Source organism: Curtobacterium sp. BRD11 (assembly GCF_031844345.1).
GTDB lineage: Bacteria > Actinomycetota > Actinomycetes > Actinomycetales > Microbacteriaceae > Curtobacterium.
Genome location: NZ_JAUZUZ010000007.1, coordinates 1 through 57,671, shown reverse-complemented (window position 1 = coordinate 57,671; position 57,671 = coordinate 1). Strand labels below are relative to the sequence as shown.

Below are 57,671 nucleotides of genomic sequence, written 5' to 3'. Positions count from 1 at the left end.
GCTCGGCGCGCGAGAAGTAGAAGGCGTCCGGGATGTCCCGGTCGCCGTAGTCGGTCCAGATCGGCGCGATGGGGTGCCTCACGACGACGGCCACCACGGCCTCGAAGACCAGGGAGAGGCCGACGACCCAGCGGAACGCGGTGCTCGCGGCGTCGAGGATCCGGCGCCAGGAGAGCGTCGACGCGATCGCGAAGGCGACCAGCGCGCAGACCACCTGCGCCACGATGCTCGCGAGCGTCGCCGGTCGCCAGTGCGACCACGCAACCGACACCAGGCACCAGGCGAGGAAGAACCAGAGCGCGCGGGGCGTCCGGGTCAGCGGCGGTCGCGCACGCACCACGACGCTGATGCCCCAGGCGGCCTCGATCGCCCAGATCGTCGCGGCGCCGTACCACGTCGTCGTGTTCGGGACCGCGTCACCGGCGAACATCGTCAACAGGACGGTCACGGCGAGGGCGAACGCCTCACGCTCGGACACGGTCCCGCGGGCGATCGGCCAGGTGTTCGTCACGGGAGACAGGCTAGCGCCCCCGGTTCAGCGCTCGAGCGACGCGAGCGCCGAGCTGAGCCGGTCGCCGAGTGCCGGGGCGAGCGTCGTCGCGAACGTCGCCGTCAGGTGCGTCGGGTCGCGGTGCGTCACGACCCCGCCGATCACCGCGGGGCACGTGGTCCGGTCGCAGTACCAGTCCGTCATGTCGACGTACCGGGCACGGTCCCCGATCGCCGCAATGGCCTGCTCGCTGCCGTCGAAGGCCGCCAGGGCCTGGTCGCGCGGGAGGTCGCAGGCCCCGGTGGTCGGGCCCTGCATCTGCGCGAGGCACGCGATGACGTCGTCGCGCGCGGTCGGGTTGTCGCGGATCGCGATCACCGGGACGCCCGCGTCCGTCGCCGCCCGCCACGCGCCGACGAGACCGTCGACCACGGTCGCGTCGTTGCTGCTGCCGTCGGGGACGATGACCGGGCTCTTGGTCGCCGCGTGCGTCACCACGACGGCGTCGAGCTCGTCGTCGTGCTGCCGGACCCAGTCCACGGCGTTCTGCTTCCAGCCCTGGCAGCTGTCGGTGTAGCCCTGCGTGGGGGCCTGCTGCACGGCCGTCGTGAAGTAGCAGCCGATGTGCCCGGCGACGTCGATGCGCCAGTGCTCCCGCTCGGCGACCGCGCGGTAGGCCGTCATCAGGGCGTTGTTGTGCGAGTCACCGACGGCGAGCAGGTGCTTCCGGTACCCGGTCCTCGGTCCCAGCGCGCAGACGTTGAAGTCGGCCGTCGTGTTCGACCAGCAGTCGCCCGAGTTCGCGTCGTCGTGCTGGGCGGCGGCCGGGGCGGGCACCCGGACGTCGGCGAGGCGCGGGTTGACGCACGGGTCGTCCGAGCCGATGCGCGCGGCCGCGCCGAAGCAGTCGACGTCCCCGCGCGTCAGGCGCTCGGCGAACGCGGCCGCCTGCACCTGCTGGACCTGCACCGCGGCCAGCGTGCCGGCGCCGAGCGCGACGACGGCCACCGACGCCACCACGCCGAGCACGGCGACGCGTCGCGGACGGACACGTGCGGAACGGACCCGGGCGCGCAGCGGCTCCTCGACGAGCAGCGTGGACGCCGCGGCGAGGACGAGTGCCCCGACCAGGACCGCCACCTTGCTCGTGGTGCCGAGCGGGTGGCCGAGCACGATCGGCAGCAGGACGACGGCGGGCCAGTGCCACAGGTAGACCGCGTACGACGTCCGGCCGACGAACGCGACCGGCGGGGTCCGGCCGACGACGTCGAGGCCGCTGCGGGCACCGAGGGCGACCACGAGCGCGGCCGACACGACGGGCAGGAGCGCCGCGGTGCCGGGGTAGGGGGTCGTCGGCGTGATCACGAGGACGGACGCGACCAGGCCCGCGACGCCCAGCCACGTGCCTCCCGTCCGGACCGCACGCGCCCGACGCGAACGGGCGACGGCGAGCGGGACCGTCGCGACCAACCCGCCGAGCGCGAACTCCCACGCACGCGTGGCGGTCGAGAAGTAGGCGATGCCGGGCGCGGTCTGCGTCTGCACGACCGACCACGCGAGGGAGAGGACCGCGACCGTGCCGAGCAGGAGGCGTGCCGTGAGGACGGGGTCCCGACGCCGGGCGCGGGCGAGCACGGCGCCGAGCAGCACGAGGAGCACCGGGAGTGCGATGTAGAACTGCTCCTCGACCGAGAGCGACCAGAAGTGCTGGAACGGCGACGGCCGGTTGTCGCTCGCCAGGTAGTCGACGGCGTCGGACGCGAGCTGCCAGTTCTGCAGGTACACCGTCGACGCGATCAGCTCCCGCCCGTACTGCCCCCACAGCGAGCTCGGGACGAGCAGCAGCACCGCGGCGCCCGTGGCCAGGAGCGTCAGGAACGCGCCGGGCAGCAACCGCCCGGCACGTCGTGCCCAGAAGGCACCGAGGCGGATGCGCCCCGTCGCGGCCTGTTCGCGCACGAGGTGGCCGGTGATGAGGAAGCCGGAGACGACGAAGAAGACGTCGACCCCGACGAAGCCGCCGGGCAGCCGGTTCGGCCACAGGTGGTACAGCACGACGGCCAGCACGGCGAAGGCGCGCAGGGCCTGCACGTCCCATCGGGTCGACTCGGGGCGGCGCGGCTCGGACATCGCGGGGAGTCTATGCGAGAGCGGTTCGTCGATGCCCCGGTCGGCTCCGGCACCACGGGCGGCGCCGAGCGGACGCCGGTCCCCGCCCGGTACGCTCGCGGCATGTTCCTCGGCATCACCAACACGCCACGCGACTACGCCTGGGGTTCCACCAGCGCGATCCCCGAACTCCTCGGCCGCACCGTCACCGGTGCACCGCAGGCGGAGCTCTGGCTCGGCGCGCACGCGGGGAGCCCCAGCGTCGTCGTGAACCCGGCGATGGTGGGCGGTGCCGACACCCTGCGCGACTGGATCGACGCCGAGCCCGAGGCCGCGCTCGGCCCGGACCGCAGCGGCCTGCCGTTCCTGCTGAAGCTCCTCGCGGCGGCGGCACCCCTGTCGCTCCAGGCGCACCCCACGCCCGAGCAGGCCCGCGACGGCTTCGCGCGCGAGGAGGCCGCGGGGACCCCGCTGGACGACCCGGCGCGCAACTACAAGGACCCGTTCCCCAAGCCCGAGCTCGTCGTCGCCCTCAGTGACCGGTTCGAGGCGCTCAGCGGCTTCCGCCCGGTCGGTGACACCGTGGCCGAGGTCGAGTCGCTCGACGGCGGGAGCGGACGGCTCGGGCCGCTGCTCGCGCACCTCGCGCAGGGGCTCGAGGACACCGTGCGCTGGCTCGAGACCGCCGATGCGTCGGCGCTCGCCGTGGTGCAGGCGGCGTCCGACCTCGCCACCGCCCTGCCGGAGGACGACCGCACCCCGAACGTGCAGACGGTGGTCGACCTGGCCGCCGCGTACCCGGGCGATCCCGGCGTGGTCGTGTCGATGCTCATGCACCGCGTCACGCTCCGGACCGGCGAGGCGATGTACCTGCCCGCGGGCAACGTGCACGCCTACCTCGACGGGCTCGGCATCGAGCTCATGGCGCCGTCGGACAACGTGCTCCGGGGTGGCCTGACGGCGAAGCACGTCGACGTCCCGGAACTCCTGCGGGTGCTCGACTTCACCGCGTACCCGGCACCGGTGCTGACCCCGGAACGCCTCGACCAGGGCGTCGACCGGTTCGCTCCGGACGGGGTCGGGTTCGCGCTGGTCCGCGTCACCGGCGACGGTCGTCCGGTCGGCCTCGGCACCGGCGGTGTGGCACCGCTCTCCGGCCCGAGCATCGCGGTCTGCACCACGGGCGCCGTGACCCTCGTCGGCGCGCGGTCTGCGACCCTGCTCCGCCAGGGGGAGTCCTGCTACGTCACGCCGGACGAGGGCGACGTGACGGTCGAGGCCGACGCCGCGACCGGTCTGACGTCCACGGTCTTCATCGCGACCGGTGCGTGAACACGCAGCGGCCTGCAGCCCGAGGGGACGGTGCCGTCCGCTAGCGTGACGAGCATGAGTTGGCTGGTCACCGGCGGTGCCGGGTACATCGGGTCCCACGTCGTCCGCGCGCTGCGCGCCGCAGGGATCGACACCGTCGCGTTCGACGACCTGTCGAGCGGGTTCCGTGCCTTCGTGCCGGAGGACGTGCCGTTCGTCGAGGGGACGATCCTGGACGGCGACCTGCTGGCCAGCACCCTCCGTGCGCACGCGGTGACCGGCGTCGTGCACGTCGCCGGCTTCAAGTACGCCGGCGTCTCGGTCGAGCGGCCGCTACACACCTACGAGCAGAACGTCACCGGTACCGCGACCCTGCTCCGGGCGATGGCGGAGAACGGCGTCACCAAGGCCGTGTTCTCGTCGAGCGCCGCGGTCTACGGCACACCCGACGTCGACGTCGTCGTCGAGGACACCCCGAAGGCACCGGAGTCGCCGTACGGCGAGTCCAAGCTCATCGGCGAGTGGCTGCTCCGGGACATGGAGGTCGCCGCCGGGTTCGCGACCACCTCGCTCCGCTACTTCAACGTCGTCGGGTCGGGGGAGCCGGACCTGTACGACGCCAGCCCCCACAACCTGTTCCCGCTCGTGTTCGAGGCGCTGCTCGCCGGCCGGGTGCCGCGCATCAACGGCGACGACTACGACACCCCGGACGGCACCTGCGTCCGCGACTACATCCACGTCGCCGACCTCGCGCACTCGCACGCCGTCGCGGCGCAGAAGCTCGAGGCGGGCGAGCAGCTCGAGCGCGCCTACAACCTCGGCAGCGGGGACGGCGTGAGCGTCCGGCAGATCATGGACGCCATGGCATCGGGCACCGGGATCGCGTTCGAGCCCGAGGTCGCGCCCCGGCGTCCGGGTGACCCCGCCCGGATCGTCGCGACCGGCGAGGCCGCCGCGCGCGACCTCGACTGGGCGATGCGGCACTCGCTCGACGAGATGGTGTCCAGCGCCTGGGAGGCCCGTCGCCGCGTCGGCTGAGGCCCGGGCACGGCGGTGGGAGTGCGCAGTGTGTCCCCCGATCGCCGGACAGACGGCCTGCGACACGCCCGTACGGGGGACATGACACGCCGCAGCGGTCAGCCCCTTCTATGATCCGCGACTTGACGGAACGGAATCACACCGCTGTAATTACAGGCAGCGGCTTCGGTCGTTGCAGGCCGTCGTCGACATGTCAGGGGTGATCAGGGTGAACGGTTCCGACTTCCACGCCGGCGTGCCGGAGGACTGGCACGTCGACCCGGTGTCGCTCGGTGTCCCCGGTGTCCGCCGTGCCGAGGGCGACGAGGAGAACCCGCTGTCGTGGCAGGTCGACTCGCTCTGCGCCCAGACCGACCCCGAGGCGTTCTTCCCCGAGAAGGGCGGCTCCACCCGCGAGGCGAAGAAGATCTGCGGGTCGTGCGAGGTCCGGTCGCAGTGCCTCGAGTACGCGCTCGAGAACGACGAGCGCTTCGGCATCTGGGGCGGCCTCTCCGAACGCGAGCGCCGGAAGCTCCGCCGCCGCGCCTGACGCACCCACCGCGCCGCGCGCAGCGCGACGGGCGTCGGTCGGCCAGGAGGCGCGTCCCGCCTCCGCCACCCACCGTCCGTTGATGGTGCGCACAGGTTGACGGCGCGCCGTTCCCGCAGACCGGTCCCGCGCCTCCAGACCGTAGAGTGACGCGCGTCATGCAGCCCAGTCCCGCGCAGCCCCGGTCCGCCCAGCCCCGCGTCACCGCGGTCCTCGTGACCGCGAACGGCGGCGAGCACCTCGACCGGACCCTGGACGCCCTCGTCGCCCAGACCCGGCACCCCGACAACCTGGTCGTCGTCGACGTCGGTTCCACCGACGGGTCGACGGCCGAGCTCGCCCTGGGCGGGTCCGCCGGGCTCGTGCGCCTGCCCGCCGGGCGCCCCTTCGGCGAGGCCGTCGCGGCGGGGGAGCGCGAAGCGCCGACCGCCGACGGCGACGACGGGACCGACGCAGCGCCCGACGAGTGGCTGTGGCTGCTCGGACACGACAACGCTCCGGCACCGACCGCACTCGCCGAGATGCTCTCCGCGGTCGAGATCGCGCCGTCCGTCGTGGTCGCCGGGCCGAAGCTCGTCGACACGGACGACCCCGCACGGATCCGTGCGTTCGGGGAGAGCACGACGCGCGCCGGCCGATCGCTGGCCCTCGTGCAGGACGAGCTCGACCAGGGCCAGCACGACCGGCACACCGACGTGATGGGCGTGTCCGCCGCCGGCATGCTCGTGCGCCGCTCGGTCTGGCGCGAACTCCGCGGCTTCGACCCGGCGCTGCCGGACGTCGACGCCGCGCTCGACCTCTGCATCCGTGCGCGCCTCGCCGGACACCGCGTCGCCGTGGTGCCCGAGGCCCGCGTGACGAGTGCCGGACCGATCGAGGAGTTCGGCCGCAAGCGCGTCTCCGAGGGGCGGCGCGTGCGCCTGCACCGCCAGGCGCAACTGCACCGCCGGCTGACGTACGCCCCCGCCGGGCTGCTCTGGTTGCACTGGCTGCTGCTCGTGCCGACCGCGCTCGTCCGGGCCGTCGGCCACCTCGTCGCGAAGCACCCCGCCGCGGTCTCCGGTGAACTCGCCGCCGCCCTCGCCGTGGCCTTCGGTGGCGGCGTCCGACGAGCGCGGGCGAACGCCGCGCGGACCCGTCGGGTCGGGTGGGCGGCCATCGAGCCCCTCCGTGTCAGCTGGCGCCGGGTGCACGAGCGACGGACCACCTCGCGCGACGTCGAACTCGCCCGCGTCGAGGACGCCCCGATCGCGCGGGCGTCGTTCCTCGGCGACGGCGGCGTGTGGGTCGTGCTCGCGGCGGCCGCGCTCAGCGTGGTGACGCTGTACCCGCTGCTCGGCACCCCCGCGGTCACGGGCGGCGGACTCCTGCCGCTCAGCACCTCGGTCGGGCGGCTGTGGCAGAACGTCGGCTACGGCTGGCACTCGGTCGGGACCGGCTCCACCGGCCCGAGCGACCCGTTCGCCGCCGTGCTCGCCGTGCTCGGCTCGATCACCGCCTGGTCGCCGTCGACCTCGGTCGTGGTCGTGCTCCTGCTCTCGTTCCCGCTCGCCGCGCTCGGCGCCTGGTTCGTGGTCCGCAAGGTCACCACCCGCACCTGGGTGCCCGTCGTCGGTGCCGCGCTGTACACGATCACCCCGACGCTCGTCGGCGCCGTCACGACCGGACACCTCGGGGCCGCCATCGCGCACGTGCTGCTCCCGTGGCTGCTGCTGGCGGTGCTCGAGGCGCACCGCTCGTGGGCATGGGCGTCCGGCGCGTCGCTGCTCTTCGCGGTCGTCGCGGCCTCGGCGCCGTCGCTGCTGCCGGTCCTGCTGGTCGGGTGGGTCGTGTCCCTCGTCGTCGGCTGGCGGCGTGCGCACCGTCGGGTCTTCATCCCGGTCCCCGCCGCCGTGCTCTTCCTGCCGCTCGTCCTGGCGCAGGTCGCCCGCGGCAACCCGCTCGCCGTGTTCGCGGACCCGGGCGTCCCCTCCGCCACGCGCGCCCCCTCGGCGCTCCAGCTCGCGGTCGGGCAGCCGCTGCCGGACTGGAGCGGGTGGCTCCCCGCGACGACGCCCCTCGGGCTCGCGGCGTCGGTCCTGCCCGTCGCGATGGCCGTCCTCGCGCTGCCGGTCGTCATGCTCGCGGTCGGGGCGCTCCTCGGACACCGCTGGGCCGTCGCCGGTGCGGCGCTCGTCCTGGCGCTCCTCGGCTACGCGACGGCCTTCGGTGCGACCCACCTCACCGTCACCGGGGTCGGTTCGACCACGACGATCGTCTGGCCCGGCAGCGCCCTGTCCGTGACGGCGCTCGGCATCGTGCTCGCGGCGTCGATCGGCATCGACGTGCTGCCGCGGACCGCCCCGGTCACCGCACTCGTCGCGGCGGTGTTCGCCGGGGTCGCGGTCACCCCCGCCTTCGCCGCGTCCACCCTCGGTGACACACTCCTGCAGCCGACCACCGGACGGGTCCTGAGCGCCTACGTGAACGCCGAGGCCCAGGCCAACCCGGACGTCGGCACGCTCGTGGTCGACCCGCAGACCGACGGCTCCCTCGCGGTGTCGCTCGAACGCGGCCAGGGCTCGACGCTCGACGACCAGACGACGCTCGACTCCACCGCGCTCCGCCTCAGCAGGTCGGGCGCGCAGCTGGCGACGCTCGCCGGGAACCTCGCCAGCCGCAGCGGGTACGACCCCGAACCCGCGCTCCGCGAGCTCGGCATCTCGTTCGTGCTGCTCGACGACGCACCGGACGCCGACGCGGCGCAGCAGGTGCACGACCGTGCGGCCGGAGCGATCGGCCAGGACGCCCGGTTCACGAGCATCGGCGAGACCACCTCCGGTCGGCTCTTCCACTACGAGGGGCACGTCGACCGGGTGTCCACCGGTTCGGCCGCGACCCAGGCGACGCACGTGCTGTACCTTCTCGTGCTCGGCGTGGTCTTCGGCGCCGCGGCCCTGCTCGCCGTCCCGACCGCACCGCGTCGCCGCCGTGCCACCTCGAACGTCATCGAGGCCGAGGAACCCGCCACCACCTTCGACGAGGAGCGCGACGAATGAGCACCGAGCACCGGTCCGTCCGACGGTGGGTCGTCCGCGGGACCGCGACCGCGGTCGCCGTGGTCGTCGCCGCCGGTGCCGTGACGGCCGCGCACGCGATCGGCACCGAGAGCACCGCGCTCCGCCCGGCCGGGCGACTCGTCACACCGGTGCCCGCCGACGCCGAGCGTGTGTGCGCCGGCAGCGCGCTGCGGCTCTCGGACGAGTCCGGGAACGACGCGACGACGGCCAGCACCGTCGGGTCGTCGGAGGTCGCGACCGGCACCACCGGCAGCACCGTCGACCGGTCGACCCTCGGCTCGTCGACCACCGGCGGCAGCGACCCCCAGCTCCTCACCGCGCCCGCCGGTGACAGCACGCCGCAGGTCGCCGGCAGCACCTCGCAGAGCGTGTCGTCGGGGGACCTCGTCGGCTTCGGCGCGGCGTCCTGCGACGACCCCGGCCAGTCGACCTGGCTTGTCGGCGGCTCCACCGAGACCGGCCGGACCAGCCTCATCACGCTGTCGAACCCGACGGACGTCAACGCCGCCGTGGACCTCGACGTGTTCGACGCCTCCGGTACCGTGCAGGCGCCCGGGACCACCGGCATCGTGGTCGCACCGAACACGCAGAAGGTCGTGCCGCTGTCCGGTTTCGTCGCCGACCAGGGATCGACGGTCGTGCACGTGACCTCGTCCGGCGGGCAGATCGTCGCGCACATGCAGGAGAGCATCGTGCGGACGCTGACCCCGGGCGGCTACGACGTCGTCTCCGGCGGCGCCGCACCGGCGCGGACGCAGGTGATCCCCGCGGTCGTGCTGAGCGGCGCCGAGGAGGCGCAGCGCGGGGACGACACCGAGGACGCCACCCCGGTGCTCCGCCTGTTCGTCCCCGGCGACCGCGCTGCACGCGTGACCGTCGGCATCACGACGGCGGACGGCGGCGGTTCGACGGTGAACGCGACCGCTGAGCCCGGGGTCGTCACCGACGTCGCCCTCGACGACTTCCCGGACGGGCGGTACTCGCTCACGGTGACGTCGACGGAGTCGCTCGTCGCGGGGGCCCGCACCACGAAGCCGACCGACGACGGTCGGACCGACCTCGGCTGGTTCGCGTCCGCGGAGCCCCTCGGCGACCGTGTCGTGACCGCGGTCGCGCCCGGCGGCGGGTCGCGGATGAACCTCGTCAACCCGACGCGGTCGGACGCGACGGTGACGATCACCTCGGGGGACCGTGAGCAGGAGGTGGACGTCGCCTCGGGCAGCACGGCCACCGTGCAGGTCCCCGTGTCGACGCAGCTCGAGCTCACCGGCGCCGAGGGGCTCGTCGCGGGCGTCAGCTACGACGCGGACGACGGCATCGCCGGCTTCCCGGTGCGGCCGGCGACGGAGGTCTCGACCCCGGTGCGCGTCTACCCCTGACGCCGTCTACCCCTGACGCCGGGGCCCGTCGGTCAGCGGTGGCGGTGCCCGTCCGGCGCGTGGTCCGTGTCGGTCACCGGTGGCGGTACCGGTCGGGTGCCGGGTCCGGCCGTGGGTGCTGGTCCCTGTCGGTCACCGGTGGCGGTACCGGTCGGGTGCCGGGTCCGGCCGTGGGTGCTGGTCCCTGTCGGTCACCAGTGGCGGTACCGGTCGGGCGCCAGGTCCCACGGGTCCTTGTCGATGAGCTCGCCGACCGCACGGAACACCGCGGTCTCGATGATCACGCGGCGGTCCGTGTCGTCCTTCTCCGGACTCCGGGTGACCCGCTCGACGGGGATCCGGAACAGCGTCACGCGCCGGTCGCCGCGGTCGACCCGCCAGCGGGGGAGGCGGTCCGGCAGCGTCTGGTCGGTCGGCATGTCGGCCACCTGGAACACCACCCCGGCGAGCTCGTCCGGCCAGAGCCCCACCAGGTAGTGGGCGGTGTCGCCGACGATGCGGTCGAACGTCTCGGCGCGCGTGATGACGGGCGCGAGCTCCGGTCCGGTGACACTCGACCGGCCACCGCGTCCGTGCCGTGACCGACCACGGGCGCGGTCGACGGGGGTGACGGTGGGGTGCTTCCGACGCATCCCGCCATCGTACGCGGCGAGGGCGTGGCCGACCCCGGCGACGGCCCTCGGCAGGCCGTCGCGGTGGTGCGCCCGGTAGGGTCGGTGTCGGTATGGACGTACGGATCTGCAGCAAGGTCGCCTGTGGCGCGAGCGCCTCGGCGACCCTGACGTACGACTACGGCGACTCCATGGTCGTCGTCGGGCCCCTCTCCACCCGTGTCGAGCCGCACGGGTACGACCTCTGCGCCCGTCACGCGGCCCGCCTGCGCGTGCCCCGCGGCTGGGACGTCGTGCGGCGCGAACCGATCCGGCGGGACGCAGCGCCCGCGGACTGAGGCCGCGCACCGCGGTCCCGGTGGCCCACGCCGCCGACCGACGGCCGCCGAGTGCGTCGGTTCCGGTGGCCCGCCCGCCGGAGGTGAGCCGGTCCGTCCAGCGTCTCCCGGTGCGGCCTGGAGGCCCGCCCGACGTCCGTGACGTCGTCTGACGGTCCGCGCCTCCCGGCGTGCCAGACTGACGCCATGTCGACCGAGACCCGCACCGCCGCCCCGTTCCGCGTCGCCGACCTCGCCCTCGCCGAGGCGGGTCGCCACCAGATCCGCCTGGCCGAGAACGAGATGCCGGGCCTGATGGCCCTGCGTCAGGAGTTCGGGCCGTCGCAGCCGCTCGCCGGTGCGCGGATCGCCGGGTCCCTGCACATGACCGTGCAGACCGCGGTCCTCATCGAGACCCTCGTGGCCCTCGGCGCGCAGGTCCGTTGGGCGAGCTGCAACATCTTCTCCACGCAGGACGAGGCCGCCGCGGCGGTCGCTGTGGGGCCGACGGGGACCCCGGCGTCACCCGCGGGCGTCCCGGTGTTCGCGTGGAAGGGCGAGACGCTCGACGAGTACTGGTGGTGCACCGACCGCATCTTCGACTGGAGCGTCGAGGCCGCTGCCGCGGGGGAGTCGTGGACGGGGCCGAATCTCATCCTCGACGACGGCGGGGACGCGACGATGCTCCTGCACACCGGTGCGGACGCCGAGGCCGCCGGACGTGCTCCGGAGCCGGGGGCCGACGCGAGCGCCGAGTGGCGGATCGTGCTCGCGACCGTCGCCGCGTCGCTCGAGCGCTCCACCGACCGCTGGACCCGCATCGCGGCCGAGGTGCAGGGCGTCACCGAGGAGACCACCACGGGCGTGCACCGGTTGTACGAGCTCGCTCGGAAGGGCGAGCTGCGCTTCCCGGCGATCAACGTCAACGACTCGGTGACGAAGTCGAAGTTCGACAACAAGTACGGCATCCGGCACTCGCTGCCCGACGGGCTCAACCGGGCCACCGACGTGCTCATCGGCGGCAAGGTCGCCTTCGTCGTGGGCTACGGGGACGTCGGCAAGGGCGCCGCCGAGGCGCTCCGCGGCCAGGGCGCCCGGGTCGTCGTGTCCGAGGTCGACCCGATCTGCGCACTGCAGGCGGCGATGGACGGCTACCAGGTCGCCCGGCTGGCGGACGTCGCCGGCGAGGTCGACATCGTGGTGACCTGCACCGGCAACCTCGGCGTCGTCGGGGTCGACGAGGTGCTCGCGCTGAAGCACCTGGCGGTCGTCGCGAACGTCGGACACTTCGACAACGAGATCGACATGGCGGGGCTCGAGGCGCTGCCGGGGGTCGAGAAGGTCGAGATCAAGCCGCAGGTGCACGAGTGGCGGCTGCCGAACGGCCGCTCGGTCCTGGTGCTGAGCGAGGGACGGCTGATGAACCTCGGCAACGCGACGGGGCACCCCTCGTTCGTGATGAGCAACTCGTTCACGAACCAGGTCCTGGCGCAGATCGAACTGCACACGAGGCGCGAGGAGTACCCGACGGGGGTCTCCGTGCTGCCGAAGCACCTGGACGAGAAGGTCGCGCGCCTGCACCTCGACGCCCTCGGGGTCCGGCTCACCGAGCTCCGGCCGGAGCAGGCCGCCTACATCGGTGTGCCCGTCGAGGGCCCCTACAAGCCGGACCACTACCGGTACTGATCGCGCCGGCGCCGCGCTGCTGCGCGGCTCCCGTCGCCGCGCGGGGCGGCGCCAGCGCCTCAGCGCGGGAAGCCCGGCGGCCGCGCCCCGGCGACGGCCGCCGCACCGTCGAGCAGTGCTGCCCGCGCCCGCAGTGCCCGCACGTCGCGCTCCCGCCGCACGGCGACGACGCCCGCGAGGAACACCTCGGGGTGGACGTCCGGCACCGGGGAGGCGTGCTCCGCGACCGCCGCCGCGAGCATCCGCGCGGCGGTCTCGCGCGCTTCCGGCCGTAGGTCGCCGGCCGACCGGAAGAAGGCCCCGAGGCGGTCCTCGAGCCGCTGCGGCAGCGCCGACACGTCCGCCACCGCTGCCCACGGCACGAGTTCGACCGGCAGCAGGACCTCCACGTCGCGCCGACGTGCGCCGCGTTCGTGCTGCACGAAGGTGCCGGCGAGCAGGTCGCCGAGGCGTCTGGGGCGCGAGCCGAACAGCGCCACGACGAACGCGACGGAGCCCAGGGTGGACCAGAGCTCGAGCAGCCCGACCAGTGCGCGGGTGAAGGCGTGCCGGAACCCGATCGCGCCTCCGTCGACCCGCACCACCCGGGTCCCGGCGGCGTACCGTCCGACGCTCTTGCCCCGCGTGACGGTCTCGATCCCGGCCGGGACGAGCACGAGCACCGTCACCGCGGCCCCGATGCCGAGGGGCAGCAGCCACACGGTGTCGGCGCCGGGCGGCCACACCCTCGCGAGCCCGAACAGCAGCATGGCGAGCAGCGCCACGAGGCAGACCCCGTCGAGCAGCGCCGCCGCGAGTCGCAGCACGATGCCGGCCGGCTGCACGTCGAGCGCGACGGCCTCGCCGACGACGAGCTCGTCGGCGGTCTCGTCGAGCGTCCCGCCGAAGCGGGCGTCGGACAGGTCGCGTGGCACGCGCGTCTTCCCCATGGGATCATTCTGTCGTGAGCGGGTCCCCTCGGGGGCCCGGTGTGCGCGATCGGGGGAGGCACGTGGACCTGGAGGCCTACAGCGCGGTGCACGGCGACCGCTGGGACGAGGTCGACCGGCTCGCCCGCGCCCGACACGGGTCGGGCGCGGACGCGGACCGGCTGGTCAGCGGCTACCAGGAGGTCGCGACCGACCTCGCGCGGGTCCGCGGCGTCGCGCCCGGCTCCGCGGTGGGGGACCGCCTGTCCCGCACCGTGTTCCGCGCACGACTGCGCTTCACGGGCACGCCGGTCGACCCCCTGACCGCCGTCACGACGTTCTTCGCGCGGCACCTCCCGGCGGCGCTGTACCGCATCCGCTGGGTCACGGTCTGGGTCGCGGCGGCAACGGTCGCGATCACGGCGATCGTGGCCGTGTGGATCGCGTCGACCCCGGGAGCGGTCACGACGTTCGGCACGCCGGAGGCCCTGCGGCAGTACGCGACGGAGGACTTCCAGGCGTACTACTCCGACCACGGCCTGGGGGCGTTCACCGCGCAGGTGTGGTCGAACAACGCCTTCATCGCGGCACGCATGGTGGCCTTCGGCATCACGGGGCTCTACGTCCCGGTGTCGATCGTGCAGAACGCGGTGAGCCTCGGCGTCTCCGCGGCGATCATGCACTCGCAGGGGCGGCTCGGCGACTTCTTCCTCTGGATCGCTCCGCACGGTCAGCTCGAGCTGTACTCGGTCTTCCTCGCCGGTGCCGCCGGCCTGATGATCTGCTGGTCGTGGATCGCCCCCGGTGCGCGCACGCGGGCGCAGGCCCTGGCGGAGGACGGTCGAGCTCTCCTCACGGTCGCGGTCGGTCTCGCGCTCACCCTGCTCCTCTCCGGGCTGGTCGAGGGCGTGGTGACCCGCCAGGACTGGCCGTGGCCGGTGAAGATCGGGATCGGCACGGTCGCACTGGCCGCGGTGCTCTGGTACCAGTGGGTGGTCGGCGGCCGTGCGTTCCGCGCGGGTGAGCGCGGTGACGTCGAGGAGTTCGAGCGCGGCGCGACGGCGCTCACCGCGGGCTGAGCCGAGGGCTGCGCCGTGGGTCGTGCGCCCGCCGCCCGCGGCTCAGAGCCGGCCGGCCGCCTTCGCGCGGATGTACGCGTCGGCGACGGCCGGTGGCACGGCCCCGGGCCCACCGCGCACGACCTCGGCGCCGGCCCGGCGTGCGACGTCCGCGACGCCGTCCGCGTCGAGCAGGGTCCGTTCCGCGGCCGCTCGTCGGTAGACGTCGCGCTCGGCACCGGACCCGGCCAGGAGGCGCGACACCCGTCCGTCCCGCTGCTCCGGCGTCCCGTGACCGGCTTCGGCGACCCCGCTCGCCATCCGCTCGACGGCCGGGTCCGCGATGCTCGTGACGACGACGGCGTGCCGTCGCGCGAGCCGGGGGAGCACCGCGAGCAGGTCGGCCGAGGCGCCGACGGAGTCCAGGCTCGACAGGAGCACGACGAACGAACGTGAGGTCGTCACGGCGTCGACGGCTGCCGGGACCGCCGACCAGGCCGTCGCCGCGAGGCCCGGCTCGGCGAGTGCGAGCCGTTCGCCGAAGCGTCGCACCACGTCGGTCCGCGTCGCACCGTGCACCCGGTCGCGGACGGTGTCGTCGAGCACGACCAGCTCGACCCGGTCGCCGGCAGCCGTCGCGAGCGCGCCGAGCAGCAGCGCGGACTCGATGAACGTGTCGAGCCGCGGCTCGTCGTCGACGCGTCCGGCGCCGGCACGACCGGCATCGACGACGATGACGACGCGGCGGTCACGCTCCGGTCGCCACGTCCGGACGACCAGGTCCTGCCGCCGGGCGGTCGCGCGCCAGTCGATCGACCGCACGTCGTCGCCGCGCACGTAGTCGCGCAGGGAGTCGAACTCCGTCCCGTGACCCCGCAGTTGCAGGGTGGTCTCACCGTCGAGTTCGCGGAGCCGGGCGAGCCGGGAGGGCAGGTGCCGACGCGACCGGAAGGGCGGCGTGACCACCAGCGAACCGGGCGCGTCCAGGACGGCCTGCCGGGCGGCGAGGCCGAGCGGGCCGAAGGACCGGACGGCGACCCCGGCGCTGGTGCGACGGCCGCGACGGAAGGGCGTGAAGCGCACCCGGGCGGTCCGGCGTTCCCCGGCGGGCACCGTCGAGCGGATCCGGTGCGGCCCGTGGCCGGCGGAGGGCTCCCACATGTCCCGGACGACCGCGCGCAGCGGCCGACGTCCGTCGTTCGCCAGGACGAGCGTGCCGTCGGCGGTGCTGCCGCGTCGGACCAGCTGCGGCATCCGTCGCTCGACGCGGACCGAGCCCGGATCGGCGGCGAGCAGGACGTCGAGCCCGGCGGCGAGCACCACGACGGCCGCCCACGCCACGCCGCCCCAGGCGCTGCCGAGCAGCACCGTGGGGACGATCGCGACCGCCAGGAGCGCGACGAAGCGACCGGAGACGGCCACTAGAAGGGCACCCGGACCTGCTCGACGACCTGCTGCAGCACCCCGTCCGCCCCGACGCCCTCGAGCTCGGCGTCCGCGGCCACGCGCAGACGGTGCCGCCAGACCGGCAGGAGCATCGCCTGCACGTGGTCCGGCGTGATCGCGTCGTAGCCGGTGAGCCACGCCCACGCCTTCGCGGCGGCGAGGAGCGCCGTCGCACCGCGGGGGCTCACGCCGATGCGGACGGACGGCGCCTGCCGGGTGGCGCGGGCGAGGTCGACCACGTACGCCAGGACGTCGTCGCGCGCCCCCACCGCGCGGACGGCCCGCTGCGCCGCGAGGACCTCGTCGACGCCGAGCACCGGCCGGACCCCGGCGGACCGGACGTCCCGCGGGACGAAGCCGTCCGCGTGCCGACGGAGCACCTGCCACTCGACGTCCCGGGGCGGCACGTCGAGCGTGAGCTTCATCAGGAAGCGGTCGAGCTGCGCCTCCGGCAGCGTGTAGGTCCCCTCGAACTCGATGGGGTTCATCGTCGCGGCGACGAAGAACGGGTCGGGCAGCGGCCGCGCGGCGCCGTCCACGCTGACCTGGCGTTCCTCCATCGCCTCGAGCAGTGCGGACTGCGTCTTCGGCGGCGTGCGGTTCACCTCGTCGGCGAGCAGCACGTTCGTGAAGACCGGGCCCTCGCGGAACGGGAAGGTGCCGGTCGACGCGTCGAACACGAGCGAGCCCGTGACGTCCCCGGGCATCAGGTCCGGGGTGAACTGGATGCGCTTCGTGTCGAGCGACATGGCCGCTGCGAGGCTGCGCACCAGCAGCGTCTTCGCGACGCCGGGGACGCCCTCGAGCAGGACGTGGCCCTGCGCGAGGATGCCGACGATCATCCCGGACACGGCGCCCTCCTGGCCGACGACGGCCTTGCCCACCTCGGCGCGGAGCCGGCCGAAGGCGTCCCGGAGCGCGTCGGTGCCGCCGGTCGGGCGTGCCGTGGCGTCCGGTTCCGTGGCGGGCCGCGTCCTGGTGGTGGACGCAGCGTCGTTCCGGGTCGTGCCGTTCGGTTCCTGGGCGGGTGACGGATCGGTCACGGTCGTGCTCCTCGTCGGTTGCGGTGGGGCGTTCGGGGGGTGGAGGTCTGCGGGACGGGGGCGCCGGTCGCCGCGCGGACGGCACGCTCGAGCTCGTCGAGGGCCGCTGCGCCGTCGCGGAGCGCACGGTCGTCGGTCGTCGGGCCGCCCACCAGGACGGCGCCGACGGCGGGGTCGGGACGACCGGTCGCGCGGGCCGCGGCACGGACGACCTCGTCGACGTGCGCACCGCGGGGGAGCCCGAGGCGGTGCCCGACCCGTCGGAGCGCTGCGAGCCGCAGGGTGTCCAGCGCGTGCGTGCGGTCCCGGGTCCTGGCGTAGAGGCGTGCGCGCCCCTCGGTGGTCTCGGAGGCGCGGACGACCACGGGCATCCGTTCCACGACGAGCGGCCCGAGCCGGCGACCGCGCCAGACACCGGCCGCGACCGCGACGAGGCCGAGCAGCAGCAGGGCGCCGGGCACCCACGACGGTGCGAGCGAGCCGATCGTCGGCGCGGCGTCGGCCGACGTCCGGGTCGGCGTGTACCAGACGAGCCGGTCACCGGAACCGAGCAGGTCGAGTGCGAAGGCGGCGTTGCCCGCGGTCGTGATCGTGTCGTTCCGCAGCGCCCCCGTCGTGCCGACCAGGGTGACGTCGCCGCCGGGCGTGGCGGTCCGGACGATGCCGGCGACGCGGTCGTCCCCGCTGCCGGTCGTGGCGCAGAGGTCGGTGCCGGACGGGACGGGGCCGTCCGACGGCGGGCGGTAGCCCTGGCCGCTCGTGGTGATGCGCTCGGCGGCGGCGACGGCCGGGACGGCGCACCCGGTGGTCGCGACGGTGTCGTCCCCGAGCACGGGGCCGGCGGCGACCACGTCGAGGCCCAGGGCGTCGAGTGCGGCCTGGTCCGTGGTGACCAGGACGACGTGCTCGGCCGAGCGACCGAGTCGGCGGGCGACCCCGGCGTCGAGGGCGCCGGCGGAGTCGTCGACCAGGATCGTCGCACCGCGGAGTGCGTCGCCGTCGAGGCCGTCCACGCGGTCGACCACGTCGACCCGGGTGCCCTGCTGTTCGAGCACCCGGACGAGCGCCCGCGCACCGCTCGCCGTCGTCGAGGTCGGGTCGAGCGGCTCGCGGGACGGGTCGGTGGAGGACTGCACCGCCGCGGTGAGCCCGGCGAGCAGCAGGCCGACGAGCACGATGACGACCCAGAAGGCGACACGACCGAGCCTGCCCGGGGCGCGGGAGACGCGGGTCGCGGTCGCGGCGGCGCTCACGTCGACACCGCCGGTGCGACCGCGGGTCGGGCACCGCGGACCGTCGCCTCGGTGTCGATGACCGAGCGTGCCGTGGCCTCGTCGGCCTCGGTGCCGAGGTACCGGACGTCGTCGAACGCGCGCGCTGCCCGGTCGATCCGGTCCGCGTGGTCGGGGAACCACGGTGCCGCGCGGCCGGCGACGGCCCGTGCCGTGGCGCCGGGGACCTCGCGCACGAGGTCGCGTTCGGCGAGTCCGCGCGCGACGGCGCGGTACCCGTCGAGGACCGCGGCGGACCAGTCGCCCGCGCGCAGGGCGGAGCGGGCGGCGCCGCCGAGCTCGCGGGCGGACCGGACGTCGTCGGCGTCGAAGACGCTCCCGTCGTCGGACCGCGCGGTGCGGGCCCGGCGACGGGGGAGACCGCGGGCGACGACCACGAGCACGACGACCGCCACGAGCACGACGACCGCGATCCAGAGCACGGACTGCCCGAGGACGGGGGAGTCCAGCCCGCCGCCCGGGCGGAAGGACCCGAGCCACTCGAGCACGTGGCGCGAGGCCCGGTCCCACCAGGTCGCGCGTGCACCGTCGTAGTCGGCTCGCTCGAGCTCGCGTTCGAGCAGTCGACGTGCCTCGTCCGGACCGAGCGTCACGAGCCGCCCGGCCACGGTTGCCCCGGCCACTGCTGCGACGGCTGCTGTGGGCCGGGCCAATGCTGCGTGGGCTGCTGCGGGCCGGGCCACTGCTGCGTCGACGGCTGACCCGGCCAGGGCTGTCCGGGGCCCTGCTGTCCGGGCCAGGGCTGTCCGGGGCCCTGCTGTCCGGGCCCCTGCTGACCGGGCCACGGCGGGCGGGCGACGGCGGGCGCCGGTGCGAACGGGTCCGACGGCTCCCCGGTGTCCAGGTGCGCGGCGATCCGCTGGTCGAGCGCCTCGGTGCGGATGCGGCGGTCGAGGGCGAGGAAGGTCAGGACCGAGGCGCTGAGCACGTCGGTGACGCACTGCACGGCGATGGACAGCAGCGCACCGAGCACGATGGCCACGACGGCCCCGACGCCCACACCGGCGGCCGCGCCCGTCTGCCCGAGCGGGTCGAAGGCGCCGATGGCCAGGACCGTGCCGAACGTGAGCGGGATCGACGCGATCGACCCCGCGATCCCGAATGCGACCTGGACGAGCAGGACGATGCCGAAGGTGCGCCAGAACGCCCCGCGGGTGAGTCGCCACGACTGCGCCGCTGCCGAGAAGACGCCCCGGCCCTCGAGGGCGATCGTGGGGACGGTGAACGCGAACCTCGTCGCCAGCCAGGCGACCACGACGAGTGCGCCGAGGGCGAGCAGGAAGAACGCGCCGATGAAGCCGCCGATGCCGGAGCGACCCGCGACCAGACCGGCCGCGATGCCGACCACGAGTCCGCCGAACACCGCGCCGAGGACCAGGCCCGCGGCGAGCTGCAGCAGGATCCACGCGAGGACCGGCCACCGCCGACCGGCGAGGAGCGCCCAGAGGCCGCGGAAGCTCGCGCGGCGCCCGAGCACGCGCTGCCCGGTGTCCGCCGCGACCGGCGCGACGAGGAAGGCCCGGCCCAGGTAGGCCAGGAAGGGCAGCCCGACCGAGAGCACGAGGAAGAGGGTCACGGACCCGGCGACGACGTCCCCCGCGCCGCTCCCGCCGGCCTCGACCGCCGACGACATGCGCGCCTGCAGCGACTGCTGCCCGAAGGTGCTCGCCAGCGTCGCGAGGAGCCCGAGCACACCGCTGAGCAGCAGGCTCCAGAGGAGCAGGACGCGCGCGTTCCGCCGGAACACCGTGAACGCCCCCGCGAGCACGTCGCCCAGGCCGAGCGGACGGAGCGGGACGACCGGGCGCTGCGCCGGCGGTCGCTGCGGACCGGGACCGGGACGCCCGGGGCCGGCGTGCTGCTGCCAGCCCTGCTGGGCCGGCCACGGCTGCTGCCCCGACCACCCGGCGGACGACGGCTGCCCTGCGGGGTGGGACGGGCCTCCCGTCCGGTCCTCGCCCCCACCGGATCCCGGAACCTGCCAGTCGGCCATCGCCGCCCCCTCGTCGTGCTCGTGTCGCGCAGCGGAACGCACGACCGTGCACCCATACTGTCGCAAGATCCCGGTGCGACGGGTGCTCGGCTATCGTGACTGTGGGTGCCGGCTCTCGGCACCGCCGCCCGTCCCACGGAGTCCATGCACATGACACCGCGCATCCTCGTCGTCGACGACGACCAGGCCCTCGCCGAGATGATCGGCATCGTCCTCCGTTCCGAGGGGTACGACCCGGAGTTCAGCGCCGACGGCAACGACGCCGTCGAGACGTTCCACAGCACGAAGCCCGACCTCGTGCTGCTCGACGTCATGCTGCCGGGGATCGACGGCATCGAGGTCTGCAAGCGGATCCGCGCGGACAGCGGCACCCCGATCATCATGCTGACGGCGAAGGGCGACACCGCCGACGTCGTCGCCGGCCTCGAGAACGGTGCCGACGACTACGTCGTCAAGCCGTTCAACCCGAAGGAGCTCGTCGCGCGCATCAAGACGCGGCTGCGGCCGACGGCGGGGGACGCGTCGGTGCTGCACGCGGGCGACCTGACCGTCGACGTCGCCGCGCACGAGGTCCGTCGCGGCGACACGGTGATCGCGCTCACCCCGCTCGAGTTCGACCTGCTCCGCGCGCTCGCCGAGAAGCCGAACCAGGTCTTCACCCGCGAGATGCTCCTCGACCAGGTCTGGGGCTACCACTACAAGGCGGACACCCGGCTCGTGAACGTCCACGTGCAGCGGCTCCGCGCGAAGATCGAGCACGACCCGGACAACCCGAAGATCGTCACCACCGTCCGCGGTGTCGGCTACCGGGCCGGAGGAGCCTGAGCACCGTGCCGTCGGCGTCGTCCGGTACCGCGGCGGGCGGGGGCGCACCGCGGGCCGGCCGCGGGTTCCCCGGTCGCGCCGCCCGTGTGCGGCGTCGGCTCCGCCGCTGGCTCCGTCGCGGGTGGTACGCGGTCGCCTGGCTGTGGCGCCGGTCGCTCATGGTGCGCAGCGTCGCGATCACCGTCGCGACGACCGGCCTCGCGGTCGCAGTCATCGGCACCGCGGTCATGATCAGCATCTCGAACAACGTCTACGCGCAGCGCCGCGACCAGATCGAGTCCGAGTCGGCCCGGGCGACGATCGTCGCGCAGGGCATCTTCGACGCGGCGACCGCGGCCGAGGACAACAACCAGACCGAGCTGGAGACCCTGCAGAGCGAGGCGCAGCAGGCGATCCTCTCGAACACGACGAGCCCGGGCGGCACGAGCATCGCCATCGAGCGGACGCCCGGCCAGTCGACGCCCCAGACCCTGCAGAACCTCGCGAGCCAGGGCTTCCCGGACGCCGTGATCACCGACGCCCTGCGCCGCGAGGTCGGGAAGGACACCGGGCGACTGAGCCTGCAGCCCGTGCAGCTCGACGACGGCGGCCGCCGCGAGCCGGGCCTGGCCGTCGGGTCCGTCCTGCAGGTCCCGAGCGCCGGACAGTACGAGCTCTACATCGTGTACGACCTGTCCGACGCGCAGCAGACCCTCGACTTCGTGTCACAGACGCTGTCGGTCGGCGGCGTCGCACTCATCGTCCTCATCGCGCTCGTCACCTCGCTCGTGGTGCGGCTCGTCGTCGTGCCGATCCGCGGTGCCGCCGAGACGAGTCGCAAGATCGCCGCCGGCCGGCTCGACGAGCGCATCCCGGTCCGGGGTCACGACGACATCGCGATCCTCGCGCGCAGCTTCAACGACATGGCCGACGCGGTCAGCCGGCAGATCACCCAGCTCGCCGAGCTCTCCCGCGTGCAGCAGCGCTTCGTGTCCGACGTCTCCCACGAGCTCCGCACGCCGTTGACCACGATCCGGCTCGCGGGCGACATGCTCTACGACTCGCGGCACGCCTTCGAGCCGTCGGTGAGCCGGTCCGCCGAGCTCCTGCACGCACAGGTCGAGCGCTTCGAGCTGCTGCTGGCCGACCTGCTCGAGATCTCCCGCTACGACGCCCAGGCGGTGCAGCTCGACACCGAACCCGTCGTGCCCGCCGCGCTCGCCGCCGACATCGTCGAGGAGTTCCGCCCGCTCGCCGACCGTGCCGGCGTCGACCTGCAGCTCGTCACCCCCGGCGGCCACACCACGATGCAGCTCGACGCGAAGCGCATCCGGCGGATCCTGCGGAACCTGGTCGGCAACGCGGTCGAGCACGGCGACGCGAAGCCCGTCCAGGTCGTCGTCGACAGCGACTCCCGGTCCGTGGCGATCGCGGTCTGTGACCAGGGCGTCGGGATGCCACCGGAGGACGCAGCGCGGGTGTTCGACCGCTTCTGGCGCGCCGACCCGAGCCGCAAGCGCACCATCGGCGGCACCGGCCTCGGTCTCGCGATCTCCCTCGGGGACGCGAACCTGCACGGCGGTCGGATCGACGTGTGGTCGCGCCCCGGCGAGGGCTCGACGTTCGTGCTGACCCTGCCGCGTGGCGAGTCGCTCGGCACCGCGACCTCCGCCATCCCGCTGCCCGAACTCGACGAGACCTACGACGGCCCCCGCGCCGTCCGGGGGGAGGACTGATGCGCGCACGACTCCGGACCCTGGTGGTGGTGACGCTCGCGGCGCTCTCCGTGGTCGCCCTCTCGGCGTGCGCGGCGATCCCGACGGGTGGCGGCGTGCGTACCGGGCAGTCGGTGAAGGACGAGGCGATATCCGGCTTCGAGCTCCGCCCGGACCGACCGGTCGCCGGCATGGACCAGACCGCGATCCTGCGCGGCTTCGTCGCCGCCGGCACCGGCGCGCAGGACGACTACGGCACCGCCCGCGAGTTCCTCGCCACGGGGTTCGCCGAGAAGTGGAACCCGCGCCGCGGCGTCACCGTCCTGCAGGGCAGCGGCGCGATCGAGCGGGTCGCCGACCGCGAGCTCACCTACACGCTGACCGCCAGTGCGACCGTCGACGCCGACGGCGAGTACACCCAGGCGGTCCGGCCGACGACGTCGACCCTGACGTTCCAGTTCGTCCGCGAGGACGGGGAGTGGCGGATCGCCTACGCCCCGGACGGGATCATCCTCACGCCGGTGAGCTTCGAGTCGCAGTTCCAGCAGCACGCGCTCTACTTCTTCGACCCGACGTACCGCTACCTGGTGCCCGACGAACGGTGGTTCCTCGCCCGGTCGTCCACGAGCACCCGCATCGCCAGTGCGCTGCTGGCCGGGCCGTCCGACTGGCTCAAGGGCGCCGTCGTGTCGGCCTTCCCGGAGGGGACGCAGCTCTCGCTCAACGCGGTCACGATCGAGAACGGCTCCGCGCTCGTCGACCTGTCGCGCGACGCCCTCGGTTCGAGCGGCGAGGACAAGGCGCGCATGCGCGAGCAGCTGACCCGCTCGCTCGCGTCGGTCGCCTCGGTGTCGTCCGTCTCGATCACCATCGAGGGGGCGACCTTCGCCGAGCCGGAGCAGCAGGACGCGACGGCGCGTCTCAACCCCGACGTCGACCCGCGACCGCTCGTCGACCGCGACGACGAGGTCGGGTACGCGACGACCAACGGTCGGATCGCGGCCCTCGGCGGCGACGCGAGCACGACGATCGCCTCCCTCGACCCGGAGTCGTTCTCGCTCTCCACGTCCGGCACGGTCGCCGCGGTGGGCAACGCCAGCGGCGTGGTCGTGGTCCGCGGTCGGGACGCGCTCCGCATCGACGCGACCGACGGACTGGTCCCGCCGACGCTCGACGACCTCGGCTTCGTCTGGGTCGGCAGCGGTGACGACACGAGCCGGGTGACGGCGTACGGGCTGGGTGGCGACCCGCACGAGGTCGCCACGACGCTGCCACGCGGTCGGCTCGTCTCGTTCCAGGTCTCCCGCGACTCCACACGGGCGCTCGCCCTCATCGAGACGGGCGACGGGCCCGCCCTGTACGTGATGGCGATCGTCCGCGGCAGCGACCGCACGCCGACGAGCCTCGGCTCGCCGGTGCGCGTGCAGGCGACCACGGGTGACGCCGTCGGTGCGGCCTGGGTGAACGACAGCGACGTCGTGTCGGTCGGGCAGACGGAGGCCGGCCCCGAGGTCGTCCGGTCGACGGTCGGTGGCCAGTCGACGACGTTGCCGAAGCCGGACGGGACGGCGTCCTCGGTGGCGGGCGGCAGCGGCGCATCGGTCCTGCTGCGCATGGCGGACGGCACGGTCCTGCAGTCCACCGGCGGCCGCTGGGACACCACGGGGGTCACCGCGGACGTGCTCGGTACCCAGCGCTGACGCGGCACGCGCCGCCCCTGCGGGGCGGCCGACCCTGCGCGGGCCGCAGGGTCGGCCCTGCACCGACGGTGCGACCGTCCCTGCACCGACGGTGCGACCGTCCCTGCACACGCGGCGCGGCCGTTCCTGCACACGCGGCGCGGCCTGGAGGCTCGTCCACCGTCCGCCGCGACGGCCCACCTCGGCGGTGTGCCGGGCGCCACGATCGACCTGTGTCCAGGACCGAACCGCGCCGCCGGCGCACCCGCGCTGCCGGCGCCCCTCCCACCGCCCCTGCCACCGCACCTCCCACCGACCCGTCCGCCTGGTCGGACGCCGTCGCCGCGGTGCTCGGACTCGTGCTCCCCGTGGCCTGCGTCGGGTGCGGTGCGCCGGACCGCGCGGTCTGCCGGCCCTGCCGTGACGCACTCGACGTCGAGCCGCAGCGACGCCGACTGGTCGCGGGTGTCCGACTCGACGCGGCCTTCGCTTACCAGGACACCGTGCGGGCCCTCGTCCTCGAGCTGAAGCTCCGTGGCCGGACGGACCTCGTGCCGGTGCTCGCGCCACGGTTCTGCGCGCTCGTCGACCGGGCGCTGGCCGACGTCCCGGGAGCGCTGCTCGTCCGCGTGCCGCCGTCGCGTGCCGGGGCGCGGCGGCGGGGGTTCGACCCGGTCGTCCTGCTGCTGCGCCGCGCGGGTGCTGCGCGTGGGCGGGCCCGTCGCGCGCCGCGCCGGGCGCTCCGGCGAGTCCGGGGGCGGGTCCGCGCGGACCGGCCCGGCTCCCGGGCCACGAAGCGCGTCGCGCACGGCCAGAAGGAGCGGACGGCACTCGAACGGGTCGAGGCGACGGTGGGCACGCTCCGTGCGGCGCACGTCGCGGGTCGGGACGTCGTGGTGGTCGACGACGTGGTCACGACCGGCGTCACCATGGCCGAGGCGGTCCGCGCGGTCCGTGCGGCCGGGGGTCGCGTGGTGCGGTGCGTCGCGCTCGCCGAGGTCGAGGAGTGACCGCTCGGGCCGCACCAGGACGGTTCGTGCACCGGCCCCGCGGGTGCGGCGGCTGGTCGGCCGGGTGGACGCCGGGTGGACGCCCGACGACGCCTGAGCGTCGGGTGGGTGTCCGGCGCGACCCGCCGGCGGGTGGTGACGCCGTTCGAGCCGGGGGTCTAGCCTCGCGGCAAGGCGTTCGGGATCGCCGGATGGAGGCGACGCGCCGAAGTACGGATGGGAGCCGCCACATGGACGTGACGATCACGGGCCGGAACGTCGGGGTCACCGATCGATTCCGCACCTACGTGGAACAGAAGTCCGAGAAGATCGACGTGCTCGCCGACCGCGCCCTCGCCTTCGAGGTGCGCCTCAGCCGCCACAACGAGAAGGCCGGCGGCGCCCAGGGCGAGGACCGCGTCGAACTCACCCTGATCGGACCCGGGCCCCTCGTGCGGGCCGAGTCCGCCGCCTCGGACAAGTACGCGGCGTTCGACCTCGCCTTCGCGCGCATCACCGAGCGCCTGCGTCGGGCACGTGACCGCCGCAAGGTGCACCGCGGTCGCCACCGCCCGACCTCCGTGGCCGAGGCCGCCGGCACCGGGTTCGAGCACATGGATGTGACGCCGGCCGACGGACGGCTCATCGAGACCGTCGCGACCGGTGCCGTCCCCGTGGTCGAGGAGTCGCACGACGAGGACGTCGAGCCGTACTCGCCCGTGGTCATCCGGCAGAAGGTCTTCACCGAGGCCCCGATGACCCTCGACGACGCGCTCTACCGCATGGAGCTGGTCGGGCACGACTTCTACCTCTTCGTCGACGCCGAGACCCGGCGCCCGAGCGTCGTCTACCGCCGCAAGGGCTGGGACTACGGCGTGATCGGCATCGACGACGGGAGCGCGGACGGCAGCACCGCCGACGCCGACGCCGTCGGATCAGCGGCCGTCGCGTAGCGCACCGTCGCCGTCCAGCGGGTGCGTGCGGTCCTCGTCGGACCGTGCGCACCCGCTGCCCTCGTCGGCCGTCCCTGCTCGGTGCACCGCCCGTCTCCCAGCGCAGCGCTCCGGCGGGTTGCTAGCATGACTGGCTGTTCGGATCGCGCAGGTCGCGCGCGACGACCCCGTAAGGAGCTCACGTGGCAAACGTGCTGGAGAAGGTCCTCCGCATCGGCGAAGGACGGACCCTCCGACGGCTGAAGGCGTACGCCTCGGCCATCAACGACCTCGAGGACGACTTCGCGAGCCTCACCGACGAGGAGCTCCAGGACGAGACGAAGGAGCTCCGCGAGCGGTATGCCAACGGGGAGTCCCTCGACGACCTCCTGCCGGAGGCGTTCGCCGCCGTGCGCGAGGCAGCCAAGCGCACCCTCGGCATGCGGCACTTCGACGTGCAGCTCATGGGCGGCGCGGCCCTGCACCTCGGCAACATCGCCGAGATGAAGACCGGTGAGGGCAAGACCCTCGTCGCGACGACCGCCGCCTACCTCAACGCGATCCCGTCGCGCGGCGTGCACGTCATCACGGTCAACGACTTCCTCGCGTCGTACCAGTCCGAGATCATGGGGCGCGTCTTCCGTGCGCTCGGCATGAGCACCGGCTGCATCATCGCGAACCAGTCGCCGGCCGAGCGCCGCGAGCAGTACGCGGCCGACATCACCTACGGCACGAACAACGAGTTCGGCTTCGACTACCTGCGCGACAACATGGCGTGGCAGGCCTCCGACATGGTGCAGCGCGGCCACTACTTCGCGATCGTGGACGAGGTCGACTCGATCCTCATCGACGAGGCCCGCACGCCGCTCATCATCTCGGGGCCGTCCTCGGGCGAGGCGAACCGCTGGTTCACCGAGTTCGCGTCGATCGCCACTCGCCTGATCCCGGGCGAGGACTACGAGGTCGACGAGAAGAAGCGCACGGTCGGCGTGCTCGAGCCCGGCATCGAGAAGGTCGAGGACTACCTCGGCATCGACAACCTCTACGAGTCGGCGAACACCCCGCTCATCTCCTTCCTGAACAACTCGATCAAGGCCGTGGCCCTGTTCAAGAAGGACAAGGACTACGTCGTGATGAACGGCGAGGTGCTCATCGTCGACGAGCACACCGGTCGCATCCTCATGGGCCGGCGCTACAACGAGGGCATCCACCAGGCGATCGAGGCGAAGGAGGGCGTCGAGGTCAAGGCCGAGAACCAGACCCTCGCGACCGTCACGCTGCAGAACTACTTCCGCCTGTACCAGAAGCTCTCCGGCATGACCGGTACCGCCGAGACCGAGGCGGCCGAGTTCATGTCGACCTACAAGCTCGGCGTGGTCCCCATCCCGACGAACAAGCCGATGCAGCGCATCGACCAGACCGACCTCGTCTACAAGAACGAGAAGGCGAAGTTCGAGCAGGTCGCCGTCGACATCGCCGAGCGCCACGAGAAGGGCCAGCCGGTCCTCGTGGGCACCACGAGCGTCGAGAAGTCCGAGTACCTGTCGAAGCTCCTCGCGAAGAAGGGCGTCAAGCACGAGGTCCTCAACGCGAAGAACCACGCCCGCGAGGCCGCGATCGTCGCGCAGGCCGGTCGACTCGGAGCCGTCACGGTCGCCACGAACATGGCCGGCCGCGGTACCGACATCATGCTCGGCGGCAACTCCGAGTTCCTGGCCGTGCAGGAGATGCACGCCAAGGGCCTGTCCCCGACGGAGACGCCGGAGGAGTACGAGGCCGCCTGGGACGACGTCTTCGCCCGCGTCAAGGCCGAGATCAAGGAAGAGGCCGACAAGGTCCGCGACGCCGGCGGGCTGTACGTCCTCGGTACGGAGCGCCACGAGTCGCGCCGCATCGACAACCAGCTCCGAGGTCGTTCCGGTCGTCAGGGCGACCCGGGCGAGAGCCGCTTCTACCTGTCGCTGACCGACGACCTGATGCGCCTGTTCAACTCCGGTGCGGCCGAGAGCCTGATGGGCCGCTCGAACGTGCCGGACGACATGGCGATCGAGAACAAGCTGGTCAGCCGGGCGATCCGGTCCGCCCAGGCGCAGGTCGAGGGCCGCAACGCGGAGATCCGCAAGAACGTCCTGAAGTACGACGACGTCCTGAACCGCCAGCGCGAGGCGATCTACAGCGACCGTCGTCACATCCTCGAGGGCGACGACATCAACGACCGTGCGCAGTCGTTCCTCAAGGCCGTGATCGACGACGTCATCGACACGCACACCGGCGAGGGCTCCCCGGACGACTGGGACCTCGACGCGATGTGGACCGAGCTCGGCACGCTGTACCCGATCTCGATCTCCATCGACGAGGTCATCACCGAGGCCGGTTCGAAGGGCAAGGCGACGCGCGAGTTCCTGGCACGCGAGATCCTGTCCGACGCCAAGCTCGCGTACCAGCAGCGTGAGGAGCTCCTCGGTGACGAGGCCATGCGCGAGCTCGAGCGCCGCGTCGTCCTCTCGGTGATCGACCGTCGTTGGCGTGACCACCTGTACGAGATGGACTACCTCAAGGACGGCATCGGCCTCCGCGCGATGGCACAGCGCGACCCGCTGGTCGAGTACCAGCGCGAGGGCTACGCGCTCTTCCAGAGCATGATGGGCCAGATCCGCGAGGAGTCGGTCGGGTACCTGTTCAACCTCGAGGTCCAGGTGCAGTCGGACGGCGACAACGCGGTCATCGAGGCGAAGGGGCTCGGGGAGTCCGAGGCCACCGGGCTCGAGTACTCGGCGCCGTCGATCGACGGCGAGGTCGAGGTGCGCGACGAGCGCGGACGCCTGGAGCAGGCCGCCACCGCTCGCGCGCAGCGCGCGCAGGCCGAGGCCGAGGCAGAGGCCGCCGGCCCGGAGCAGGGGTCGGCGTTCGGCAACGCGGCGACCGCCTCCGGTCAGGCCGCCGCGGGGAACCGCGCGGAGCGTCGTCAGGCCGCCAAGAAGGGCTGACGCTCCACGACGACGGACGGGAGGTGCGGTGCCGGACGGCACCGCACCTCCCGTCCGTCGTGTCCCCGGTGCGGGATCAGAGCACCCCGATCGCGGTCGCTCGCCAACGCCCCTGCCGCAGCTCGAGCCGGAGCGCGACGGCACGCGCGTGGCTGCGCGTATGCACCACCACGGCTGCCTCCGCGACGCCGGGCGCCGGCTCGCAGACCCGGACGCTCCCGACCTGCAGGATCGGGCGGGCGCGGGACCGTCTCCCGATCGACCGCGCCCGAGCGCCGAGGGCGGCACGGTGCAGCAGGTGCCGCTGCACGTCCTCGGTGATCCAGCGCGCGATGCTGTCGACCTCGCGCCCACCGGTCAGGACCTCGACGACGCACAGCCCGAGCGCCCGCGCCGTGTCGGCGACGTCCGGTGTCGCCGTCGTGGTCGGGATCTCGGACGACGTCCCGGTCTCTGCGCCCTCCGCGCCGCCGGGGTGGTCCCTGCCCGCCGCCACGAGCTCCCGGTGCTCGGACTCGCTCCTCGGTGTCGTCCCGGTCACCGGGGCGAGCGTCCGCGGTACCGGTCCGCTCTGGTCGTCCGCCGTGATCGGACGCGCTTCTCCTGCCGCCATGTCCCCTCCGGTCCCGAGCGTACGGACGAATGGCGCATGTGAAATACCGATGGCATCGTGCTTGTGGACGGGCGTCGTTCTCCACAGACGGGCGCACCTAGACTTGCCGGGTGTCGACCCTCAGTGATCTCGTCCTCGCGCAAGGCCGGTCCTCGGAAGCGGACGTGGAGTGGCTCCACCTGCTCGTGGGGGACTGGCAGCTCCTCGCCGACCTCTCCTTCGCGGACATGGTGCTGTGGGTGCCGACCGCCGTCGACGGCTCGTTCATGGCCGTGGCACACGCGCGTCCGAGCTCGGCGGCGACCCTGTTCTACCGCGACATCGTCGGACAGGAGATGCGTGAGGAGTGGCGCGACCAGGTCACCCAGTGCTTCGCGAGTGCCACGGTCGTCGACTCGGCCGAGCCCGACTGGTACGAGGACACGCCGACCCGGGTCCGTGCGATCCCCGTGCTCCGCCGGCTGACGACGAACAGCACCGAGACGACCGACCGTCCGATCGCGGTGGTCACCCGGCACTCGAACCAGGACGAGATGCGGACGCCGAGCCGCCAGGAGCTGAACTTCACCGCGAGCGCGAACGACCTGTTCGGCATGATCGCGACCGGTGACTTCCCCGACCTCGGGGCGCCGGCTGGTCCGCGCCGCGGCGCGCCCCGCGCGAGCGACGGTCTGCTCCGCCTCGACACGAACGGCACCGTGACCTTCGCGAGCCCGAACGGCCTCAGTGCGTTCAACCGCATGGGCTTCGAGGGGGAGCTCGAGCGGAAGTCCCTCGCCGAGGTGACCACCGAGCTCATCGGCTCGAAGCTCGACGTGGACGAGTCCCTCCCGCTCGTCGTGACCGGTCGTGCGCCGTGGCGCGCCGACGTCGAGGCGAAGGGCGTGACGGTGTCACTCCGGTCGATCCCGCTGCGTGACCACGGGGAGCGCATCGGCGCCATCGTGCTCTGCCGCGACGTCACCGAGCTGCGGCACCAGGAGCGTGAGCTCATCACCAAGGACGCGACGATCCGCGAGATCCACCACCGGGTGAAGAACAACCTGCAGACGGTCGCGTCGCTGCTGCGGATCCAGGCCCGACGGACCCACTCCGACGAGGCCCGCACGTCACTGCAGAACGCGATGCGCCGTGTCGCCGCGATCGCCGTCGTACACGACACCCTGTCGACCGGTCTCAGCCAGAACGTCGACTTCGACGAGGTGTTCGACTCGGTGCTCAAGCTCGTGACCGAGGTCGCCGCGTCGCACAACACCACCGTCCGCCCGAAGAAGACCGGCGAGTTCGGCGTGCTGCCCTCCGAGGCCGCGACGCCTCTCGCGCTCGGGCTCACCGAGCTCGTCACGAACGCCGTCGAGCACGGGCTCGACGGGCGCGACGGCGAGGTCGAGATCGTCGCGAACCGCGCCGACGACCACCTCGACATCGAGGTCCGTGACAACGGTGTGGGCCTGCCCGAGGGCAAGGTCGGCTCGGGTCTCGGCACGCAGATCGTCCGCACGCTCATCCAGGGCGAGCTCGGCGGCACGATCGACTGGCACACGCTCACCGGCAGCGGGACCGAGGTCACGATCACGATCCCGTTCCGCTGGCTGACGGCCGCCGGCGCCGCCTAGGCCGACGCGTCGCGGGCGTGTTCGTGTGGCGTCCGTTGCCCGTGCACAACCGGAAGCACCTCGCGCCGCGGGTATCCGTGGTGCGAGGTGCTTCCGGTTGTGCGGCCGTCCCACGGCAACGGCGGGCGACGGCGGTCGTCCTGCGGGCGACCCCGGGCGGCACCGCACGCCTGCGACGCCCGCGCGCACGACGACGCCCGTCGCTCCCGGGGGAGCGACGGGCGTCGTGGTGTCAGGAGCGCTGCGTCAGGAGGCGCGGCGGGCACGGGCAGCGCGGCGCTTCAGCGCACGACGCTCGTCCTCGCTCAGGCCGCCCCAGACACCGGAGTCCTGGTTGTTCTCGAGGGCGTACTGCAGGCACATCTCGGTCACGGTGCACCGCGCGCACACCGACTTCGCCTTCTCGATCTGGTCGACGGCCGGTCCGGTGTTCCCAACGGGGAAGAAGAGCTCGGGGTCCGCGGTGAGGCAGGCTGCCTGGTCACGCCAGTCCATGTGTGGTGCTCCTTGATGTCGATGCTCGAACGGCAGGCCGGGGCCGCGGCTCGGGGATCGGAACGCTGGCATGCACAGGGCACGAGGGGAACCTGTGGGGGAGGCTTCCGCTGGGAGCGAGTCTGACGCCCGCTGGACGCTCGGGGGAGAAGCGTCGAACCGCGGGAGACGCACACCACATCGTGCCGTCCAAACGACCTCGAATATCGTTCCATACTGGGATGACCAAATCAAGGGTCCCGATGCTGGAGGCTTGCTGTGCCCGACACCACCCCGACCGCTCCGGACCACGTCCCGGGCCGCCCGCCGGCCGTCACGACCCTGCTCGTCGTGGTGGGGCTCGAGGCCCTCGCGCTCGTCGTCACGACCGTCGTGCTGCTCGTGGAGTCGATCGTCGCCCCGTCGTCGAGCATCGCCTCGGCCGTCGCGCTCACCCTGCTCTGCGCGGTCGCCGCGCTGTGGCTGGTCTCGCTGGTCGTCGGGCTGCGCAACCGTCGGGCGTGGGTGCGCGCCGGCATCCTCGTGTGGCAGGTGATGCAGGGCGCCCTGGCCATCGGTGCGTTCCAGGGCGTGTTCCGGGTCGCCTGGGTCGGCTGGGCCCTCCTGATCCCCGCGCTGCTCGGGCTCACCCTGGTGCTCTCGCGTGCCGTGACGGGGTGGCTCGTCCCACGCGACGCTCGCGACGAGTAGCCGCGACCCCGGGACGGACGAGAGCGCGCCCCGCTCAGCGGGACGTGTCGACGCACGGGAGGCGCGCTGCCAGCTGGCAGCGCGCCTCCCGTCCGTGACGTGGCCGGGTCTCAGACCAGGCCGAGCTTCTTCCGCAGGCTCGCCACGTGCCCGGTCGCCTTCACGTTGTAGAGCGGCAGCTGCACGACGCCGTCCTCGTCGACGACGACCGTCGACCGGATCGTGCCGGTGACGATCTTCCCGTAGTTGTTCTTCTCGCCCCACGCGGCGTACGCCCGGTGCACCGCCAGGTCCGGGTCGCTGAGGAGCGGGAAGGTCAGCGCCTGCTCGTGCTGGAAGGTCTTGAGCTTCGCGGGCTCGTCCTTCGAGATGCCCAGGACCTCGTAGCCGGCTGCCTGCAGTGACGACATGTTGTCGCGGAAGTCGCAGGCCTCGGTCGTGCAGCCGGGGGTCGACGCCGCCGGGTAGAAGTACACGATCACCTTGCGACCCCGCAGGTCCGCGAGGCTGTGCTGCGCGCCGTCCTGGTCCGGGAGGGTGAAGTCGGGGGCGGTGTCGCCGGCTGCGAGACGGTCGGTCATGGTGCTCCTGTTCGGTCGCGGCGCCCGAGTGGTCGTGGGCACGCGAAAGTCATGCTAATGTTGTTTCCCGTTGCAGCACGGAAGTGCGAGAGCGACAGACAACTGAACACCATGCGCCTCTAGCTCAATTGGCAGAGCAACTGACTCTTAATCAGTGGGTTCTCGGTTCAAGTCCGAGGGGGCGCACCGCAAGGCCCGGTCGGATCACTCCGACCGGGCCTTCTTCGTTCCCCGGGACGGTCCGGTCGGTGGCCCCGGAGGGCGACACGCGCGGACTGCAGTCGGGGCGCAGATCCGCGACCAGGATCTCGGACGTGCTCTCGAGTCCGCTCCGGGGCGGCCTCAGGTGGTCGGGAGGTCGACCACGCGCGTCCCGCCGACGAGGGGTGCGAGGGCACCGCCCGTCGCCGCCGCGAGCTCGGCACCCAGGACGTCGAGCGCGTCCTCGGGGACCCAGAGCGTGAACCCGACGGTGCTGCCGTAGGTCGGTGGGTCGAAGGTCGCTCCGTGCTGCTGCACCCACTGCCGCAGCACGTTGTCGATGCGGCCGGCGTCCGCGTGGGGCGCGGTGACGTCGACGCGGGTCAGCTCGACGCGCTGCAGCGTCGTGGCGCGGTCCAGCGTCTCGGACACCGAGGTCGAGTACGCGCGGACGAGTCCGCCCGCACCGAGCTTCACCCCACCGAAGTACCGGGTCACGACGGCGACCACGTCGGTCAGGTCGCGGCGACGCAGGACCTCGAGCATGGGGACCCCGGCGGTCCCGGACGGCTCCCCGTCGTCGGAGGACCGTGCCTGGTCGCCGAGCACCCCCGTGACCATCGCGGAGCAGTTGTGCCGGGCGTCCCAGTACCGGCGGCGGACCTCGGCGACGGCGCGCTCCGCGTCCTCGACCCCGCTGACGGGGACGACCGTGGTGACGAACCGCGACCTCGTGACGACGATCTCGTGCTCGACGGTGCCGGCGATGGTCGACGGGAAGTGGCGGGGCACGTGCTCGAGGGTAGCCGCGCGCCGTCGGCGGCCCGCGCTACCATGGCGTGCACAGCCGACGACTGGGGAGGAGTCCGATCGACATGACGACCGTGGATCCCAGGGGCGGCGCGCTCGACGCTGCCGAGCTCGCTCGTCGACTCAACCTGTTGCTCGACTTCGAGGAGTCGCAGCGCGGCGCTCCCGTGCCCTTCGCGGCGATCGAGGAGTACGTCGCGGCGCAGGGCGGTTCGCTCTCCCGCGCCAAGTGGACGTACATGCTCTCCGGCGACGGCCGACGCAACCGGGACACCGACCTCCTGCGCCTGCTCGCCGGGTTCTTCGAGGTCGACGAACGCTTCCTGCTCGAGGACAGTGCCGTGCCCGAACGGATCGGCGCCCAGATCGCGCTCGTCCGTGCGCTGCGGTCGGCACGGGTGAGCGGCTTCGCCGCGCGGACGTTCCCGGGGGAGCTCTCACCCGAGGCCCTGCGGCGCATCGCCCAGGTGCTCGAGGAGGAGTCGGCACGAGGGGGTGTGGCGTGACGGACCCCTCGGTCGAGGCCTTCTGGGCCCGCGGGGCAGCCGAGGGTTGGTCGGACATCGACCAGGCCGTCGCCGCTGCCGCCGACCACGTCGGCAAGCCGGTCGTCGTGCGCGAGGAGTCGTTCCTCAGCGCCGAGCCGGTCTGCGGGTTCGTGGCGACGCTCGAGCACCAGCACCTCGTGATGATCTCCCCGACGAACTCGGCGACGTTCCGGTCGTTCGTCATCGGTCACGAGCTCGGGCACGTGCTGCACCGGCACTCGGAGCACGCGGCACAGTCGGCCTACGTGCGCGACGTGATCCCGGACGTCCCCGAGTACAAGGTGGAGCGAGCACTCGCGCGCGGGCTGTTCTCGAACACCTACGAGCACGAGGCCGAGCTCTTCGCCGACCGCCTCGCCGCCCTCATCCGGTCGAACCGAGGTCGTCCGAGCGCCTTCCGCGGGGTCTTCGGGTGATCGTCTCCGTCACGATGGCGGTGGTCCTCGTCGTCGGGACGGTGGTGCTGTTCCGACTGCAGCGGGGGCAGGACCGGACGCTCGCGGTGACGTTCCTGCTGTTCACCGCGACGATCGTCACGAACGTCGATCCGCTGTACCGCTGGCTCGACCCGCTCGTCGGTGGCCGCAACGTCGTCACGGTCGTCAGCGACTGCCTGATGATCGCCGGGACGAGCACGCTCCTCTGGGGCGTCGCGAAGGCCGTCGGCGCAGCGTGGCGGTGGCTGCGGACCGCCATCATCGTCACGTTCGTGGTCGTCGTGGTGGTGGTCGTGGCGGCGTTCCTCGCGCTCGACCAGCCGCCGACCACGACGACGTTCATGCTCGTCGCGGGGCACCAGCCCGCCGCGGCCGTCTACTCGATCGCGCAGACGACCTACCTCGGCACCGCGGTCGGCGCCACCGGTGTGATCTGCATCATGCGCCTGCGGGAGGCCCGGACGGCGGCGGACCTGGTCGGGCTGTGGGTGATCGTGCTCGGCGGGGTCCTCGGTGTCGTGCGGATGGTCGTCGTCGCCGTGATGGACGTCGCACACGTGGTCGGTCGCCTCGACGTCACCCGCGCGCTCACCCCGCCGTACGACGTCACGACGCCCGGCGCGGTGCTCTGCATGGCCTCGGGGATGCTGCTGCTGGTCATCGGCCACCAGCTCTCCCGTCGACGCCGTGCGCGCCGCCTGGACGCCGCCCTGGCCGCCCTCGAGCCGCTGCACGCCCGCATCGGTACCGACAACGCCTACCCGGCGACCGAGGACACCGCGACGCGGCTCAGCCGGACCATCGTGGAGATCAACGACGGTGCCCGCCGCTCGCGCCGACCGCTGGACGCCGACGAGCGCATCGTGCTCGCCGAGGCGGAGTCTGCGCTCGACGAAGCGCTCGCGCCTGCTCGCGACTCCGTCTGAGTCCTGCTCGTCTGCATCGGTCGGATCACGTTCCCGAGCAGCGCTCGACGTTGCGGCGTGCTTCCGTGTAGGGTCTGTAGCACGTGCTACACGACGGGGTCCCTCGTCGTCGGCACGCCGGGGAGGTCTCGGCCGCGTTGGGGGCGGCCGAGCACCCCCGGGCTCACGCTCCGGTCACGAGCCGGGGTCGCGTCGCTGTCTAGACTCGTCGGGTGACCGTCTTCGCCGCCATCGTCCTGTTCCTCGCCGCCGTGTTCAACCTCGTGACCTGGCCGCGCTTCTTCCAGCGGGTCGCGAAGGACAGCCGGGCGCGCGACGCGGCCGGCAAGCCGACGACGTTCTACACGGTGCACCTGGTGCTGCTGCTCATCGCCTTCGCGATCGCCCTCGCCGCCGTGGTCGCGGGAATCCTGCTGCTGGTCTGACGCGGTCCGAGTGGCCACCTGACGGACGGGAGGCGCGGTGCCGGCTGGTACCGCGCCTCCCGTCCGTCCGTGGTCACCATGCGCTCGTGAGCCGCCGCCGTCCCGTCGAGCCGCCGCTGTGCCGTCGAGCCGCCGCTGTGCCGGCGAGCCGCCGCTGTGCCGGCGAGACGCCGCCGTGCCGGCGAGACGCCGCTGTATCCGGCGGCGTCTCGCGGCGCCTGCGGTGTCTCGCACGAACGCAGGCGTCTCGAACTGATGCAAGCGTCTCGCGCTGAAGCCGGCGTCTCGCGCCGACGCCGGCGTCTCGCGCGCGGCGAGCGACCCGGACGGCTCAGGAAGCCGGCGGCAGCGGCGCCCCGAGCGCCCGCTCGAGCCCGAGCCGCGCCACCCGCTCGTCGCCGGTGTCGAGCAGCACGCGGAACGTCTCGTCCTCGCACACGAACTCCACGCACACCGCGTCGAAGTCGCACGGCTCGATGCGCCACCCGGTGACCTGGTCAGTCGGCACCTGCGTCAGTGCGTCGCGCTCGAAGCTCGTCTCCGCGCGGACGGTGTCGTCGTAGACCCGGATCCGCCCGAAGGTGCCGCGCCAGGTGAGCTGGAGGTCGAGCGTGGGGGAGACAGAAGGGTCCGGCACGCGCCGATCGTACCGGCGCGCACCGGACCCTGTCCGGGAGGCGCGATCAGCCGCGGGAGCTGCCCGACCCGTCCTGTCCGTCGCGGCGGACCTGGTTCGCGGGGTCGCGGACACCGATCGGGAACGGCCCGGTCACACCCTCGCGGAGCGCGGCGATGCGGAGGATGCGGTCGCGCTGCAGGAACCAGCCGACGATCAGCAGCGGGATGATGACCACGAGCGAGGCGATCGTGTACGTGCCGACGGGGTAGTCGATCGCCATGAGCACGACCACCGACGCCAGGAACGCGAGCGTCAACCACGAGGTGACCGGGGCGCCGGGCAGCTTGAACGACGGCTCCTTCGCGAGCCCCTGCTTCGCCCACTGCCGCAGCTTCATCTGGCAGAGGATGATCGTGCCCCACGCGGTGATGATGCCGAGGCTCGCGACGTTCAGCGCGATCTCGAACGCCTGCGCCGGCACGAAGTAGTTGAGGGCGACGCCCGCGACGGTGAACGCCGCGGTGAGCAGGATGCCGGCGTACGGCACACCGCCCTTCGACATCTTCGTGGTCCACTTCGGCGCGGAGCCGTTCATGCCCATCGAGTGCAGCGCGCGGCCGGTGGAGTACAGCCCCGCGTTCAGCGACGAGAGCGCTGCGGTGAGCACCACGAAGTTCATGATCGACCCGGCGACGACGCCGACCTGCGGGTTGCCGAGCGACGAGAAGAACGTCACGAAGGGGCTCTGCCCGTCCTTGTACGACGTGTACGGCAGGAGGAGGGAGAGCAGGACGACCGACCCGACGTAGAAGACCGCGATGCGGAAGACGACGGAGTTGATGGCGCGGGGGATGACCTTCTCGGTGTCCTGGGTCTCACCGGACGCGGTGCCGACGAGCTCGATGGCGGCGTAGGCGAACACGACGCCCTGGACGACGAGCACCGCCGGCAGCACACCGTTCGGGATGAGTCCGCCGTTGTCGGCCCAGATCGAGAAGCCCGTGCGGACCGCCTCGCCGCCGGTCTCCACCGGGAAGGCGAAGATCAGCCAGACGAGGGCGATCACGAGGAACGCGACGAGTGCGGCGACCTTGATGAGCGCGAACCAGAACTCGAGCTCGCCGAACACCTTGACGGCGACCATGTTGGCGGCGAGCACGACGACGAGGGCGATGAGCGCGAGGAGCCACTGCGGTGCCGCGGTGAACGCACTCCAGTAGTGGAGGTACAGCGCGACGGCGGTCGTGTCCACGATCGAGGTCATCGCCCAGTTCAGGAAGTACATCCACCCGGCTGCGTAGGCGAACTTCTCGCCGTAGAACTCGCGGGCGTAGGAGATGAACGACCCGGAGGACGGGCGGTGCAGGACGAGCTCGCCCAGCGCGCGCAGGATGAAGAACGCGAAGACGCCGGCGATCAGGTAGGTGACCGCCAGCGCGGGGCCGGCGGTGTTCAGGCGTCCGCCCGCGCCGAGGAAGAGCCCGGTGCCGATGGCCCCACCGATCGCGATCATCTGCAGTTGCCGGGGCTTCAGACCGTGCTGGTAGCCCTCCTGCTCGTGCGAGAAGTCGTTCGCGGGCTTCGCAACACCCGTGTCGTTCTGCGCTGTCATGCGCGCCAACCTACATGCGTGGACGGCCCGGGGTGGAACGGGAGCCCACCCTGAACGACACCACAGGTGTGCCGACGCTGAACGCCCATCGACGCCGGTCCGACAGCATGGACGGATGGACACCCTCCTCCGACTCCTCGTCGCGATCGGGATCGCCCTGCTCGTGACGGCCGCCGCAGCGCTCGTCCTGCACCTCGTGCTCCGGACCATCGCCCGCCGGGAACGCTGGGCCGCGGTCCTGTCCCGGCGCACCAAGCACCCCGCGCGGTCGATCCTGCTCATCGCGCTGCTCTGGACGGCCTCCACGACGAGCATCCCGCACGACGAGGACACCTACCCGTGGCGCGACGAGGTCTCGCACGCCTTCCTCATCGCCACCATCGCCGTCGGCTGCTGGCTGGCGTGCCAGATCGCCATCTTCCTCGAGGACCTCGGCCTGCACCGCTACCGCGTCGACGTCCCCGACAACCGGGTGGCACGGCGCATCCGCACCCAGGTCCTCATCATCCGCCGACTCACGGTCGCCGTGCTCGTCATCATCGCGGTCGGCGCGATCCTGCTGACCTTCCCCGGGGTCGAGGCCGCGGGCGCGAGCGTCCTGGCCTCGGCCGGACTCATCTCCGTCGTCGCGGGTCTCGCGGCGCAGTCCACCCTCGGCAACGTGTTCGCCGGCATGCAGCTCGCGTTCTCCGGGTCGATCCGCGTCGACGACGTCGTCGTGGTCGAGCAGCAGTGGGGGCGCATCGAGGAGATCACCCTGACCTACGTCGTCGTGCACCTGTGGGACGACCGCCGGTTCGTGCTCCCGTCGACCTACTTCACGTCCACGCCGTTCGAGAACTGGACCCGCACCGGCAGCGAGCTGCTGGGCGCGGTCGAGTTCGACCTCGACTGGCGGATCAGTCCGACCGAGATGCGCGGGGAGCTCGACCGCATCCTGTCGACCTCGACGATCTGGGACGGTCGGACCAAGGTGCTCCAGGTCACCGACGCGGTGAGCGGGCTCGTGCGGGTCCGCATCCTGGTGTCCGCTCCGGACGCCGGCGGCCTGTTCGACCTGCGCTGCTACGTCCGCGAGGAGATGGTCGAGTGGGTGCAGCGCGAGCACCCCGACGCCCTGCCCCGTCAGCGGGTGCAGGTCACGCAGGGCACCGAGCGCGTCGGCGAGCGCCGCGCCCGCACCGAGGAGCAGGACGCTGCGCTCTTCCGCGAGGGCGACGAGCGCACCGCGCTGTTCACCGGTCCGATCCAGACGTCCGACATCCGCCCGGACGAGGTCCCGCCCGAGCGCTGACCGCACGCGCTGACAGCCTGCGCCGACCGCACGGGCGCCCGCAGGTCGCGACGCCACGGGACGACGGACGGGAGGCGCGGTACCGGTGGGTACCGCGCCTCCCGTCCGTCGTCCGGTCACCGTCGTGACCACGACGTGCGTCCTAGCGCTGGCGCGCCTTGACGGCTCGGTCGTCCTCGACGACCGTGCCGAGCGCGACGATCGTCGTCGCGAGCCACGCGATCCACGTGAGGGCCAGGCGCCAGTCGCGCGGCCCCTGCCGGGTGGTCTGCACGACGCTGTAGCCGCTGATGATCGAACTCCACACCGCACCGCTGAACATGAACTTCCGCACGGGTTCCTCCTCCTGGTCGTCCCCGCCACGCTACCGGCCGCTACATTGGAGCGCCGCCGGTCGCCCTGCCGGTCCGCAGAGCGAGGAGACACCGTGCGCCAGGCCGTCATCGGGGGAGTGCTGCTCGTCGTGGGCGCCGTCTGCGTCGCGCTCGGGCTGCTGCCCCTCTCGGACCTCGGCGCGCTGGCCGACCGGGTCGTCCCGGTGCTCGCGTTCGTGCTCGGGCTGACGATCGTGTCGGAGCTCGCGGCCGACGCCGGTGTCTTCGACCGGCTCGCCGACCTGGCGGCCCGGGTCGGCGGCGGGCGCACGATCGGCCTCTGGGCGGCCGTCGTCGTGCTCGCGGTGGTCTGCACGGTCTTCCTGAGCATCGACACCACGGCGGTGCTCCTCACCCCGATCGTCATCACGCTCGCGCGTCGCGTCGGGCTGCCGCCGATGCCCTTCGCGCTCACGACCGTGTGGCTCGCCAACACGGCGTCGCTCCTGCTGCCGGTGTCGAACCTGACGAACCTGCTCGCCGTCGACGGGATCGGCCTCGACGGCCCGATCCCGTTCGCCGGCCTCATGGTGTGGGCGGCGCTCGCCGGGGTCGTCGTGCCGTGCGCGGTGCTCCTCGTGGTGTTCCGCGGGAAGCTCTTCGGCCGGTACACGCCGGTCGACGTGCGACGGCCGCGCGACCCGCTGTTCTTCTGGGCGGCCTCGGTGGTGCTCGTCCTGCTCGTGGTCGCGCTGACCGCCGGCGTGACGGTCTGGGTCGCGGCGCTCGTCGCGGCGGCGCTGCTCGTCGTCGTCGCCGCGTTCCGCGCACCGTCCGAGCTCCGGCCGTCCCGCGTCCCCTGGGCGACGCTCGTCTTCGCGGCCGGGCTGTTCGTCGTCGTCGAGACCCTGCACGCCACGGGGCTCACCGACCCGATCGTGCAGGCGCTGTCCGGCGGCACCGACACCGGGTCGCTCCTGCTGCTCGGCGGTGCCGGCGGGGTCGCGGCGAACGCCATCGACAACCTGCCCGCGTACCTGGTGCTCGAGCCGGCCGCCGGACACGAGGCGCTGCGCTACGCGGCGCTCCTGGTCGGCGTGAACGCGGGGTGCCTCATCACGCCGTGGGCCTCGCTCGCGACGCTGCTGTGGCACGCACGGCTGTCGGCCGAGGGCGTGCACCTGTCGTGGGGACGCTACATGGCGCTGGGGTGCGTTGTCGCGCCGCTCACCGTCGTCGCCGGTGTGCTCGCGCTGCAGCTCTGAGGCGGCCGGCTACAGCCAGTCCTTGCTCTTGAACACGCGGTAGAGCACGAGCGACGTCGCGACGATCAGCGACACCGACGCGGCCAACCCGCTCCAGTGCCCCTCCCCGGGGAACGTCACGTTCTGCCCGAAGAACCCGGTGATGGCGGTCGGGATCGCGATGATCGCCGCCCAGCTCGTCACCTTCTTCATCACGGTGTTCTGCCGGTTCGACGCCAGGTTCAGGTTCGTGTCGAGGACGCTCGACACCGCGTCGCGGAGCTGCTCGACCGAGTCCGCGATCGTCACGAGGTGGTCCTCGACGTCACGGAGGTACGGGCGGATGCCGTCGGCGATCGTCTCGGCGTCGCCGTGCAGCAGGGACCCGACGCTGTCGCGCGTGGGCACGACCTGCCGCCGGAGCACGCCGAGCGCCTTCCGCAGCCGGAAGGACCGGCGCTGGACCTGCTGCTCGCGCGGGTCCCCGTGCTCGAACAGGTCGTCCTCGAGGTCGTCGATGCGTGCCTCGATGTCCTCGACGGCCTTCGTGGCGTGGTCGACGACGGCGTCGAGGAGTCCCCAGACGAGCCAGGGCACCCCGCGGTCGGCCAGGTCGGCGTTCGCCTCCAGCCGCCGTTCGACGGCGCCGAGGTCGACGTCGGGGCCGTGGATGGTCACGAGCGCCCGGTGCGTGACGAAGGCCTTCACCTCGTGCGTGACGAGCTCGCCCTCGGCGTCGAGGCCGTCGACGTCGTAGACGACCAGGAACAGGCTGTCCCGGTAGCGGTCGAGCTTCGGCCGCTGCCCGTGCTCGAGGGCGTCCTCGACCGCGAGCGCGTGCACCCCGAGCTCGTCCTCGAGCTGGTCCAGGTCACCGGGGTCCGGGTCGACGTGGTCCACCCACACGAAGGTGCCGTCGTCGCGCTCCAGCAGGTCCGACACCCGTTCGACGGGGAAGTCCCGCTCCACCGCGGTGCCGTCCCGCCACGCCCGTGTCATGACCATGGCGACGAGCCTAGTGACGGCGCACCGAGAGCCGGCCGCCCCTCCGCTGGTACCGTCGGCCTCGATCCCGGCGCACCGGCCGGAGGGAACGGAGACACCAGCACCCCATGGCAGCAGACACCGACCCGGACCGCTACGCCTTCGTCGTCGCCTCGAACCGCCTCCCGGTGGACCGCGTCGTCGACGAGGACGGCAACGAGGGGTGGCGGCACTCGCCCGGCGGGCTGGTGACGGCGCTCGAACCGGTCATGCGCGCCAACGACGGCGCCTGGGTCGGGTGGGTCGGCCAGCCGGACGTCGAGGTCGCACCGTTCGACAACGAGGGCATCCACATCGTGCCGGTGCCGCTCAGCGCCGCCGACGTCGAGGAGTACTACGAGGGGTTCAGCAACGACACGCTGTGGCCGCTCTACCACGACGTCATCGAGCACCCGAGCTACCACCGCGACTGGTGGATCGCGTACCGACGCGTCAACGAGCGCTTCGCCGACCAGATCGCCGAGATCGTCGAGCAGGACGGCATCGTGTGGGTGCAGGACTACCAGCTGCAGCTCCTGCCGGCGCTGCTGCGGGAGCGCCGCCCCGACCTGACGATCGGCTTCTTCAACCACATCCCGTTCCCGCCGGTCGGCATCTACGCGCAGCTGCCCTGGCGCGCGCAGATCCTCGACGGGCTGCTCGGTGCCGACGTGATCGGCTTCCAGCGCCAGGACGACGCGAGCGACTTCCTCCGCGCGGTCCGGCACATCAAGGGCTACACCACCAAGGGGTCGACCATCGACGTCCCCGTGGACGACCCGGCGGCCCCGCGGAGCCGCAAGGGCATCACCGTGCGGCACGTCGAGGCACGGCACTTCCCGATCTCCATCGATGCCGAGAGCTTCGAGGAGATCGCCCACCGGCCCGAGGTGCAGGAGCGCGCGCGGGAGATCCGCGAGAGCCTCGGCAACCCGAAGACCGTGCTGCTCGGCGTCGACCGGCTCGACTACACGAAGGGCATCCGGCACCGGATCAAGGCGTTCGGCGAGCTCGTCGAGGACGGCCGGATCGCGGTCGAGGACGCCACCCTCGTGCAGGTCGCGAGCCCGAGCCGCGAGCGGGTCGACACCTACGCGACGCTGCGTGACGAGATCGAGCTCACCGTCGGCCGCATCAACGGCGACCTCGGGGTCATCGGCCACCAGCCGATCGCGTACCTGCACCACGGGTACCCGCGCGAGGAGATGGTGGCGCTCTACCTGGCCGCCGACATCATGCTCGTCACGGCCCTGCGCGACGGCATGAACCTGGTCGCGAAGGAGTACGTGGCCGCCCGGTTCGACAACGACGGCGTGCTCATCCTGTCCGAGTTCGCGGGTGCCGCCGACGAGCTCAAGCAGGCCGTCATCGTCAACCCGCACGACATCGGCGCGCTGAAGGACTCGATCCAGCGCGCCATCGAGATGCCCCGCCGCGAGCGCTCCACGCGCATGCGCGCGCTCCGCAAGCGCGTCCGCGACAACGACGTGGCCCGGTGGTCCCGCTCGTTCCTCGAGGCGCTCGACCGGCACGCCCCGCGCGGGTCGCGGATCGACCCGTCCGACGACGGCGGCGAGCGGCACCGCGAGGCGGAGGACGACGGGATGTCGATCTTCGACCAGGACGCGCAGAAGGCGCGTGCCGCCGAGGACACCCGGGAGGCACGGGGTGCCTGAGGTCTCCACCGACCCGGCCGTCCTGGCGGCGGCCCTCGAGACGCTCGCGGCTGCGCCGCGACTGCTCGTCGCCCTCGACTTCGACGGCACGCTCGCACCCTTCGCCGACGACCCCGCACGGGTCGGGGCGCTCCCCGGCTCCTGGGCCGCGGTGCTCACCCTGCAGCGCGCCCGCGACACCGAGGTCGTGCTCGTCTCCGGGCGTCCGCTCGAGGGGCTCGCCCGGGTGTCGCACGCACCCGACGGCATGGCGCTCGTCGGGTCGCACGGTGTCGAGTGGCGCGTGGACGGCCACGACGAGGCCGCGCTGAGCGACGACGAGCTCGCGCGGGTCGAACGGGTCGGCGCTGCCCTCGACGAGGTCGGTGCACGGTTCCCCGACGTCGTGATCGAGCACAAGCCGGCAGGCCACGGCGTGCACACCCGGCGGGCGAGCGTCGAGGACGCGGCCGCGGCGAACGCGGCGGCGCACGAGGCGGCGCACGCAGCAGACCCGGACGTGCTGGAGCGCGGCGGCAAGGACATCGTCGAGTTCGCCGTCCGGCACGTCACGAAGGGCGACGCGATCGATCGACTGCGCGGGCTCCGCGGCGCCGACGCGGTGTTCTTCGCCGGCGACGACGTCACCGACGAGGACGCCTTCCGGGTGCTCCGCGACGGCGACGTCGGCGTGAAGGTGGGGGAGGGCGACACGCTCGCCGCCCACCGCGTGGCCGACCCTGCGGCGCTCACCGACGTCCTGAAGCAGCTCGGACGCCTGCGCGCGACGCGCTGACGACCCGGCCCCGCGCCTCCCGTCCGCGCAACGGTGTCCGGGTGGTATCCCAACTGGTCCTAGACTGCCTCCATGCCTGACATCGACGTGAAGCCGCGCAGCCGGGTCGTCACCGACGGGATCGAAGCGACCACCTCGCGTGGCATGCTCCGCGCCGTCGGCATGGGCGACGCCGACTGGGACAAGCCGCAGATCGGGATCGCCTCGTCCTGGAACGAGATCACCCCCTGCAACCTCTCGCTCGACCGCCTCGCCCAGGGCGCGAAGGAGGGCGTGCACTCCGGCGGCGGGTACCCGCTGCAGTTCGGCACCATCTCCGTCTCCGACGGCATCTCGATGGGCCACGAGGGCATGCACTTCTCGCTCGTCTCACGCGAGGTCATCGCCGACAGCGTCGAGACGGTCGTCAACGCCGAGCGCCTCGACGGCACCGTGCTGCTCGCCGGCTGCGACAAGTCGCTCCCCGGCATGCTCATGGCCGCCGCGCGTCTGGACCTCGCGAGCGTCTTCCTCTACGCGGGTTCGGTCATGCCGGGCTACGTGAAGCAGGCCGACGGCTCCTTCAAGGAGGTCACGATCATCGACTCCTTCGAGGGCGTCGGTGCGTGCAAGGCCGGCACCATGACCGAGGCCGAGCTCAAGGAGATCGAGTGCGCGATCGTCCCGGGCGAGGGCGCCTGCGGCGGGATGTACACCGCGAACACGATGGCGAGCGTGGCCGAGGCCCTCGGCATGTCGCTGCCCGGGTCCGCGGCCCCGCCGAGCGCCGACCGTCGCCGTGACTACTACGCCCATCGCTCCGGCGAGGCGGTCGTCAACATGCTGCGCCTCGGGCTCACCGCCCGCCAGATCCTGACGAAGGAGGCGTTCGAGAACGCCATCGCCGTCGCGATGGCGCTGGGAGGCTCGACCAACGTCGTGCTGCACCTGCTCGCGATCGCGCACGAGGCCGAGGTCGAGCTGAGCCTCGACGACTTCAACCGCATCGGCTCGAAGGTGCCGCACCTGGCGGACATGAAGCCGTTCGGCAAGTACGTCATGGTCGACGTCGACCGCAACGGCGGCATCCCGGTGATCATGAAGGCGCTGCTCGAGGCCGGTCTGCTGCACGGCGACGTCATGACCGTCACCGGCAAGACCCTCGCCGAGAACCTGGCCGAGATCGACCCGCCGGAGCTCGACGGCGAGGTCTTCCGGAAGCTCGACAACCCGATCCACACCACCGGTGGCCTGACGATCCTCAAGGGCTCGTTCGCGCCCGAGGGTGCCGTCGTGAAGACCGCCGGCTTCGACGCCGCCGTGTTCGAGGGCCCGGCGCGGGTGTTCGACCGCGAGCGCGCCGCCATGGACGCCCTGACCGAGGGACGGATCCAGAAGGGCGACGTGGTGGTCATCCGCTACGAGGGCCCGAAGGGCGGCCCCGGCATGCGCGAGATGCTCGCCATCACCGCTGCCATCAAGGGCGCGGGCCTGGGCAAGGATGTACTACTGTTGACGGACGGACGATTCTCAGGCGGCACAACCGGCCTGTGCATCGGCCACATCGCACCGGAAGCCGTGGACGCAGGTCCAGTGGCATTCGTGCGCGATGGCGACCGCATCCGTGTCGACATCGCGGCTCGCTCGCTCGACCTACTGGTCGACGACGCCGAGCTGGAGGCCCGCCGAGAAGGCTGGGCCCCGCTGCCCCCGCGCTACACCCGCGGAGTCCTCGCGAAGTTCGCGAAGCTCGTCCAGTCCGCCGCCAAGGGCGCGGTCACGGGCTAGCGTCGACACGTTCGAACCGCCATCCCTCCAGGCAAGGACCACCTCATGCCCACGGAAGCCACTCCGCTGTCCGCGGCCGCCGGTACGCGGCGGTCGCCCGAGATCCTGACCGGCTCGGGAGCCGTCCTGCGGACGCTCGAGCACCTCGGGATCACCGACGTCTTCGGCCTGCCCGGCGGCGCGATCATCCCGTTCTACGACGAGCTCATGGCGTCGACGACCATCCGCCACGTCCTCGTGCGCCACGAGCAGGGTGCCGGCCACGCCGCCGAGGGGTACGCCTCCTCGTCCGGCAAGGTCGGTGTCGCCATCGCGACGTCCGGTCCCGGTGCGACGAACCTCGTCACGGCGATCGCCGACGCCTACATGGACTCGGTGCCGTTCATCGCGATCACCGGGCAGGTGTTCTCGACCCTGATGGGCACCGACGCCTTCCAGGAGGCCGACATCGTCGGCATCACGATGCCGATCACGAAGCACTCGTTCCTCGTGACCGACCCGGCCGACGTGCCGGCGACGCTGGCCGCGGCCCACCAGATCGCCACGACGGGTCGCCCGGGCCCGGTGCTCGTCGACATCACGAAGGACGCCCAGCAGAAGTCGGCGCCGTACGTCTGGCCGCCGAAGATCGACCTGCCCGGCTACCGTCCGGTCACGAAGGCGCACGGCAAGCAGATCACGGCCGCGGCCCAGCTGCTGGCCGAGGCCGAGCGTCCGGTGCTGTACGTCGGCGGCGGCGTCGTCCGCTCCGGTGCGTCGGCCGAGCTCCTGCGCTTCGCCGAGGCCACCGGTGCGCCGGTCGTCACGACCCTCATGGCCCGTGGCGCCTTCCCGGACTCGCACCAGCAGCACCTCGGCATGCCGGGCATGCACGGCACGGTGCCCGCGGTGCTCGGCCTGCAGGAGAGCGACCTCATCGTCGCCCTCGGTGCGCGCTTCGACGACCGTGTGACGGGCAAGGCTGACGAGTTCGCGCCGCACGCCAAGGTCGTGCACGTCGACATCGACCCCGCGGAGATCTCGAAGATCCGCTTCGCCGACGTGCCGATCGTCGGCGACGCCCGCGAGGTCCTCGTCGACCTCCTCGACGCCTGGGACGACGTCTCCGCCGACCGGGCGGACACGAGCGCCTGGTGGGCGAAGCTCGACCAGCTCCGGCAGGACTTCCCGCTCGGGTACGCGGAGCCGACCGACGGGCTGCTCGCGCCGCAGGCGATCATCAAGCGCATCGGTGAGCTCACCGGTCCCGAGGGCGTGTTCGCCTCCGGGGTCGGGCAGCACCAGATGTGGTCCGCGCAGTTCATCCGGTACGAGCGGCCGAACGCCTGGCTGAACTCGGGTGGCGCCGGCACCATGGGCTACTCGGTCCCCGCGGCGATGGGCGCGAAGGTCGCCCAGCCGGACCGCGTGGTCTGGGCGATCGACGGCGACGGTTGCTTCCAGATGACGAACCAGGAGCTCGCGACCTGCGTCATCAACGACATCCCGATCAAGGTCGCGGTCATCAACAACTCCTCGCTCGGCATGGTGCGGCAGTGGCAGACGCTGTTCTACGACGGCCGACACTCCTTCACCGACCTGCAGACCGGTCACGGCACGCGCCGCGTCCCGGACTTCGTGAAGCTCGCCGACGCCTACGGTGCCCTCGGCATCCGCGTCGAGAAGGCGGACGAGGTCGACGCCGCCATCCAGCTCGCCCTCGAGACGAACGACCGCCCCGTGGTGATCGACTTCGTGGTCAGCCGCGACTCGATGGTCTGGCCCATGGTCCCGCAGGGGGTCAGCAACTCGTCCATCGAGTACGCCCAGGCCCTCGCCCCGACCTGGGACGACGAGGACGCCGACATGACGGGAGAAACCGCATGAGCCACGTCCTCTCCCTCCTCGTCGAGGACAAGCCGGGTCTGCTGACGCGCGTCGCGGGGCTGTTCGCCCGGCGCGGCTTCAACATCGAGTCGCTCGCCGTGGGCGGCACCGAGGTCGAGGGCCTGTCCCGGATCACGGTCGTCGTCGACGTCGAGGACCTGCCGCTGGAGCAGGTGACGAAGCAGCTCAACAAGCTCGTCAACGTCATCAAGATCGTCGAGCTCGACTTCTCGCAGTCGGTGCAGCGCGAGCACATGCTCGTGAAGGTCCGCGTCGACAACCAGACCCGCTCGGCCGTGCTCGAGGCCGTGAACCTCTTCCGCGCGCAGGTCGTCGACGTGGCGACCGACTCGCTCATCGTCGAGGTGACCGGCGACCCGGGCAAGATCCAGGCGATCCTCCGCGTCCTCGAGCCCTACGGCGTCAAGGAACTCGCCCGCGCCGGTCTGCTCGGCATGGGCCGTGGGCCGAAGAGCATCACCGACCGCGTGCGCTGAGCACACCCCGCTTCCGGGCGGGAGGCGCGGGGCGGTCCCGCCACGCGCCTCCCGTCCGCACACCACAAGCCACCAGAACCAAGGAGAGACACCCTCGTGACTGACATCGTGTACGACGCCGACGCCGACCTGACGCTCATCCAGGGCAAGAAGGTCGCCGTCATCGGCTACGGCTCGCAGGGCCACGCCCACGCGCTCAACCTCCGTGACTCCGGCGTCGAGGTCGTCATCGGCCTCAAGGAGGGCTCGAAGAGCCGCGACAAGGCGACCGAGGCGGGCTTCGAGGTCCTCACCCCGGCCGAGGCGACGAAGAACGCCGACGTCGTCGTGATCCTCGCGCCGGACCAGGTGCAGCGCATCGTCTACGCCGAGGACATCGAGCCGAACCTGAAGGACGGCGCGACGCTCGTCTTCGGCCACGGCTTCAACATCCGCTACGGCTACATCGAGGCCCCCGAGGGCGTCGACGTCGCGCTCGTCGCGCCGAAGGGCCCGGGGCACACCGTCCGTCGCGAGTACGAGGCCGGCCGCGGCGTGCCCGTGATCGTCGCGGTCGAGGTCGACGCCTCCGGCAGCGCCTGGGACCTCGCCTGGTCGTACGCCAAGGCCATCGGCGGCCTGCGTTCCGGCGGCATCAAGACGACCTTCACCGAGGAGACCGAGACCGACCTGTTCGGTGAGCAGGCCGTCCTCTGCGGTGGCACGTCGCAGCTCATCCAGTACGGCTTCGAGACCCTGGTCGAGGCGGGCTACCAGCCGCAGATCGCCTACTTCGAGGTCCTGCACGAGCTCAAGCTCATCGTCGACCTCATCTGGGAGGGCGGCCTCACCAAGCAGCGCTGGTCGATCTCCGACACCGCCGAGTTCGGTGACTACGTCTCCGGCCCCCGCGTGATCTCGCCCGAGGTCAAGGAGAACATGAAGGCCGTGCTCTCCGACATCCAGGACGGCACCTTCGCCAAGCGCTTCATCGAGGACCAGGACGCCGGCGCGCCGGAGTTCAAGGAGCTCCGCGCGAAGGGCGAGGGCCACCCGATCGAGGCCACCGGCCGCGAGCTCCGCGCGCTGTTCGCGTGGAAGTCGAACGACGCCGACTACGTGGACGGCTCGGCCGCGCGGTAGTCTGCGGTCGACCACCCGACTCCCGAGGCGGCGGTGCGTTCGCACCGCCGCCTCGCGACGTGACCCGAACGACATGCACCTGTACCCCTCCAGCTCCAGCGCCAGCACCTGGCGCCCCCGTGGCGTCCCCGTACCCGGGCGCTCCGCTTCCGTGACCCGTCCTGCAGTGCTGCCGATGCCGCTCCGCGGCGTCGCGAGGAGTGGTCACGACCGGGTCCTCCGACGTGGGAGGATCATCGGATGGCGGTGACGAAGCGAGCGGTCCACATCGGCGCCGGCAAGATCGGGCGCGGGTTCGTGGGTCAGTTCCTGGTCGCGAGCGGTTACGAGCTCACCTTCGTCGACGTGGACGACCGCGTGGTCTCCGCGCTCAACGACGCCGGCCGCTTCGTGGTCCACGAGGTCGGCGAGCAGCCCGTCGAACACCTCGTGTACGGTTTCCGTGCACTCAGCAGCAAGACCGACCGTGAGCGCGTCGTCCAGGCGATCGCCGAGGCCGACGTCGTCACGACCGCCGTCGGTGCACGCACGCTGCCGCTCGTCGCCCCCGTCATCGCCGAGGGCCTCGCGGCACGGGCGCCCGAGCGCGGCGACGTCACGGTCGTGGCCTGCGAGAACGCCTTCAACGCGACGGACTCGCTGCACGCCAGCATCCGACGCGCCCCGATCCTCGAGGACCGTCACGTCGCGGCGGTCTTCGCGAACTGCGCGATCGACCGCATCGTCCCGGACCAGTCCGGGGTGCTCGGACAGTCCGGTGGTCTCGACGTCGTGCTCGAGCCGTTCTACGAGTGGGTCATCGAGCGCACCCCCTTCGCTCCGTCCGACGCCGAGCCGCCGCAGATCGACGGGGTCACCTGGGTCGACGACCTGCAGCCGTTCGTCGAGCGGAAGCTCTACACGGTGAACACCGCCCACGCGACCGCGGCGTACCACGGCTTCGTCCGCGGGATCCGACTCATCCGCGAGGCCCTCGAGGACCGCGAGGTCCGCGCCGAGGTCGACGGGGTCCTCGCCGAGACGACCGCGCTGCTGGTCGCCAAGCACGGGTTCGACCCGGCCGAGCACGCCCGCTACGTCGCTGCGAACCTCACCCGCATCGCGAACCCGCTCCTGCCGGACACCACGGCGCGCGTGGGGCGCAACCCGCTGCGGAAGCTCGGACGGCGTGAGCGCTTCATCGGCCCGGCGTCGCAGCTGGCCGAACGCGGGCTCCCGGTCGAGCACCTGCTCGGAGCGGTCCGGGTCGCCCTGGCGTTCGACGACGAGAACGACCCCGAGTCGATCGAGCTGCACGCCCTGCTCCGCTCCGGCGCGACGGCGCACGCACTCACCGAGATCCTGACCGGGCTCGTGGAGAGCCACCCGCTGTTCCCCGCGGTGCGCGACGTCGTCGCCGGGGTCCTCGCGACCCAGCCCGCCGACGTCTGAGCGGTCCCTCGTGGTGTCCGCCGTCGCGGGTCCCTCGTAGAATCGTCCCCATGACCACGGCAGCATCCCCGCCCGACGGCTCGGTCGACCACGACGACGACGCCCTCAGCTGGGGCGACGCGGACGACGCGACCCACGTCGACGCGGCCCACAACCCGGTCACGGTGAAGGGCCACGGCGGACGCGACCCGGAGCGCCCGGAGACCTCCGGCGCCCTGGTCGGCTTCGGGGTCTTCGGCGGGCTCTACCTGCTCTACACGGTGGCGTGGCTGCTCACCGCCTCGACCGCGTACGTCGCGAACGTCGACACGCTGCTGACCGTCTTCGTCGAGGTCCTCCGCTTCCTGTCGATCGTCGCGCCCGCGCTGTGGTTCACCGTGGTGCTCTGGGCCGGTCGTGGTCGTCGGACCCGCACGCGGCTGCTGTGGATGCTGCTCGGAGCCGCCGTGCTCTTCCCCTGGCCGTTCCTCATGACCAGGAGCTTCGGGTGACCGCCACGACACCGGCAGCCCGCCGGACCTCGTCCCCGCTCGTCGGCCGCATCGTCGTCTGGGTGGTCTTCGGCGCGCTGTTCGCCTACATGACCGTCCAGAGTGTCGGGAACCTCGTCACCGTCTCGCAGTCGGTTCGCGCGTTCAACACGTTCCTCGAGACGACCTCCGGTGGTTCGTCGCTGCAGCGCAGCACCCCCTGGGGCTGGCTCGTCCTCGACATCGCGATCGCGCCCGTCGCGTTCGTGGTCGCCCTCTGGACGACGCGCCGGGCTCGGCTGTCGGTGACGGTCGGTGTCTTCGTCGTCGCGTTCGCGGCGGCGGGCGCGCTCTGGCTCGACCTCCAGCTGTTCGTGCCGCGCCTGCTCGACTTCTGACGCACGTCGCGACCGTCCCACGGACGGGAGGCACGGTGCCCGCTGGCTCCGCGCCTCCGGACCGGCGCGTGGTTCCGTCGGGGACCGACGGTGCGGTCGTAACCGGGTCCCCGCGTCGATACGATGGTGGGATACCGCCCGTCTCGTGTGAGGAACTGCAGCTGTGCCGAAGCCGGTCGTCCTGATCGCCGAAGAACTCTCGCCCGCCACCGTCGACGCCCTCGGGCCCGACTTCGAGATCCGGAACGTGGACGGTACCGACCGTGCCGCGCTCCTGTCCTCCCTCGCCGACGCGCACGCCGTGCTGGTGCGGTCCGCCACGAAGATCGACGCCGAGGCCATCGCCGCGGCGCCGCAGCTCAAGGTGGTCGCCCGCGCGGGCGTCGGCCTGGACAACGTCGACATCAAGGCGGCGACCACCGCCGGCGTGATGGTCGTCAACGCGCCGACGTCGAACATCATCTCGGCCGCCGAGCTCACGGTCGGCCACATCCTGTCGCTCGCGCGCCACATCCCCGCGGCCCACGCGTCGCTCGCCGCCGGCGCGTGGAAGCGTTCGTCGTACACGGGCGTCGAGCTCTACGAGAAGACCGTCGGCATCATCGGCCTCGGCCGCATCGGCGCGCTCATCACGCAGCGCCTGCAGGCGTTCGGCGTCTCGGTCATCGCGTACGACCCCTACGTCACGACGGCCAGGGCCCAGCAGCTCGGGGTCGAGCTGGTGTCGCTCGAGGACCTCCTCCGTCGTGCGGACTTCACCACGATCCACATGCCGAAGACGCCGGAGACGGTGGGCATGATCTCGGACGAGCAGTTCGCGCTCATGAAGCCGACCGCGTTCGTCGTGAACGTCGCCCGCGGCGGCCTGATCGACGAGGACGCCCTGCACCGGGCGCTCACGTCCGGGGAGATCGCCGGCGCCGGCCTCGACGTCTTCGTGTCCGAGCCGCCGAAGGACTCGCCGCTGCTCGCGCTGCCGAACGTCGTCGTCACGCCGCACCTCGGCGCCTCGACGGACGAGGCCCAGGAGAAGGCCGGCGTCTCCGTCGCGAAGTCCGTGCGCCTCGCGCTCGGCGGCGAACTCGTGCCGGACGCGGTCAACGTCGCCGGCGGCGTCATCGACCCGTACGTCCGCCCGGGGATCCCGCTCATGGAGAAGCTCGGTCAGGTCTTCACCGGCCTGGCCACCTCGCCGGTGACGAGCATCGACGTCGAGGTGCACGGCGAGCTCGCGCAGTACGACGTCAGCGTGCTGAAGCTCGCAGCCCTCAAGGGCGTCTTCACCGACGTCGTCAGCGACCAGGTCTCGTACGTCAACGCCCCGCTCATCGCGGAGCAGCGCGGCGTGAGCGTCCGGCTCATCACCGACGCCGACAGCCCGGAGTACCGCAACGTCCTCACCATCCGCGGTGCCCAGTCCGACGGGCCCGCGATCAGCGTGTCCGGCACGCTGACCGGTGCCAAGCAGGTCGAGAAGCTCGTGGAGATCAACGGCCACGACGTCGAGGTCGCCCTCGACGCGCACCACGTCGTGATGGTCTACACCGACCGCCCCGGCATCGTCGCTGTCTACGGCAAGGAGTTCGGCGACGCCGGCATCAACATCGCCGCGATGCAGATCTCACGCGAGGCCGCCGGCGGGCAGGCGCTGAGCGTCCTGACGGTCGACTCGCCGGTGCCCGCGGAGATCCTCGAGCACGTGCGCTCCACCATCAACGCGACCTCGCTCCGCGAGATCGACATCACGCTGTAGGGGTCCGGGACATGGCACAGACGGTCAAGCTGGCGGTCGTCCGCGGCGACGGCATCGGGCCCGAGGTGGTGGACGAAGCGCTGAAGGTCCTGCACGCGGTGCTGCCGGACGACCTCGACGTGCAGGAGACCGCCTTCTCGCTCGGTGCCGCCCGGTACCTCGAGACGGGCGACATCCTCACCGACGACGACATGTCCGCGATCGCCGAGCACGACGCGATCCTGCTCGGCGCCGTCGGCGGTGACCCGCGCGACCCGCGACTCGCGGGCGGGATCATCGAGCGTGGACTCCTGCTGAAGCTGCGCTTCGCGTTCGACCACTACGTCAACCTCCGCCCCACGACGGTGTACTCCTCGGTCGCGAGCCCGCTCGCCGACCCGGGCGCGGTCGACTTCGTCGTCGTGCGCGAGGGCACCGAGGGCCCGTACGTCGGCAACGGCGGCGCGATCCGCGTCGGCACGCCGCACGAGATCGCCACCGAGGTGTCCCTCAACACGGCACACGGTGTCGAGCGCGTCGTCCGGTACGCCTTCGACCTCGCCTCCCGCCGCCCGCGGAAGCACCTGACCCTCGTGCACAAGAGCAACGTGCTCGTGCACGCGGGTTCCCTCTGGCAGCGGACGGTCGCGGCGGTCGCCGAGGAGCACCCGGACGTGACCGTCGACTACCAGCACGTCGACGCGGTGACGATCCACATGGTCCGCGAGCCCGGGCGGTTCGACGTCATCGTCACCGACAACCTGTTCGGGGACATCATCACCGACCTGGCCGGCGCGATCAGCGGCGGCATCGGTCTGGCGGCCTCGGGGAACATCAACCCGGACGGCACCTTCCCCAGCATGTTCGAGCCGGTCCACGGTTCCGCGCCGGACATCGCAGGCCAGCAGGTCGCCGACCCGACCGCCGCCGTCCTGTCCGTCGCCCTGCTGCTCGACCACCTCGGTCGTGCAGACCTGGCGGCGGCCGTGACACAGGCGGTCGAGGCCGACCTCGCGAGCCGGGGCACCACGCCGCGCAGCACGGCCGAGGTCGGCGACGCCATCGCCGCCGCGGTCGCAGCACGCACCACCACCGTCTGACAGGAGTCACCCCGATGAGCAGCACCGACACCGAGACCGACGGCGACTTCGCCCTCGAGTTCGCGAACACGCCGTCGCCCGAGCGTCGGGCCGCGGCCGAGCGCGAGGAGATCCTCGCCGACCCGGGCTTCGGCAAGTACTTCACCGACCACATGGCCACCGTCGCGTGGTCGCTCGAAGCCGGCTGGCACAGCGCATCGATCCACCCGTACGGACCGCTGACCCTCGACCCCAGCGCCAGCGTGTTCCACTACGCGCAGGAGATCTTCGAGGGCATGAAGGCCTACCGCCACGCGGACGGGTCGGTGTGGTCCTTCCGGCCGGACGCCAACGCGCGCCGCTTCCAGCGCTCGGCCCGTCGGCTCGCGCTCCCGGAGCTGCCGCTCGAGGTCTTCGTCGAGTCGGTCCGGCAGCTCGTCCGCGCCGACGTGGACTGGGTGCCGTCGGCGCCGGAGACCAGCCTGTACCTGCGTCCGTTCATGATCGCGACCGAGTCCTTCCTCGGCGTCCGTGCCGCGCAGGAGGTCGCGTACCACTGCATCGCCAGCCCGGCGGGGGCGTACTTCACGTCCGGACCGAAGCCCGTGAGCATCTGGCTGTCGACGAAGTACGCCCGTGCCGCACGTGGCGGGACCGGGGCTGCGAAGACCGGCGGGAACTACGCCGCGTCCCTGCTCCCGCAGCAGGAGGCCTACGAGCAGGGCTGCCAGCAGGTGATGTTCCTCGACTCCGAGGAGGGCCGGTACCTCGAGGAGCTCGGCGGCATGAACGTCGTGCTCGTGCGGTCGGACGGCACGCTCGTCACGCCGGACTCGGAGTCGATCCTCGAGGGCATCACCCGCGACTCGATCCTGCAGCTCGCCGAGGACCGCGGGCTCCGGGTGGAGCGTCGTCGGGTGACGCTCGACGAGTGGCGGGACGGGGTGGCCGACGGCTCGATCACCGAGGCGTTCGCCTGCGGGACGGCCGCGGTGGTCACGCCGATCGCGGAGCTCCGCGGCGAGGGCTTCACGATCGGGTCGCCGACCGTCGGGGCCGGCGAGCTGACGATGTCGCTCCGCCAGGAGCTGACCGACATCCAGTACGGCCGTCGTCCCGACCCCCACGGGTGGATGACGCGCCTGACGGACCCGGCCTGAGCCGCGGATCGGTAGGGTCGAACAGTGAAGATCGCACGGTTCAGCAGCACGGGTGAAGACCCGCGGTACGGCATCCTCGACGAGCGTGACCTGGTCGTCCTTGCGGGGGACCCGATGTACCAGGGGTTCGAGACGACGGGGGAGCGGGTGCCGCTCGCCGACGCCAAGCTGCTCGCACCGGTGATCCCTCGGTCGAAGGTGATCGGCGTCGGCCTGAACTACGCCGAGCACGCGTCGGAGATGGACGAGCGTTCGGGGGACGACCCCGTGGTCTTCCTCAAGCCGAACACCGCGGTCATCGGTCCGGACGACCCCATCCGTCTGCCGGCCGAGGTCGGCCGTGTCGACCACGAGGGCGAGCTCGCCATCGTGATCGGCTCGCTCGCCAAGAACGTCCGGCGCGAGGACTTCGCGAGCGTCGTGCTCGGGTACACGATCGCGAACGACGTGACTGCGCGCGACCTGCAGGCCCGCGACGGACAGTGGACGCGAGCCAAGGGCTTCGACACCTTCTGTCCGCTCGGTCCGGTCATCGAGACCGAGATCGACCCGTCGGACATCCGACTCGAGACCCGCGTGGACGGCGAGCTGCGCCAGGCGGCGTCGACCAGCGAGATGGTGCACGACATCCCGTCCCTGGTCGAGTTCGTGTCGTCGATCTGGACCCTCCTGCCCGGCGACGTCATCCTCACCGGTACCCCGGCCGGGGTCGGGGCCATCCGCGACGGCGAGGTGGTGGAGGTCCTCATCGAGGGGATCGGCTCGCTGAAGAACCCGGTCATCGCTCGCCACTGAGCGCTCGCGACACCCGAACGGCCCGTTCCCACAGGGGAGCGGGCCGTTCGCCGTGCCGGGGCCACGAGGTGCCGACCGTG

General features: G+C 72.4%; 52 protein-coding genes and 1 tRNA gene (1 of these 53 running past the window's edge). 36 read left to right on the top strand and 17 right to left on the bottom strand.

Features of this window, described 5'->3' with window-relative positions:
* Both Q9R28_RS14610 and Q9R28_RS14605 read right to left on the bottom strand, forming a co-directional pair.
* Positions 1-511: the start of an O-antigen ligase gene (locus tag Q9R28_RS14610; RefSeq protein WP_081984932.1), read on the bottom strand. It extends 866 nt beyond the left edge of the window; 511 of the gene's 1,377 nt are visible here — the first part of the coding sequence; the start codon lies at positions 509-511; the stop codon falls past the left edge of the window.
* A 24-nt stretch (positions 512-535) separates the two neighbouring features.
* Positions 536-2,620: an acyltransferase family protein gene (locus Q9R28_RS14605; protein WP_311206439.1), complete on the bottom strand. Its 2,085-nt coding sequence runs from the start codon at positions 2,618-2,620 to the stop codon at positions 536-538.
* A gap of 102 nt (positions 2,621-2,722) precedes the next feature.
* Between Q9R28_RS14605 and manA the strand changes: the two genes are divergently transcribed.
* The 5 genes from manA to Q9R28_RS14580 all read left to right on the top strand — a co-directional run bounded on the left by manA (position 2,723) and on the right by Q9R28_RS14580 (position 9,915).
* Entirely contained in the window at positions 2,723-3,931 is a 1,209-nt protein-coding gene (gene manA / locus Q9R28_RS14600; RefSeq protein WP_066658397.1) for a mannose-6-phosphate isomerase, class I, read from the top strand.
* A 54-nt stretch (positions 3,932-3,985) separates the two neighbouring features.
* Positions 3,986-4,948, top strand: a complete 963-nt coding sequence (gene galE / locus Q9R28_RS14595) for a UDP-glucose 4-epimerase GalE (protein ID WP_066658396.1) — start codon at positions 3,986-3,988, stop codon at positions 4,946-4,948.
* Positions 4,949-5,138: 190 nt separating this feature from the next.
* Positions 5,139-5,477 carry a WhiB family transcriptional regulator gene (locus Q9R28_RS14590; protein ID WP_081985311.1) on the top strand — a complete coding sequence of 113 codons (339 nt, stop codon included), beginning with the start codon at positions 5,139-5,141 and terminating at the stop codon, positions 5,475-5,477.
* Positions 5,478-5,635: 158 nt separating this feature from the next.
* The gene (locus tag Q9R28_RS14585; RefSeq protein WP_311206438.1) at positions 5,636-8,515 is read left to right on the top strand and encodes a glycosyltransferase family 2 protein; all 2,880 of its coding nucleotides are present in this window, start codon (positions 5,636-5,638) and stop codon (positions 8,513-8,515) included.
* On the top strand, positions 8,512-9,915 hold the full coding sequence (locus tag Q9R28_RS14580; RefSeq protein ID WP_311206437.1) for a DUF5719 family protein: 1,404 nt from the start codon (positions 8,512-8,514) through the stop codon (positions 9,913-9,915). The genes Q9R28_RS14585 and Q9R28_RS14580 overlap by 4 nt, the downstream gene beginning before the upstream one ends.
* Positions 9,916-10,106: 191 nt before the next feature.
* On the opposite strand, the gene Q9R28_RS14575 is transcribed toward Q9R28_RS14580, so the two are convergent.
* Complete coding sequence (locus tag Q9R28_RS14575) at positions 10,107-10,547, bottom strand: metallopeptidase family protein (protein ID WP_066654996.1); 441 nt, start codon at positions 10,545-10,547, stop codon at positions 10,107-10,109.
* A 92-nt stretch (positions 10,548-10,639) separates the two neighbouring features.
* Here Q9R28_RS14575 and Q9R28_RS14570 point away from each other — a divergent pair, with 92 nt between their 5' ends.
* Together Q9R28_RS14570 and ahcY are read left to right on the top strand one after the other, a co-directional pair.
* The gene (locus Q9R28_RS14570) at positions 10,640-10,864 is read left to right on the top strand and encodes a DUF3499 family protein (protein ID WP_066654995.1); all 225 of its coding nucleotides are present in this window, start codon (positions 10,640-10,642) and stop codon (positions 10,862-10,864) included.
* 186 nt (positions 10,865-11,050) lie between these two features.
* Complete coding sequence (ahcY, locus tag Q9R28_RS14565; RefSeq protein WP_209685210.1) at positions 11,051-12,529, top strand: adenosylhomocysteinase; 1,479 nt, start codon at positions 11,051-11,053, stop codon at positions 12,527-12,529.
* Positions 12,530-12,588: 59 nt separating this feature from the next.
* Here the strand turns inward: ahcY and Q9R28_RS14560 are convergent, their stop codons facing one another.
* Entirely contained in the window at positions 12,589-13,458 is an 870-nt protein-coding gene (locus Q9R28_RS14560; protein ID WP_311206436.1) for an RDD family protein, read from the bottom strand.
* 62 nt (positions 13,459-13,520) lie between these two features.
* On the opposite strand from Q9R28_RS14560, the gene Q9R28_RS14555 reads away from it, so the two are divergent.
* A complete protein-coding gene (locus Q9R28_RS14555) occupies positions 13,521-14,516 on the top strand; it encodes a stage II sporulation protein M (RefSeq protein ID WP_311206435.1) in 996 nt (331 codons plus the stop codon).
* A 42-nt stretch (positions 14,517-14,558) separates the two neighbouring features.
* Here the strand turns inward: Q9R28_RS14555 and Q9R28_RS14550 are convergent, their stop codons facing one another.
* The 5 genes from Q9R28_RS14550 to Q9R28_RS14530 are packed head-to-tail and all read right to left on the bottom strand — an operon-like array spanning position 14,559 to position 20,269.
* A complete protein-coding gene (locus Q9R28_RS14550) occupies positions 14,559-15,917 on the bottom strand; it encodes a DUF58 domain-containing protein (RefSeq protein ID WP_311206434.1) in 1,359 nt (452 codons plus the stop codon).
* Positions 15,917-16,984 (bottom strand): AAA family ATPase, encoded by a 1,068-nt coding sequence (locus tag Q9R28_RS14545; RefSeq protein ID WP_396137169.1) that lies wholly within the window; start codon positions 16,982-16,984, stop codon positions 15,917-15,919. Before Q9R28_RS14545 ends, Q9R28_RS14550 begins: the two co-directional genes overlap by 1 nt.
* Positions 16,981-18,237 carry a DUF4350 domain-containing protein gene (locus tag Q9R28_RS14540; RefSeq protein WP_311206433.1) on the bottom strand — a complete coding sequence of 419 codons (1,257 nt, stop codon included), beginning with the start codon at positions 18,235-18,237 and terminating at the stop codon, positions 16,981-16,983. Before Q9R28_RS14540 ends, Q9R28_RS14545 begins: the two co-directional genes overlap by 4 nt.
* The gene (locus Q9R28_RS14535) at positions 18,234-18,899 is read right to left on the bottom strand and encodes a DUF4129 domain-containing protein (RefSeq protein ID WP_311206432.1); all 666 of its coding nucleotides are present in this window, start codon (positions 18,897-18,899) and stop codon (positions 18,234-18,236) included. The genes Q9R28_RS14540 and Q9R28_RS14535 overlap by 4 nt, the downstream gene beginning before the upstream one ends.
* Complete coding sequence (locus Q9R28_RS14530) at positions 18,866-20,269, bottom strand: glycerophosphoryl diester phosphodiesterase membrane domain-containing protein (RefSeq protein WP_311206431.1); 1,404 nt, start codon at positions 20,267-20,269, stop codon at positions 18,866-18,868. The genes Q9R28_RS14535 and Q9R28_RS14530 overlap by 34 nt, the downstream gene beginning before the upstream one ends.
* Positions 20,270-20,419: 150 nt before the next feature.
* Here Q9R28_RS14530 and mtrA point away from each other — a divergent pair, with 150 nt between their 5' ends.
* The 6 genes from mtrA (at position 20,420) to secA (ending at position 29,375) form a co-directional block, all read left to right on the top strand.
* Positions 20,420-21,094: an MtrAB system response regulator MtrA gene (mtrA, locus tag Q9R28_RS14525; protein ID WP_066658387.1), complete on the top strand. Its 675-nt coding sequence runs from the start codon at positions 20,420-20,422 to the stop codon at positions 21,092-21,094.
* 5 nt (positions 21,095-21,099) lie between these two features.
* Positions 21,100-22,809 carry an MtrAB system histidine kinase MtrB gene (gene mtrB, locus Q9R28_RS14520; RefSeq protein WP_311206430.1) on the top strand — a complete coding sequence of 570 codons (1,710 nt, stop codon included), beginning with the start codon at positions 21,100-21,102 and terminating at the stop codon, positions 22,807-22,809.
* Positions 22,809-24,488, top strand: coding sequence for an LpqB family beta-propeller domain-containing protein (locus tag Q9R28_RS14515; protein ID WP_311206429.1), 1,680 nt, complete (start codon positions 22,809-22,811; stop codon positions 24,486-24,488). Before mtrB ends, Q9R28_RS14515 begins: the two co-directional genes overlap by 1 nt.
* A 212-nt stretch (positions 24,489-24,700) precedes the next feature.
* On the top strand, positions 24,701-25,477 hold the full coding sequence (locus Q9R28_RS14510) for a phosphoribosyltransferase family protein (protein ID WP_311206428.1): 777 nt from the start codon (positions 24,701-24,703) through the stop codon (positions 25,475-25,477).
* A gap of 230 nt (positions 25,478-25,707) precedes the next feature.
* Positions 25,708-26,409, top strand: a complete 702-nt coding sequence (gene hpf / locus Q9R28_RS14505; RefSeq protein ID WP_209685224.1) for a ribosome hibernation-promoting factor, HPF/YfiA family — start codon at positions 25,708-25,710, stop codon at positions 26,407-26,409.
* A 182-nt stretch (positions 26,410-26,591) separates the two neighbouring features.
* Positions 26,592-29,375, top strand: coding sequence for a preprotein translocase subunit SecA (secA, locus tag Q9R28_RS14500; protein WP_209685226.1), 2,784 nt, complete (start codon positions 26,592-26,594; stop codon positions 29,373-29,375).
* 76 nt (positions 29,376-29,451) lie between these two features.
* On the opposite strand, the gene Q9R28_RS14495 is transcribed toward secA, so the two are convergent.
* Complete coding sequence (locus Q9R28_RS14495) at positions 29,452-29,916, bottom strand: Rv3235 family protein (protein ID WP_311206427.1); 465 nt, start codon at positions 29,914-29,916, stop codon at positions 29,452-29,454.
* Between the two features lie 182 nt (positions 29,917-30,098).
* Here Q9R28_RS14495 and Q9R28_RS14490 point away from each other — a divergent pair, with 182 nt between their 5' ends.
* Positions 30,099-31,604, top strand: a complete 1,506-nt coding sequence (locus Q9R28_RS14490) for a sensor histidine kinase (protein ID WP_209685230.1) — start codon at positions 30,099-30,101, stop codon at positions 31,602-31,604.
* A 246-nt stretch (positions 31,605-31,850) separates the two neighbouring features.
* Here Q9R28_RS14490 and Q9R28_RS14485 read toward each other — a convergent pair whose 3' ends face one another.
* The gene (locus Q9R28_RS14485) at positions 31,851-32,099 is read right to left on the bottom strand and encodes a WhiB family transcriptional regulator (protein ID WP_022904217.1); all 249 of its coding nucleotides are present in this window, start codon (positions 32,097-32,099) and stop codon (positions 31,851-31,853) included.
* Between the two features lie 258 nt (positions 32,100-32,357).
* Between Q9R28_RS14485 and Q9R28_RS14480 the strand changes: the two genes are divergently transcribed.
* Positions 32,358-32,789 carry a hypothetical protein gene (locus Q9R28_RS14480; protein ID WP_066654959.1) on the top strand — a complete coding sequence of 144 codons (432 nt, stop codon included), beginning with the start codon at positions 32,358-32,360 and terminating at the stop codon, positions 32,787-32,789.
* A gap of 110 nt (positions 32,790-32,899) precedes the next feature.
* On the opposite strand, the gene bcp is transcribed toward Q9R28_RS14480, so the two are convergent.
* Positions 32,900-33,370, bottom strand: a complete 471-nt coding sequence (gene bcp, locus Q9R28_RS14475; RefSeq protein WP_066654958.1) for a thioredoxin-dependent thiol peroxidase — start codon at positions 33,368-33,370, stop codon at positions 32,900-32,902.
* A 113-nt stretch (positions 33,371-33,483) separates the two neighbouring features.
* Between bcp and Q9R28_RS14470 the strand changes: the two genes are divergently transcribed.
* Positions 33,484-33,556: transfer RNA gene (locus tag Q9R28_RS14470), tRNA-Lys, on the top strand.
* Between the two features lie 156 nt (positions 33,557-33,712).
* Here the strand turns inward: Q9R28_RS14470 and Q9R28_RS14465 are convergent.
* A complete protein-coding gene (locus Q9R28_RS14465; protein ID WP_066654956.1) occupies positions 33,713-34,363 on the bottom strand; it encodes a YigZ family protein in 651 nt (216 codons plus the stop codon).
* Between the two features lie 83 nt (positions 34,364-34,446).
* On the opposite strand from Q9R28_RS14465, the gene Q9R28_RS14460 reads away from it, so the two are divergent.
* From Q9R28_RS14460 to Q9R28_RS14445, 4 genes are all read left to right on the top strand, one after another.
* On the top strand, positions 34,447-34,887 hold the full coding sequence (locus Q9R28_RS14460; RefSeq protein ID WP_066654954.1) for a hypothetical protein: 441 nt from the start codon (positions 34,447-34,449) through the stop codon (positions 34,885-34,887).
* A complete protein-coding gene (locus Q9R28_RS14455) occupies positions 34,884-35,345 on the top strand; it encodes an ImmA/IrrE family metallo-endopeptidase (RefSeq protein ID WP_066654952.1) in 462 nt (153 codons plus the stop codon). Before Q9R28_RS14460 ends, Q9R28_RS14455 begins: the two co-directional genes overlap by 4 nt.
* Positions 35,342-36,292, top strand: a complete 951-nt coding sequence (locus tag Q9R28_RS14450; protein ID WP_251155575.1) for a hypothetical protein — start codon at positions 35,342-35,344, stop codon at positions 36,290-36,292. Before Q9R28_RS14455 ends, Q9R28_RS14450 begins: the two co-directional genes overlap by 4 nt.
* A gap of 212 nt (positions 36,293-36,504) precedes the next feature.
* Positions 36,505-36,717 (top strand): SCO4848 family membrane protein, encoded by a 213-nt coding sequence (locus tag Q9R28_RS14445; RefSeq protein WP_066654946.1) that lies wholly within the window; start codon positions 36,505-36,507, stop codon positions 36,715-36,717.
* A 331-nt stretch (positions 36,718-37,048) separates the two neighbouring features.
* On the opposite strand, the gene Q9R28_RS14440 is transcribed toward Q9R28_RS14445, so the two are convergent.
* Both Q9R28_RS14440 and Q9R28_RS14435 read right to left on the bottom strand, forming a co-directional pair.
* Positions 37,049-37,354, bottom strand: a complete 306-nt coding sequence (locus Q9R28_RS14440) for a hypothetical protein (RefSeq protein WP_251155576.1) — start codon at positions 37,352-37,354, stop codon at positions 37,049-37,051.
* A 46-nt stretch (positions 37,355-37,400) separates the two neighbouring features.
* On the bottom strand, positions 37,401-38,948 hold the full coding sequence (locus tag Q9R28_RS14435; protein WP_066654943.1) for an amino acid permease: 1,548 nt from the start codon (positions 38,946-38,948) through the stop codon (positions 37,401-37,403).
* A gap of 115 nt (positions 38,949-39,063) precedes the next feature.
* On the opposite strand from Q9R28_RS14435, the gene Q9R28_RS14430 reads away from it, so the two are divergent.
* Positions 39,064-40,242, top strand: coding sequence for a mechanosensitive ion channel domain-containing protein (locus tag Q9R28_RS14430; protein WP_311206426.1), 1,179 nt, complete (start codon positions 39,064-39,066; stop codon positions 40,240-40,242).
* Positions 40,243-40,384: 142 nt separating this feature from the next.
* Here Q9R28_RS14430 and Q9R28_RS14425 read toward each other — a convergent pair whose 3' ends face one another.
* Positions 40,385-40,576, bottom strand: coding sequence for a hypothetical protein (locus Q9R28_RS14425; RefSeq protein ID WP_058728987.1), 192 nt, complete (start codon positions 40,574-40,576; stop codon positions 40,385-40,387).
* Positions 40,577-40,669: 93 nt separating this feature from the next.
* On the opposite strand from Q9R28_RS14425, the gene Q9R28_RS14420 reads away from it, so the two are divergent.
* Positions 40,670-41,821: an SLC13 family permease gene (locus tag Q9R28_RS14420; RefSeq protein ID WP_066654936.1), complete on the top strand. Its 1,152-nt coding sequence runs from the start codon at positions 40,670-40,672 to the stop codon at positions 41,819-41,821.
* A 9-nt stretch (positions 41,822-41,830) separates the two neighbouring features.
* Here Q9R28_RS14420 and Q9R28_RS14415 read toward each other — a convergent pair whose 3' ends face one another.
* Positions 41,831-42,805: a magnesium transporter CorA family protein gene (locus Q9R28_RS14415; RefSeq protein WP_066654931.1), complete on the bottom strand. Its 975-nt coding sequence runs from the start codon at positions 42,803-42,805 to the stop codon at positions 41,831-41,833.
* A 107-nt stretch (positions 42,806-42,912) separates the two neighbouring features.
* Between Q9R28_RS14415 and otsA the strand changes: the two genes are divergently transcribed.
* The 13 genes from otsA to Q9R28_RS14350 all read left to right on the top strand — a co-directional run bounded on the left by otsA (position 42,913) and on the right by Q9R28_RS14350 (position 57,591).
* Entirely contained in the window at positions 42,913-44,499 is a 1,587-nt protein-coding gene (gene otsA, locus Q9R28_RS14410; protein WP_066654929.1) for an alpha,alpha-trehalose-phosphate synthase (UDP-forming), read from the top strand.
* Positions 44,492-45,274, top strand: coding sequence for a trehalose-phosphatase (otsB, locus tag Q9R28_RS14405; protein WP_066654927.1), 783 nt, complete (start codon positions 44,492-44,494; stop codon positions 45,272-45,274). Before otsA ends, otsB begins: the two co-directional genes overlap by 8 nt.
* 72 nt (positions 45,275-45,346) lie before the next feature.
* Positions 45,347-47,041, top strand: coding sequence for a dihydroxy-acid dehydratase (gene ilvD / locus Q9R28_RS14400; RefSeq protein ID WP_066654925.1), 1,695 nt, complete (start codon positions 45,347-45,349; stop codon positions 47,039-47,041).
* A 45-nt stretch (positions 47,042-47,086) separates the two neighbouring features.
* The gene (locus tag Q9R28_RS14395) at positions 47,087-48,907 is read left to right on the top strand and encodes an acetolactate synthase large subunit (RefSeq protein ID WP_209685235.1); all 1,821 of its coding nucleotides are present in this window, start codon (positions 47,087-47,089) and stop codon (positions 48,905-48,907) included.
* Positions 48,904-49,404 carry an acetolactate synthase small subunit gene (ilvN, locus tag Q9R28_RS14390; RefSeq protein WP_066654921.1) on the top strand — a complete coding sequence of 167 codons (501 nt, stop codon included), beginning with the start codon at positions 48,904-48,906 and terminating at the stop codon, positions 49,402-49,404. Before Q9R28_RS14395 ends, ilvN begins: the two co-directional genes overlap by 4 nt.
* Positions 49,405-49,500: 96 nt before the next feature.
* Entirely contained in the window at positions 49,501-50,526 is a 1,026-nt protein-coding gene (gene ilvC / locus Q9R28_RS14385) for a ketol-acid reductoisomerase (RefSeq protein WP_111226977.1), read from the top strand.
* A 240-nt stretch (positions 50,527-50,766) separates the two neighbouring features.
* On the top strand, positions 50,767-51,957 hold the full coding sequence (locus tag Q9R28_RS14380; RefSeq protein WP_066654917.1) for a mannitol-1-phosphate 5-dehydrogenase: 1,191 nt from the start codon (positions 50,767-50,769) through the stop codon (positions 51,955-51,957).
* 50 nt (positions 51,958-52,007) lie between these two features.
* Positions 52,008-52,448, top strand: coding sequence for a hypothetical protein (locus Q9R28_RS14375; RefSeq protein WP_066654915.1), 441 nt, complete (start codon positions 52,008-52,010; stop codon positions 52,446-52,448).
* Positions 52,445-52,825: a hypothetical protein gene (locus Q9R28_RS14370; RefSeq protein WP_066654913.1), complete on the top strand. Its 381-nt coding sequence runs from the start codon at positions 52,445-52,447 to the stop codon at positions 52,823-52,825. Before Q9R28_RS14375 ends, Q9R28_RS14370 begins: the two co-directional genes overlap by 4 nt.
* Before the next feature lie 163 nt (positions 52,826-52,988).
* The gene (serA, locus tag Q9R28_RS14365) at positions 52,989-54,578 is read left to right on the top strand and encodes a phosphoglycerate dehydrogenase (protein WP_311206425.1); all 1,590 of its coding nucleotides are present in this window, start codon (positions 52,989-52,991) and stop codon (positions 54,576-54,578) included.
* An 11-nt stretch (positions 54,579-54,589) separates the two neighbouring features.
* Positions 54,590-55,657: a 3-isopropylmalate dehydrogenase gene (locus Q9R28_RS14360; RefSeq protein WP_311206424.1), complete on the top strand. Its 1,068-nt coding sequence runs from the start codon at positions 54,590-54,592 to the stop codon at positions 55,655-55,657.
* A 14-nt stretch (positions 55,658-55,671) separates the two neighbouring features.
* Positions 55,672-56,796, top strand: a complete 1,125-nt coding sequence (locus tag Q9R28_RS14355) for a branched-chain amino acid aminotransferase (protein WP_251155581.1) — start codon at positions 55,672-55,674, stop codon at positions 56,794-56,796.
* A 24-nt stretch (positions 56,797-56,820) separates the two neighbouring features.
* Positions 56,821-57,591 (top strand): fumarylacetoacetate hydrolase family protein, encoded by a 771-nt coding sequence (locus Q9R28_RS14350; RefSeq protein WP_066654901.1) that lies wholly within the window; start codon positions 56,821-56,823, stop codon positions 57,589-57,591.
* The last annotated feature ends 80 nt before the right edge of the window (positions 57,592-57,671 follow it).

Bases quoted from the DNA above. Each gene is read 5' to 3' on its own strand.
- Q9R28_RS14605 (WP_311206439.1), bottom strand. From the start codon at position 2,620: ATGTCCGAGCCGCGCCGCCCCGAGTCGACCCGATGGGACGTGCAGGCC.
- manA (WP_066658397.1), top strand. From the start codon at position 2,723: ATGTTCCTCGGCATCACCAACACGCCACGCGACTACGCCTGGGGTTCC.
- galE (WP_066658396.1), top strand. From the start codon at position 3,986: ATGAGTTGGCTGGTCACCGGCGGTGCCGGGTACATCGGGTCCCACGTC.
- Q9R28_RS14590 (WP_081985311.1), top strand. From the start codon at position 5,139: ATGTCAGGGGTGATCAGGGTGAACGGTTCCGACTTCCACGCCGGCGTG.
- Q9R28_RS14585 (WP_311206438.1), top strand. From the start codon at position 5,636: ATGCAGCCCAGTCCCGCGCAGCCCCGGTCCGCCCAGCCCCGCGTCACC.
- Q9R28_RS14580 (WP_311206437.1), top strand. From the start codon at position 8,512: ATGAGCACCGAGCACCGGTCCGTCCGACGGTGGGTCGTCCGCGGGACC.
- Q9R28_RS14575 (WP_066654996.1), bottom strand. From the start codon at position 10,547: ATGCGTCGGAAGCACCCCACCGTCACCCCCGTCGACCGCGCCCGTGGT.
- Q9R28_RS14570 (WP_066654995.1), top strand. From the start codon at position 10,640: ATGGACGTACGGATCTGCAGCAAGGTCGCCTGTGGCGCGAGCGCCTCG.
- ahcY (WP_209685210.1), top strand. From the start codon at position 11,051: ATGTCGACCGAGACCCGCACCGCCGCCCCGTTCCGCGTCGCCGACCTC.
- Q9R28_RS14560 (WP_311206436.1), bottom strand. From the start codon at position 13,458: ATGGGGAAGACGCGCGTGCCACGCGACCTGTCCGACGCCCGCTTCGGC.
- Q9R28_RS14530 (WP_311206431.1), bottom strand. From the start codon at position 20,269: ATGGCCGACTGGCAGGTTCCGGGATCCGGTGGGGGCGAGGACCGGACG.
- mtrA (WP_066658387.1), top strand. From the start codon at position 20,420: ATGACACCGCGCATCCTCGTCGTCGACGACGACCAGGCCCTCGCCGAG.
- Q9R28_RS14515 (WP_311206429.1), top strand. From the start codon at position 22,809: ATGCGCGCACGACTCCGGACCCTGGTGGTGGTGACGCTCGCGGCGCTC.
- hpf (WP_209685224.1), top strand. From the start codon at position 25,708: ATGGACGTGACGATCACGGGCCGGAACGTCGGGGTCACCGATCGATTC.
- Q9R28_RS14485 (WP_022904217.1), bottom strand. From the start codon at position 32,099: ATGGACTGGCGTGACCAGGCAGCCTGCCTCACCGCGGACCCCGAGCTC.
- bcp (WP_066654958.1), bottom strand. From the start codon at position 33,370: ATGACCGACCGTCTCGCAGCCGGCGACACCGCCCCCGACTTCACCCTC.
- Q9R28_RS14460 (WP_066654954.1), top strand. From the start codon at position 34,447: ATGACGACCGTGGATCCCAGGGGCGGCGCGCTCGACGCTGCCGAGCTC.
- Q9R28_RS14435 (WP_066654943.1), bottom strand. From the start codon at position 38,948: ATGACAGCGCAGAACGACACGGGTGTTGCGAAGCCCGCGAACGACTTC.
- Q9R28_RS14430 (WP_311206426.1), top strand. From the start codon at position 39,064: ATGGACACCCTCCTCCGACTCCTCGTCGCGATCGGGATCGCCCTGCTC.
- Q9R28_RS14415 (WP_066654931.1), bottom strand. From the start codon at position 42,805: ATGGTCATGACACGGGCGTGGCGGGACGGCACCGCGGTGGAGCGGGAC.
- otsA (WP_066654929.1), top strand. From the start codon at position 42,913: ATGGCAGCAGACACCGACCCGGACCGCTACGCCTTCGTCGTCGCCTCG.
- ilvD (WP_066654925.1), top strand. From the start codon at position 45,347: ATGCCTGACATCGACGTGAAGCCGCGCAGCCGGGTCGTCACCGACGGG.
- Q9R28_RS14395 (WP_209685235.1), top strand. From the start codon at position 47,087: ATGCCCACGGAAGCCACTCCGCTGTCCGCGGCCGCCGGTACGCGGCGG.
- ilvN (WP_066654921.1), top strand. From the start codon at position 48,904: ATGAGCCACGTCCTCTCCCTCCTCGTCGAGGACAAGCCGGGTCTGCTG.
- Q9R28_RS14380 (WP_066654917.1), top strand. From the start codon at position 50,767: ATGGCGGTGACGAAGCGAGCGGTCCACATCGGCGCCGGCAAGATCGGG.
- Q9R28_RS14375 (WP_066654915.1), top strand. From the start codon at position 52,008: ATGACCACGGCAGCATCCCCGCCCGACGGCTCGGTCGACCACGACGAC.
- Q9R28_RS14360 (WP_311206424.1), top strand. From the start codon at position 54,590: ATGGCACAGACGGTCAAGCTGGCGGTCGTCCGCGGCGACGGCATCGGG.
- Q9R28_RS14355 (WP_251155581.1), top strand. From the start codon at position 55,672: ATGAGCAGCACCGACACCGAGACCGACGGCGACTTCGCCCTCGAGTTC.